Source organism: Paralcaligenes ginsengisoli, from assembly GCF_054781135.1.
The window spans coordinates 1-48,651 of sequence record NZ_BAAGUZ010000025.1; the positions used below are offsets into that span (position 1 = coordinate 1).

A 48,651-nucleotide genomic window follows, 5' to 3' on the forward strand; every position below is an offset into this window, starting at 1 on the left:
CCAGGACCGGACGAGGCGAGCCCCACCCCGCCTGGGCCGCCACCCCCGCGCCTCAAGAAACCCAAACAGGCACCACAAAAAACAGCCCCACGGCCAGCCACAATAAACCGCCCAACTTCAGCAGCGCCAATTCATAACGACCGCCCCACGTACCGCTCGAGAAAGGCCTTGTCCAAAATCCCCCCTTCAGTGGTCAAGTCATTCCAGACACCGCGATTATTCTTTTTACTGCGGCATTTACTGCGGCAGGCCGTTCGTAATGTACGAGCAGGGTCTATCCCAAAGCGACAATGCAATCGTGCGCCGCTCAAAGCGCCAGTTAGAGCCAGTTAAAGCCAGTTCACAAAGGCCGCCCACAAACCACTCCGGCTACACAGCAATTTCGGTAGTTTCCTTAATACGCTGCAACGTAAAACTTGAACGCATATCGACCACGGCGGGGTGCTGCATCAGCTTATCCATGGCGAATTTCGAGAATTGCGTCAGATCCTCGACCTGCACGCGCAACAAATAATCCATATCGCCGGTCATGGCATAGCACTCCACCACTTCCGGCCACAGCTGCACATCGCGCGCGAAATCGGACATAGGAGCATGACTGGCCCGCGCCGTTTTATTCAGCCGCACCGACACATACGCCAGCAAACCCAACCCAACCTTCTCCGCGTTCACCAGCGCCACATAATTTCGAATATAGCCCTCCTCCTCCAGACGCCGCACCCTTCTCAAGCACGGGCTGGGGGACAGGGCCACGCGGTCGGCCAAATCCTGGTTACTCAGCCGCCCATTGCGCTGCAATTCCATCAAAATTTGCCTGTCTGTCCTGTCTAAAGAATTTTGAGCCATATCTAACCCTAAAAACATATTATTACGACATTAAATTGCTTAATAAGCCAATATTCAAGCCATTTTTGCAATCGTCTGCTCCGGGTTTTTTCTTAAAATCTCCACTTGGCCGAGGGTATCGCAACACCACTCGTCAATCTTGACCAGGCAGGCATCTCAACCAGGCTCACCGCCTGGAACAACCCGGCCCATTTCAATCAACACTATTTGGAGCGCAGACATGAACACCGGTTTTCAGCCCTGGGACAACCCTATGGGCACAGCGGGATTTGAATTTATTGAATATGCGGCCCCCGACCCAGTGGCCATGGGCAAGGTATTCGAAACGCTGGGCTTCAAAGCCATCGCCCGTCATCGCAATAAAAACGTAACGCTCTATCGCCAGGGCGATGCCAACTTTCTCATCAATGCCGAGCCCGACTCCTTTGCCCAGCGCTTCGCCAGGCTGCACGGCCCCTCCATTTGCGCCATAGCATTTCGCGTGGACGATGCCGCCAAAGCCTACAAACGCGCGCTTGAACTGGGAGCCTGGGGCTTTGACTCGCGCAGCGGCCCCATGGAACTCAACATCCCAGCCATCAAGGGTATAGGCGATTCGCTTATCTATCTGGTCGATCGCTGGCACGGCAAAAAAGGGCATGGCGGAATCGGCGACATCAGCATTTACGACGTCGATTTTGAACCCATAGACGCCTCTACCGCCCAGGCCGACGTCAGCCACAAGGGCGCTGGACTGGCGCTCGTCGATCACCTGACACACAACGTTCACAAAGGGCGCATGGACGAATGGGCCGAGTTTTACGAGCGCCTGTTCAATTTCCGCGAAGTCCGATATTTCGACATCGAAGGCAAAATCACCGGCGTGAAATCCAAAGCGATGACATCGCCTTGCGGCAACATCCGCATTCCCATCAACGAAGAAGGCACCGAAGAAAAAGGCCAGATCCAGGAATACCTCGATCTGTACCACGGGGAAGGCATACAGCATATCGCCCTGGCCAGCACCGATATATACAGCACTGTCGAACAACTAAGGGCATCGGGCCTGCAATTTCTAAGTACGCCCGACACCTATTACGAACTGCTTGACCGCCGCTTGCCCGAACACGGAGAAAATGTCGAGCGCCTGAAAAAAAACCGGATCTTGCTGGATGGTGCTCCGGGTGGAGGCCTATTGCTGCAGATTTTCACCGAAAACCAAATCGGCCCCATCTTTTTCGAGATTATTCAGCGCAAAGGCAATGATGGGTTCGGCGAAGGCAATTTCAAAGCCTTGTTCGAATCGATCGAACTTGACCAGATGCGTCGCGGCGTCCTGAAAACGGTCGAATAACCGGAGAAGGCAACCGCCAGCAATTCCGCCGCGCTCAGGGCTTGGGTGCCGGCGCCTGATCGAGCGTCAATATCCATTCGGCAATCGCCTTGGCCTGCTCCGGACTGACCTGCGGCTGTGCCGGCATGGGCACAGCCCCCCACCGCCCCCGGCCGCCGCTGCGTATGGTCGAAGCCAGATAGTCCACGGCCCCCGCCTGTCCCGCAAAACGCCGCGCCACCAAGGTAAAGGACGGGCCGACCCGCCTTCCGTCCACCTGATGGCAGGACAGGCAATTACTGGCCCGGGCCAGATCCAGCCCCGTCGTTTGCGCGGTAGCCGGCAGTGCACAAAAAAGACTTGCAAGGCCCAGCCATGCACCAAAAAACTTTAAATTCATAGATCCTATTCCAGCCCGACGAAAAAACATAAAACAAGATTTTCGCACTACATCTTTCCAAGCTTCATCTCGGGGTATTATCGACGATATTTAATCCTAACCAAGAAAGCTTGCCCATGCTCCATTATCCCCAGTTCGACCCTATTGCCCTGCAAATCGGCCCTCTCGCCGTGCACTGGTACGGACTCATGTACCTGCTCGGATTCGGCCTGACCTGGGTACTGGGGCGATGGCGCATCAATCACGGTAAAACCGACCTGAGCGTGGGCGACCTCGAAGACATTATTTTCTACAGCGTACTCGGGGTAGTCATAGGCGGGCGTCTCGGCTATGTACTGTTCTACCAGCCATCCGAGTATTTTGCCCATCCGCTGGAAATTTTCTATCTATGGCAGGGCGGCATGTCGTTTCACGGCGGCTTGCTCGGCGTGATATTGGTGCTGTTTTTATTTGCACGCAAAAAAAACAAGACCCTGCTGGAAATCGGAGACTTCGTCGCGCCGCTGATCCCATTGGGCCTGGCCGCGGGTCGACTGGGAAATTTCATTAACGGCGAATTATGGGGCCGCCCGACAACGATGCCCTGGGGCATGATTTTCCCGCAGACCCATGACGGCATCCCCCGCCACCCCTCGCAACTCTACGAAATGGGCCTGGAGGGATTCGCCTTATTTGCCCTGGTATGGTGGTTTGCCCGCAAACCCAGGCCGGCCGGCCAGATCAGCGCTGTTTTCCTGATGGGCTATGGCACATTCCGCTTTCTGGTGGAATTTACCCGGGCACCCGATTATTTCCTGGGCCTGCTGTTCGAGGGTCTGTCGATGGGCCAACTGTTATCGATACCCATGATCATCGCAGGCGCGATCATTTTTGTGCTGAGTGCAAAAAAATCGAACCGCGCACCGAAACCGTGACCATCTCGGTTCCGCCTTCAAGCGGGACCGCAGCCTTGTCGGCCGCCATGGCCATCATGCGAGGCGCAGGCGCGTAATGCGCCCCGCCCCCGCTCAGATCGACATTGCGCACGGTATACGAAGCAAAGCCAAAGGCCTCGGTCAAGGCTTTTGCACGCTCGCGGAAGGCCTGCGCCGCCTGTGCCAGCAAGGCCTGCTCCTGCTTGGCGCGGGCTTGCGCTGACACGGAAAATGCCAGATTGGCAATCGGCATGCGATCGCTTACCTTGGCGGCCAGTTCTGATGCGGCGGCCAGATCGGTGGATTCCAGATATATTTCACCCCGGCCATGCCAACTGCTGATTTTGCCGTGATCATTATTCATGGGCCACACGCGAAAGTTGCCGCTGCTGGCCTTGACCTTCGATTTGCCGCTGACTTCCTGCATGACGCTTGCCAGCGTCATGCTGAGCTGATCGGCCACTTTGGCCTGGGACGCGCCATCGAGTTCGGATGCAAGCGTAATCTTGACGGTATCTTGCGCCACCTGTGCCGAAGCCTCGGCGCTCAGTGAAGCCTGCGGCCACTGCGCGTGGAAGGAATGCGCCGTTGACGCGGCTTCTTGCGCCTGAGCGGGAAGGATCAGGAAGCTTGCTCCGCCAGCAAGCAAGGCACCTAACAGCCATTTACGTTTTTCTTTAGACAGATACATATGGATCTCCATAAATGAAAAGCCCGCCGCGATGGACGAGCTTTTCAAAATTGCCCCGCATGTGCCGTCAAGGCCGGCATCCTGGAACCGAGGGTTCAAGGTGGTCGCTTTCAGTCAAGCTTCGGGTTCGCCTAAAAAGGAGATCACACCTACTTGCCAATCCAGCAACCTGTATGCCAATAGCATTGGTTCAAGGAATGTATGGCCATGTCACGAACACTGCAGGGACTAACCGCTGAACCGTCTTGCCAGGACAAGACCGTTCGAAATCTTTATTTCATTTGCCTGGAACAGCCCCGACCAGAACCTGATCAATCATGCTGTTCATGTCTTCAATTCTACGCTTGAAATCGCCAAGCGCAAGATTACTTAAAGGGCCGTCGGGAGCCCGCATGGATAAAAGCTCTCCGGCGATCTGTATGGCGGCCATGACCGCGATGCGCTCATTACCGGATACCTTGCCCGAACCTTTGATGCGCAACATGCGCTGGTCGACAAGCTTTACAGCACCCAATAAAGGGTCCTTTTCTTCAGGCGAGCATGCCAATGAATAGTCACGCCCCAATATCGATACGTCGACACGCTCCATCAGCTTTGCTCCTGGGCAGCGCCGGGCAGGCGCATGAGAACGGCGTCGATGCGTTCTCTGGCAACGTTGGCGGCGGCACGCAGACGCTGCGAATCAGCCTGGCTGACTTGCAAATCGTGCCTGACCGTTTCGTACTCGGCCTGATAACGTGTCGCCTCGACACGCAATTCAGCCTGGGCCGCATCGGACTGGGTGCGCAATGCATCGACTTCAGCCTGATGCTGATCGAGACGATCGGCGATGGATTGATGATCGGCATCACGGCGCTGAAGCTGATCGCGCAGGGCATTGCGTTCCTGCTCCAGGCTTTTGAGCCGTGCACGCAAGGTATCGCGCTCGGCCTGCATCAAGCGGGCGGCCTGAACCAATTGCCCGATTCGGGCAGCGAGAGAATCTAGATCTTGCAACATGGGCGTTATCGTAAACCATCCTGCCTCATAGTGGAAAGAGGCAATACGTATCCGAATAAGAGAATTGGCTCAACTCTACTATCCAACAAGCCGGCAATATAAGCAGCACGGCAAAACCGCAAGTATAGCCGCAGGCGCTCGACAAATGAGCCGTATCGCACGGATCGGGCGAAAGAATCAGTTGGCGTCCGAAACGCAAGCGGAACAATGATGAGCAAATATTGAGCGATCGCAGCCGGCAGCCCCTGCGAATCCTTTCATCCCTCTTTCCTTCACCTTTCATTATTCTTTCAATTTCGCATCGACAACACCCGCGGCCAGGCCGAGATAATTCAAATTTGCCAAATTCTAGGGAAAACCCCAAACAAGCAAGGGGAAATCAGGGTTTTCAGCGGACGCCCAGTCCTTTACCATTGCCCACCTTTCAACTATTTTAAAGCCACCTTTCAATTGCCTAACACCAAACTTAAACGTTCAGGGGCGATTAAAGCGTGATTTCCACCACGCTGTCACGGAGATAGGATCACTATGCAGCTTAAACATAAACAGGACTTCTGGTCCGGAATTATGTTTGTCGCCCTGGGTGCGGGGTTTGCCCTGGGTGCGACAAGTTATTCAATGGGCACCGCAGCCCGAATGGGCCCCGGCTACTTTCCCTTCTGGCTGGGTATCTGCATGGCTGTGCTTGGTGCGCTGGTAACAGTAAGTGCCCTGGCAGCCAAGGCCGAAAAATCGGAAATCGAGAAATTCGACTGGAGAATCGCCCTCGTCGTCATAGGCTCGGTTGCCTTATGCGGAATCGTGCTGAATTTCCTGGGTGTCTACATTTCTGTCTTTCTGCTGGTTTTTCTCAGCAGCTTTGCCAGCCACGAATTCAACTGGAAAGTTGCGGTAGCCAACGGGTTCTTCCTGGTGATTTTCGTCTGGCTGGCATTCATCAAGGGCTTGGGTTTGATCTTCCCCTTGTGGCCCAGCTTTCTAAGCAACTGAAGGAGAGATCACTATGGAATTACTCGATCACCTGATGCTGGGTTTTTCGGTGGCCCTCACACTTGAAAACGTGGCTTATTGCCTGCTGGGCTGCCTGCTCGGCACCCTGATCGGCGTGCTGCCCGGCATAGGCCCGGTTCCCACCATTGCCATGCTGCTGCCGATTACCTATGTGTTGCCGCCCGTGGCCGGCCTGATCATGCTTGCGGGCATCTACTATGGCGCCCAATACGGCGGCTCCACAACCGCCATCCTGGTGGCATTGCCGGGAGAAACTTCGGCGGTGGTCACTGTGCTGGACGGCCACCAGATGGCACGCAACGGCCGGGCGGGTGCCGCGCTGGCCATTGCTGCGCTGGGCTCATTCTTTGCCGGCTGCTTCGCTACCGTCCTGCTGGCCGCCTTCGCGCCGCCATTGGCCGAAGTGGCATTCAAGTTCGGTCCAGCCGAATATTTCTCACTCATGGTCCTGGGCCTGATCGGCGCGGTCGTGCTGGCTTCGGGCTCCCTGCCCAAGGCCATCTGCATGATCCTGCTCGGCTTGCTGCTGGGCATGGTCGGCACCGATGTGAACTCCGGAGTAGCCCGCTATGACTTCGGCATTCCCGAACTCCAGGACGGCATCGATTTCGCCGTGGTCGCCATGGGCGTATTCGGCTTCGCCGAGATCATGACCAACCTCGAACTTAAAGACCAGCGCGTCGACATTACCGGCAAAGTCGGATCACTTTACCCCAACAAACAGGAATTCAAGGAAGCCTGGCCCGCCAGCGTGCGCGGCACCATGCTGGGTTCCGCTCTGGGCATCCTGCCTGGCGGCGGAGCAGTATTGTCTTCATTCGCTTCGTACACTCTTGAGAAAAAAATCTCCAGGAACCCGGAACGCTTTGGCAAAGGCCATCCCGCCGGCCTGGCAGGCCCTGAATCGGCCAATAACGCCGCTGCCCAAACCTCGTTCATCCCACTGCTGACGCTCGGAATTCCAGGCAATGCGGTCACGGCGCTCATGGTCGGCGCCATGACCATACACAATATCCAGCCTGGCCCGCAGGTCATGACCAGCCACCCGGACCTGTTCTGGGGGTTGATCGTCTCGATGTGGATCGGCAACCTGATGCTGGTCGTTTTGAATCTCCCGCTGGTGGGCCTATGGGTAAAATTGCTTAAAGTCCCGTATCGCATACTGTTCCCTGCCATTCTGGTGTTCTGCACGGTCGGTGTGTATTCACTGAACTACAACGTCTTCGATATCTGGATGACGGCAGCCTTCGGCCTGATCGGCTATATCTGGGCGAAGCTCAAATGCGAAGGCGCTCCACTGCTGCTCGGTCTGGTGCTTGGCCCCATGATGGAGGAAAACTTCCGTAGGGCCCTGCTCCTGGCTCGCGGTGACTTCACCACTTTCGTCACCCGGCCGCTGTCCATGTCGCTGTTGCTGGCGTCAGCCATTCTGATAATCATCGTGGCACTGCCATCGATCAGGAAGAAACGCGAAGAAACCTTCGTCGAAGAAGGCTAGATCCATTTCTCCCAAGTTTGAAAAGCGCCCTGCGGGGCGCTTTTCTTATCCACTCCCGAAACGAGATGCCGAATGCGGTAATCTTATGCCTTGCCCATCCAACTCACCGGAGAATTGCCATGCCTTCCATCAATGCCAAATCCTATAATCCCACCCCCGTTTTAAACGTAGCCTTTCTTGGGCTGGGCGTTATGGGCTTTCCCATGGCCGGCCATTTGAGCCGGGCGGGACATCAGGTGACGGTCTACAACCGCACTTTCGGCAAAGCGGAAGCATGGGCCAAGGAATTCGGCGGGCGTGCCGCCAAGACCCCAAAGGAAGCGGCGCAAGGCGCAAGCATCGTGTTCTGCTGCGTAGGCAACGATGACGACCTGCGCAGCGTTGTACTGGGCGAAAACGGCGCCCTGGCGGGCATGGGCAAAGGCACGATTTTCGTGGATCACACGACCGCCTCCGCCGAAGTCGCTCGCGAGCTGTATCAAACGGCCAAGCAACAGGGCATTGGCTTTGTCGACGCCCCTGTCTCGGGCGGCCAGGCGGGAGCCGTAAACGGCGTCCTTACCGTCATGTGCGGCGGCGACGAAACGCATTTCAACACAATCCAGCCCATTGCCGCCGTCTATGCCCAAGCCGTTACGCTATTGGGTGAATCCGGCGCGGGCCAACTTTGCAAAATGGTCAATCAGATTTGCATCGCGGGCCTGGTACAGGGGCTGTCGGAAGCCATTGCGTTTGGCCAGGCATCCAAGCTGGACATGCACAAGGCACTGAAGGTAATCAGCAAAGGCGCGGCCCAGAGCTGGCAGATGGAAAATCGCGGAACCACGATGGTGGACGACAAGTTCGACTTCGGTTTTGCCGTGGACTGGATGCGCAAAGACCTGGGCCTGGTGCTGAGCGAAGCCAAACGTAATGGCGCCAGAGTACCGGTGACCGCACTGGTCGATCAGTTTTACGCGGACGTACAGCATATGGGCGGCAATCGCTGGGATACTTCCAGCCTGATCAAGCGCCTTCGCGGCTAAGGCCAGCGTATTTTCTTCCCTCACGGCCCACACGGGCCAAGCGAACAAAAATGGTCGCGGTGGCGGCCCTTTCCCTTAACAGGAGAAAGGGCCATTTTACTTACCAGGTGCTTGTCGAGGTGCTGAAATCTACCTTTGTAAGCAGATCGGCCTTGTCATATTGCATGACAACTGTCTGCGACTGAACCGTCTTGCGCTGGTAGCTTGTGAATGAGTAGCTATACACCTGCGAAGACGTTCCATTCGAGCTTGTCGACGATGAAATTGGAGCACCTAAGCGTTGCGAGACGACGCTTTTCGATGTCCCCTTGGGGAACATGGTGTTTATGCTGGATTCCGTTGCCGTAGCCAAAACCGGCGAACCCGTTGCCTTGTCCGCCAAGGCGCCTCCCGGCGCGTACATGCTCGATTCGTTGTAACCTGAATAGAATGGAATACAGCCACCCAATACAGTGCTGGCCAGGATAATCGCGATCGACATTCTTTGTTTCATTTTGCCCCCGTTGGTTAATTTTTGAAAATATATCAGCAAAACATTCAGAGAATCGTAAGTTTCTTTAGGCTGATCAATGTCGTCGCGGAATAACCACGCAGAAAAATAAATCTGGTGTTTTCAAAAATTCTTTGGGTATTTTTTTATGGTCGAAAGCATGTGCTAGCGCATTTTCGATTCGAGTGTTTACAGCACTGAACGTGTTTCAGTGACTTTGTTTTTGAGCCGTTTTTTGGCTTGGGTAGTGACTTTGGGCTGTGCGTTGCTGTGTAGGCGGCGGTGCTTTCTATAAAGACGCCGCAGGGTGGGCGGTGCTGTGTAGCCCGGCACGTCCAGCGGTCGTGGTGCTACGCACCCCGACTGCCCGGGTCTGCCTCGTCCAGGCGGGCGTCGGGCGAACTCGCCCGGCCTCGCGAGGCCGGGCTCAGACAGCGCCCGCCGAAGGCCCCCGCCTTCCCTTCGTCAGCACCCGGCGCTGGACTACCGCCGGACTACACAGCACCGCCCACCCTGCGGCTTGCGTTGAGGTAATGCATCGAGGTATCCGTTGGGGAAGCCGCGTTGAGCCAATCACAGCTACGGTGAGGCGTCGGGCGCATAGTAAATCCAGGGTTTGGCACATCGTGATGTAGTGGCCATGTGATAGAGGCATAAGTGCTGGCACGTTACCTGTTCTAGGGGTACAGGCCCATAACGGTAGATGCAAGCAAGTTGATTCCAGGCAAGCCCTAACGCGAGCCGTCTATCGGGGCTTGGGGTCAGGACCGGCGTAAGGCGTGCGCCGGATGCTACCGTAGGGAAGGCGGGGGCTTTCGGCGGGCCATGTTTGAGCGCAGCCGCGCCAGCGGCGTAGCGAGTTTGGCCCGACGCCCGCCTGGACGAGGTAGATCCGGATCAAGCACGCCGTGCCGGTCCTGACCCCAAGCCCCGATAGACGGCGTCTTTAAAGACCTATCCTCCACCCATCGAATCCCGTAAACCACTCGAACCAAAAATGCGCTAAATGTGTACAAGGGATGCCCTTGTGAGCACCCTCGCCATCCAGACCATTATGTATTGCACCGGACACGTGGGCCACTGTCGAACATGCCCTGTGCATCAAAAAAAACCCCGGACAAAAAGCCCGGGGCTATTTTTCCGGCAAGCAAGCGCTTGCCAAAGATCCGTCATTTAATCGGCAAAGACCGTTTCCTCAACCTTGGGAAGCTCAGGCTTACTTCGCTTCTTTCGCAGGAAAGAAATCACCTGCAGCAGTATCAGCAGCGCCGAGGCACCCACAAACCAGGCACTGATCGGACGCTCCACGAAGACGAATATATCGCCGCGCGACAACAACAACGCGCGCCGGAAATTTTCTTCAACCATGGGACCCAACACAAACCCCAGCAGAATCGGGGCGACCGAAAAATCCAGATAGATGAGAATGGCGCCAATAATACCGAAGACCAGCACCTCGCCAACCTGGAACAGACTGTTTTGAGTACTGAAGCAGCCTACAGCTATGAAGAACAAGGCCGAGGGAAACAAATACTTATAAGGTACCTGCAGCAGCTTGACCCAGAAACCGATCAAGGGAACATTCAGCACCAGCAACAACAAGTTGCCGACCCAGAAGCTGGCGATCAGGCCCCAGAAAATATCCGGGTGCGAAATGATCAGCTGCGGCCCTGGCTGTATGCCTTGTATCAGCAAAGCGCCCAGAATCAAGGCCATCACCGCATCGCCTGGAATGCCCAGGGTCATGGTAGGAATGAAATCGACCTGTGTTTTCGAGTGGGAAGCGGCTTCCGGCGAGGCAACACCTTCAATCGCACCATGGCCGAAACGCTCGGGATGCTTGGATATCTTGCGTTCCAGGGCATAGGCGACAAAAGTCGTAATGGTCGGTCCAGTACCCGGCAAGGCCCCAAACAGTACGCCAACCAGCGTGCCGCGCACCAATGGGAAGAAGGATTGCTTCAATTCCGCCATGGATGGGCGCATATCGCGCAAGCTCATCTTCATGCCGCTGCCGACGATCGACATGCGATTGACGCTCAATAGAAACTCGGCAACACCGAACAAGCCCATGGCAATGGCAACCAGATCGACGCCATCCTCCAGGCTCAGCATGCCAAAGGTGAAGCGCATCGTGCCGGTGTTGACGTCCGTGCCGGCTACGCCAATCAGCAGGCCGAACAGTGTCATGGCCACCCCTTTGATGGGCGACCCCTTGGACATGGTGGAGCCGGCCAGCAAGCCCAGCAGCATAATGGAGAATATTTCGGCGGGCCCGAATTTAAACGCCACTTCAACCAGGAGCGGTGAGAAAAACACCATGACCAGAATACCCACGGATGCCGCGAAAAACGACGCGATCATCGTGATGCCAAGAGCGGTACCGCCTTTTCCATTCTTGGTCATCGGGTAACCATCCAGGCATGTCACGGCATGGGGTGGATGGCATGGCAGATTCAACAGAATCGCACCGATCGCCCCACCATACATGGAACCGTAAAAAATCCCGGCCAACATCAAGATGGCAGGCACCGGATGCATAACGTAGGTGAGGGGCAACAAGATGGATATGGCGGACAAGGCTCCCAGGCCTGGCAGAACTCCAATCAGATTTCCGACTACGACGCCGAAAACAGACCACATCAGATTATGCAGTTCAAACGCAACACCGAACCCATACCAGAGGTCAAGCAATGATTTCATTATCATGATTCAACCCCAATGCAACAGCGGAAACTGTAACTGCAGCGCCCACCAAAAAATGACAATGGCCACGACGCACATGGAAAGAGACAGAATGACGGCAGCCTTGATCGTGTTCTTTCTATCACCCAAAGCAGAGATAAACACGACAGCGAACGTGGCGGGCAGCAGGCCCGTGTATTCACCCAATACAATAAACGCCGCAATCCCGCCCAGAATACAAAACCAGCCTCGCCATTCGGGAGGCAGGTCATGAGGACCGGCAACGTTATGGTGTCCCCGCCCCCCAACTGCAATCAGCACCCCCATGAGCGCCATCAAGCCACCCACGGCGGCAGGGAAAAAACCCGGCCCCATATGGCTTAACGAACCGATCTGGTAGCTCGTTCCCTCTAGTATGGCACCGAGCCCTAACACCACCATTAGGGCCCCGCCGTAATAATCCTTATTGATATTGCCCTTGAACACTGAAACAACTCCTATGCGAAATTCTGCCGAAATATCAGTGACTAAGGGAATAGAAAGTCACTCTAAGGACAGTCTCAAAAGTATGAAGGAGTGCTCTTTACAGAAAGCTGAATTCTAGGGTTTATCCCTAAGACAAAATACCAAGCACGAGTTTGAAAAGAACTAACCCGGAAAATGCTCGCCATGTCCAGGGAACCGTTATCTGAATCGCGGGATTTTCAACACCGCGCACAAACCGACCCCGCCATCGATCCCTGGCTCACCGTCCTTCAAGACCACGGTACCGCCATTGCGTTCGGCATAGGCCAGGGAGATGGCCAGGCCCAGGCCGGAGCCGGAGCCCCTGGGCCCCTGTCTTTGCGTATTGCCACGCTCGAATCGCATGAAAACACTCTCGCGCAGCAGCGGATCGAGCCCATGGCCATTGTCGGACACCGACGCCCACGCCCAATTTTCATCGATGCCGACCTCAACCGTTATCGTGCAGTCTCGCCCCGCATGATTAATGGCGTTGTGGACCAGGTTGGCCAGGGACTCATGGATTTCCGCTTCGCTGCCCAATGCCCACACTTGAGACGGCGAGACCAAGGGAAGAACCTCGGCCGGTTCGGCCCAGCCCAGGTCCTGATTCTGTTCTCGCGCCAAGGGCAAATACTGTAGAACCACATCTCGCGCAAGCACGTTCAGGTCTACTTTTTCCTGGCGCGCGCCACCTTGCCGGTTCGCATGCGCCAGGGACAGCAGTTGCTCGGTCAGGCGAGTCATGCGGCCCAATTGCATGACGATGGCCGACAAGGATTCGCGCAGCCTGACGATATCCGGTTCGCGTCGTGCGTATTGCGCCTGCGTCAGCATGATGGCCAGCGGAGTGCGCAACTGATGCGATGCGTCGGCCAGAAATTGCGCCTGCTTGTCCAGAATGCCGCGATACAGGTCGATATGATGGTTGACCGCGTTAACCAGCGGCACAACCTCGCGGGGAACGTGCTCCGCATCCAGCGGCATCAAGTTATCGACCCTGCGCGCCCTGACCTCGTGCCGCAGGCGCTTGAGCGGGCGCAACGCCCATTCCACGCTGAACCATACCAACAGGACAACAATCAGCATCATGCGCCCGTCGCGGAACAAGGCGGCGATCCCGGCTTCGTGCTCGGTGCGCAAACGCACACTCATGCTTTCGCCAACCAGCACAATAATCTGCCGGTGTACCCCGTGATAGTGAAGATCGCGCCACAAGGCCACCATGCGCACCGCATCGCCGCGATAACTGGCATCGTAAAACACCGGCAAGCCTTCGTTATCGGCCAGATTGGCCGGACGCGGCAGGCCCTGCATGCCCAGTAGGGTTCTGCCTTCGGACTGCTGGGCATTGGTTCCCGCAAGACTGAGTACGCCCGGGGTCACTTCTTCGACTCGAAAGTACTTCCGGCTCCCGGCCCGCGACTCCAGCATGACCTGCGCATAAAATGGCGGATCAATGCGCAAAGTTCCGTCCGTATTGAATTCAACACTGGTTTCCAGCACTTTGGCCGGTTCGAGCAAAGCACTGTCGTAGACCTGCTCGGTAATATCGGTCAGCGATCTGTAGTCGTTCCAGCTATCAATAAGCAGCAGGGTGACCACGCCCGGAATCAAAAGCACCAGCAACCAAAAACGAATGCTGCCCAAGGTTTTACGCTTTATCCACGCCATGGGTTACAAGCTGCCCTGAATGCTTTCAAGCATATAGCCCAGGCCGCGCACCGTGACGATACGCACGTCGCTGCCCGCCAGTTTTTTCCGCAAACGGTGCAGAACCACCTCGATGGCATCCGGACTGGCATCGCTTTCGTGCTCGAACACTTTGCTGAACAACTGGTTTTTTTCGACCGGCACCCCCGCTCGCAGCATCAGCGCCCCCAAGGCCGCATGCTCGCGGGGGGTAAGGTGGACGATCGCGCCATCCAGAGAAAAAGAACGGCTTTCATTATCGTACTCGAGCGCCCCGCACTGCAGCCGCGGGACCGGCCGGCCGCGGCTGCGACGCACCAGGGCGGTAAGGCGTGCCTCGAGTTCTTCCAGCGCAAACGGTTTGGTTAAAAAATCGTCCGCGCCCAGATTCAAGCCCCGCACTCGATCATGCAAAGCTCCTTGGGCCGTCAGGATCAACACCGGCGTCACATCGCCGCTGGCACGCAGCTCGCGCAACAAAACCAGCCCATGCTTGTCGGGCAGGCGCAAGTCCATCACAACGGCGTCGTATTCCGTCTCGGCAAGCTTCTGTTCGGCGGTACGGGCATCGGCGGCATGGTCCGGCACAAAGCCGCTCTGCGCAAGAGCCCGCTCGAGCCACGATGCCATTTCGCGCTCGTCTTCAACCAGCAGTATGCGCATGATCCTTGTGATTGTTAAGATCCGGATTGCGTTGGCCGTGGGTCCGCTGACGCAGAAAACGGGTGTCCTGCCCACGTTTGAACAAGATTACCGCCAATTCGTTCAAAGCTAACGTATATACCTCTCGTTTAAACTCGATGACCGCCTCGAGCGGCACCCAGTATTGACTCCAACGCCAGGCGTCGAACTCCGGATGATGGCTGGCACGCAGACTCACATCGGTGTCGCGCCCGACCATTCTCAACAAAAACCAGATCTGTTTTTGCCCCTTATAGTGGCCGCGAGAATCGCGCCGAACAAAATTGCTCGGCACGTTGTAACGCAGCCAATCACGCGTACGCCCTAATATCCGAACATGTTCGGGCTGCAGGCCCACTTCCTCGTGAAGCTCTCGGTACATGGCTTGAACGGGACTCTCGCCATATTTGATGCCTCCTTGCGGAAACTGCCATGCATGTTCACGAATACGTTTACCCCAGAAAACCTCGTTTTTTTGGTTTACGAGGATAATGCCGACATTAGGACGGTAGCCTTCACGGTCTAACATAGGCCACCCCAAAAGCGAATTCAATACAATTACGCCTGATTATACGTATCTGTCGAGATCCCCACCATGCGCGCATCCAAGTATCACATTAATACACTCAAAGAAGCTCCTGCCGAAACCGAAGTCGTCAGCCATCAACTCATGACCCGGGCGGGCATGATCCGCAAAGTAGCGGGCGGCATCTATACCTATATGCCTCTGGGCCTGCGGGTCCTGCGCAAGATAGAAGGCATCGTGCGCGACGAAATGAACAACGCCGGAGCCATCGAACTACTCATGCCCGTCGTCCAGCCGGCCGAGCTCTGGGTGGAATCGGGGCGCTGGGAACAGTATGGCGCCGAGCTTCTGCGCATCAAGGATCGCCATCAGCGCGATTTCGTCTTGCAGCCGACATCGGAAGAAGTCATTACCGACATCGCCCGCAACGAAATCCACAGCTGGCGCCAGTTACCGGTCAATTTCTATCATATCCAGACCAAATTCCGCGACGAACGCCGCCCCCGATTCGGCTTGATGCGGGGGCGCGAATTCACCATGAAAGACGCCTATTCGTTCGATCGGGACGAGGCTTCGGCACAATCCAGCTACGACGCCATGTACCAGGCGTACATGCAGATTTTCACGCGCCTGGGCCTGGAATTCCGAGCCGTGGCGGCCGACACAGGGTCGATAGGCGGCTCGCGCAGTCACGAATTCCAGGTTATCGCCGATACCGGCGAAGACCTGATCGTCTATAACCCCGATTCCCAGTATGCGGCGAATATCGAACTGGCGGCAGCCCCCAGCCTGATCGCCAAACGCGGCACAGCCACCGAAACGCTGGTCCAGGCCCCTACCCCGGATGCGGCCAAGTGCGAAATCGTGGCCCGGCAGCTTCAACGCCCGCTTACCGATACGGTAAAGTCGATCGTGCTGGCGACCGAGGCGGCCGACGGTAAGGGTGATGCAACAATATGGCTCCTGCTGCTGCGTGGCGACCACGAACTGAACGAAATCAAGGCGGGCAAGCTGGCGGGGTTTGAAAACGGCTTCCGCTTTGCGTCGGAAAATGAAATTCTCGATACCTTCGGCTGCGTGCCCGGATACCTCGGACCGCTCAAGCCTTTAAAACCCGTTGCCATCATTGCCGACAGCACGGTTGCCAACATGAGCAATTTCATTTGCGGCGCCAATCGCGAAGGTTTTCACTATACGGGCGTCAACTGGGGCCGCGATTTGCCCGAACCCGAAATTGCCGACCTGCGCAACGTGGTCGCCGGCGATCCGGATCCGCAAGGCGGGCATCTGGCTATTCAACGAGGCATCGAAGTGGGCCATGTGTTTTTTCTGGGCGACAAATATTCAAAAGCCCTGGACGCCACTTTCCTCGACACCGACGGCAAGCCGACACTGTTGCAAATGGGCTGCTATGGAATCGGCATCAGCCGGATTGCGGCGGCGGCAATCGAACAGAGCCACGACGAAAAAGGCATAGTCTGGCCCAGAGCCATTGCCCCTTTCGAAGCTGTCATCTGCCCGATGGGCTGGCATAAAAGTGAAACAGTTCGCAACGCCGCCGACACCCTGTACCGCGATCTGCTGGCCGCCGGCGTGGAAACCATACTCGACGACCGGGACATACGCCCCGGAGTCATGTTTGCCGAATGGGAGCTCATCGGTGTGCCTTTACGCATCACGATCGGCGACCGCGGACTGAAAGAAGGCTTGGTCGAGATTCAGGCGCGATGCGACGACACCGCCGCCAAGGTGCCGGTCGGCGACGCCCTGGAATCTTGCATCGAGCGTTTAAAATCACTTTGACGGGCCACCCGGCGATTGCCGGCCGGCTTCGCTGGGGCGAAGCCGTGGCTGTCACACCGCTTAACCATTCTCATGTCCACTGAAACACCTGATAAATTTTCTACTCTGCAGATTCGCGTATATTACGAAGACACCGACGCCGGGGGCGTGGTGTTTTACGCGAATTATCTAAAATTTCTCGAAAGAGGCCGCACCGAATGGCTACGCCGCCTGGGGGTGGACCAGTCCGAACTGGCCAAACGCGAACATCGAATGTTCGTGGTCAAAACAGTTGAAATACAATATCGCAAACCAGCCCGACTCGACGATTTACTCACGGTACACAGTAAAATCACTCGCCTTGGCCCCGCCTCGATCAATTTTCGGCAATATGCCGAGTGCGGCGGGGAACTGCTGTGCGAAAGTACCATCCAAGTCTGCTGCGTGGACACGAATACGTTTCGCCCTGCCGCATTAACTAAAGAACTTAGAACTCTTCTGGAAAAGGTTCAGGAATAATTATGCAAGCCTCCAACGACATGTCGTTGCTTACTTTACTGCTCAACGCCAGTATTCCAGTTCAGCTCGTCATGCTGGTCCTGTTGGCTATTTCGGTTTTGTCATGGACATACATCTTCAGCAAGCGAGCCACGCTCAAGCGCGCAAACGAACAAACGCGCCGCTTTGAAGACGATTTCTGGGCCGGCGGCGATCTGTCCGTTCTACAGCAGGCTATTTCCAGCCGCCGCGCCGAACATGGCTCCCTGGCCCGAATTTTCGATGCGGGCATGGCCGAATTCGTCAAGGCGCGCCGCAGCAACGGCGGCGGCGAATCCATGCTCGACGGCCCTCGCCGCGCCATGCGCGCCACCTACCAGCGCGAAATGGATGGCCTCGAGTCCCACCTCAACTTCCTGGCCTCGGCCGGGTCGGTAAGTCCTTATATAGGACTGCTCGGAACAGTCTGGGGGATCATGCACGCATTCATAGGCCTGTCGACCATGCAACAGGCCACACTGGCCGCCGTTGCGCCGGGGATTGCCGAAGCACTGATTGCCACGGCCATCGGCCTCTTTGCGGCGATTCCAGCCGTCATTGCCTACAATCGCTACACGAACGAAATCGATCGCCTGTCCATCCGTTTCGACAGTTTCATCGACGAATTTCTTAACATATTGCAACGGCAGGTGCGCTGATGCCCTCCAACCGCGGCGGCAACGGCCGTTCGGGCCGGCGCCTGAAAAACGAAATCAATGTCGTGCCTTATATCGACGTCATGCTGGTGCTGCTGGTTATCTTCATGGTGACGGCACCCATGATTACCCCTGGGCTCATCAATTTGCCCTCGGTCGGACAGGCCGCCGAAGTCCCTGCCGCGCCTCTCGAGGTGCAGATCTCCGAAGATGGTTCCATTGCACTGAGGAAACGCGAGCCCGGTGCGGAATTCGAGAAGATAAACAGCGAGAGTCTCGTCAGTGAAGTGCAGTCGCGGCTTACTGCCGAAACGCCGGTGGTCATTGCCGCCGATGGCAAGGTCCCTTATGAGTCGGTAATGAAAGTCATGGATCAGCTACGCTCCAACGGTGTCACCCGATTAGGTTTGCTCGTCGATCAGAACGCCGGCGCAAACACGCTTAAAAAATAGCTTGAAGCCAGGATCGAGGGACATACACCCCACCCATGAAGCAAAAAAAACCTACTCGCCCCGTAAAACTCAGAACGCCCGAAGAACAGGATGAGCGTCGTGGTCTGGGGTACGCCGTATCGATTCATGCCCTGCTGATCCTGCTGATGCTGTTTGGGTTCCTGGCTACTCCAAAAAACCCGAATCCGGTTCAAATCGAGTTATGGGCCAATGGCACGACGCCGACGGCAGCCGAACCCGATACAGAACCCGATACACCCGACACACCTACCCCACCGCCCAAGCCTGCGCCCAAGGAAACTCCTCCCCCGACGCCTGTTCCACCTACCCCGCCGGTGCCGACGCCTCCGCCCGCCGCCGCCAAGGCTGCGCCAGAGCCCAAGCCTGAAATCGATCCTGAAATCGCGCTGGAAAAGGCGCGCAAGGAACGCGAGAAAAAAGAAAAGGAAAAGGCAGCCCAGTTGGCCGCTGAAAAAGCTGCGGCCGAAAAAGCCGCCGCGGACGCCGCGGCGAAAAAAGCCGCGGCTGAAAAGGCGGCTGCTGAAAAAACGGCCAAGGCCAAAGAAGACGCCGCCAAAAAAGAGGCCGCCGAAAAGGCCGCCGCCGACAAGGCTGCCCGGGAAAAGGCCGCGCACGACAAGGCGGTAGCCGACAAAAAAGCCAAGGAACAGGCTGCCAAAAAGGCCGCGGACGAAAAAGCGGCCGCAGAAGAGGCCGCCCAGGAAAAAGCCGCTGCCGACAAGAAAGCCAAGGAACAAGCCGCCAAGAAAGCCGCTGAAAAAGCGGCCGCCGCCAAACGGGATGCGCTCAGAAAGGCCATGCGCAGCGATGCGCTGGGCGCCGCCGGCATCCCGGGCGGCACGGCCGATCGCAACCAATCGGGCGGAGGCGGCAACGACAACGGCTATGCGGCCAAAGTGCGGGCTTGCATACGTCCGCGCGTGGCCTATCCCGTGCCGCCCCGTGCCGGGTCAAACCCGACGTTACAATATAGGGCCAGCCTCGATCCCCAAGGTATGGTTACCAAAGTGGAAATACAGCGTTCCTCGGGCATTACGGGCTTTGACCATGCCGTCGCAACGGGAATTCAGAATTGTTCTCCATTCCCGAAACCCCCTTCCGGTAGGTACCCTTCGTATATCGATGGCGAATACCGCATGTATGAATGACAGGAGATTGCAGATATGACAGCCGCCACTCTAGCCAAAACCGACCTCACCAGGTTGTGGCGATTCTGGGCTTGCGGGCTTCTTATGCTCGTAACCAGCCTTATCGCCATCCGACCGGCCCATGCACAATTGCGCGTCGACATTTCAGGGGTCGGAGCAACCCAGTACCCGATCGCCATCGCCGACTTCGCGGGCAACCCCCAAGGGCAGGCCGTTGCCGAAGTCATTCGTGCCGACCTGAGCCGCTCGGGGCAATTTCAACTGATCAATGCCGCCGGTGCCAACCTGAACACCGAAAGCACGATTGATTACGACCAGTGGCGCAATCGCGGCGCCAACTATCTTGCCTATGGATCCATCACGCAATCCGGCGGACAGTACAGCGTCAGCTACCGGCTGGTCGATTCGGCGCGCAAAAGCCAGCTCGATGGCGTTGCCTTCACCGGCACCGAAAAAGAGCTGCGTCGAATCTCACATCAGATCGCCGATCGTATCTACGAAAAGATCACCGGCGTGCGCGGCGTGTTCTCGACGCGCATTGCCTATGTGTTGCAAACGGGCAACAATTATGAGTTACAAATTGCAGATGCCGACGGCCAAAATCCACAGGTCATGCTGCGCTCCAAACAGTCCATCATTTCACCCGCCTGGTCCCCCGATGGAAAGCGTCTGGCCTACGTCAGCTTTGAGTCCGGCAAGCCGGTCGTCTACATCCAGACCCTGGCCACAGGACAGCGTTTCCCCATTGCGAACTTCAAGGGAAATAACAGCGCACCCGCCTGGTCGCCCAGCGGCGGCCAGATGGCCATCGTGCTGTCGCGCGACAGTATTTCGCAAATTTACACCATCAACCCAGACGGCTCGGGCCTGCGCCGCGTCATGCGCTCGCCACTTATCGACACCGAACCGCAGTACACCCCAGACGGAGGCTCCCTGGTCTTCACGAGCGACCGCGGCGGCAGCCCCCAGATCTACAAAGTTGCGATCGGCGGCGGTGAAGCCCAGCGCGTCACTTTCAATGGCACCTACAACGTTTCTCCTCACATGTCTCCCGACGCAAACAACCTGGCATATGTGACCCGCCGGGGAGGGGCATTTCGTATCGCAATGCAAAATATGGCAAGCGGATCTGAACAATTGCTGACCAACGGACCCGACGATCAGTCCCCAAGTTTTGCACCGAACAGCATGCAAATCCTTTATAGTTCTGTTCAAGGTGGTCGCAGTGTTTTAGCAGTCGTTTCCGTTGACGGGCGTGTGCGCCAAACGCTATCCGCCCTCAACGGGAAAGTACGTGAACCCACCTGGGGACCATTTACCAACTAATTTTCAGTGTGACTCTTTTTCAAAGGAACTTAAATGAGCTCGCGCATCGCCAAAAGCCTCACTATCGCTGCATTGGTTGCCTCATTGGCAGCCTGCAGCTCCGTACCTCTCGACAAGAACGCCGGTGCCGGTTCTGGGTCCGGTTCGGCCAATTCGGGGCAAATCATGGACCCGTTCAACCCTCAAAGCCCTCTTGCCCAGCAACGCTCGGTCTATTTTGACTTCAACAGCTATGTTGTGGCCGATCAATACCGCAGCCTGGTTGAAATGCATTCGAAGTACCTGACAGCCCACAACCAGCAGAAAATCCGCATTGAAGGCAACGCGGATGCGCGCGGCAGCTCTGAATACAATCTGGCCCTCGGCCAACGTCGCTCCGACGCAGTCGCTCGCATGATGACCCTGTTGGGCGTCAACAGCAATCAGATCGAAGCCATCAGTTTCGGTAAGGAAAAACCCAAAGCCTTGGGCAATACCGAAGCGGATTACGCCGAAAACCGTCGCGCCGATATCGTGTACCAACGCTAATATCCAACCGCGGCAGTCCTAGCAGCGCCGTGGCGGCAACCCGCCGCGGCGTTTTTATTTGAACGGGAACCCAATATGAGCTTTTATTCCTTGTCCTTGCGCACAGCCGTGCTAGCCACAACGATTGCCATATCGTCGCTGGCCGCTCCAGCCCATGCGTTTGCCGACGACGAGGCGCGTCGAGCCATTCTTGATCTGCGCGCGCAGATCAAGCAGATTACCGATCAAAATCAGCAAGCGCGCCTGCAGCTTGCCGACCAGTTGGAAACCCTGCAGCACGAGGTCACCACCATGCGTGGAGAACTCGAAAAAATGCAGTGGCAACAAGACATGGAGAAGCGTGCTGGCCAGGATCAATCGGGCGGCAACCACCCGCAGGTCGACAACGCCCAGGAACAAGCGGCTTTCGACCAACCCATGGGCCTGTTTCGCAGCGGCAAATACAAAGAGGCCGCAGCAGCCTTTGGCAGCTTTCTTCAAAACTATCCTAACAGCCAGCTGTCTGCCGAAGCCAAGTTCTATCAGGGCAGCAGTTTTTATGCCAGCAAGAATTTCAAAGGCGCCATCCAGGAACTGCAAGGCCTGGTACAAGCGGATCCCAAGGACCCTCGTGCCGCCGATGCCCTGCTCGTCGTAGCGGCCAGCCAGGTCGAGCTCAACAGCATGGCCGGCGCCAAAGCCACTCTGCAGAAAATTGTAAAGTCCTACCCCAATACATCGGCGGCAGACACGGCTAAAAGCCGCCTCAAGCTCTTGCAATAATGCCCGACGACCCCGGCTGCGCCAACTCCAGGGCCTATCAAAGCGTCTGGCGCCGCAGGAAAGGCTTTTTAGTCCTGCTGCTGGGGGTCATGATCGGCTTGCTGTGTATCGACGTGCTGGTGGGTCCTGCCGGCCTGAGCGCCGACGTATTGGGGCGGGTGCTGCTGAACCCCCGTGGCGCCGATCCCACCATGGCGATTATTGTCTGGCAAATTCGCCTGCCGCAGGCCTTGATGGCAATCGTGATAGGCGCCGCGCTGGGTCTGGCCGGCGCCGAAATGCAGACCGTACTGAACAATCCTCTTGCCAGCCCGTTCACTCTGGGCATCTCGTCGGCGGCGGCCCTGGGAGCCTCTCTCGCCCTGGTCTTCGATTTCAATCTGCCATTTGTCCCAAACCAGTATGTGCTGGCCGCCAACGCCTTTGTTTTTGCGCTGTTCTGCGCCTATCTGCTGGATCTCGTGGCACGCAAGGCGCGCATAGGCACGGCGGGTATCGTTCTGTTCGGGATAGCGCTGGTCTTTACCTTCAACGCCCTGCTGTCCCTGGTTCAATTCACGGCCAGCGCCGCCGCGCTGCAGGATCTGATTTTCTGGATGATGGGAAGCCTGGCCCGCACCGACTGGCCGCGGCTGGGCGCCATGTCCCTGGTGCTGGCCATCGTCTTTCTGTATTCGCTAAGGCAATCCTGGCAACTTACCGCCTTGCGCTTCGGCGATGAACGCGCCACCAGTTTTGGCGTCGACACGCAAAAAGTCCGGCGCGCCGCATTGATTCGCATCAGCATTCTGGCGGCCCTGGCGGTTGCCCTGGTGGGCGTGATCGGCTTCATAGGGCTGATCGCGCCGCACATTGCCCGCAGGTTCTGGGGTGAAGACCATCGCTGGTACTTGCCCGCCAGCGCCCTGACCGGCAGTGTCATTCTGATTGTCGCGTCCATTGCATCGAAGCTTCTCGCCACCGACGCGGTGCTTCCCGTGGGTATTGTCACCACGCTGGTCGGCATCCCTTTCTTCCTGATTGCGGTATTGCGCAGGAAAGTGCTGCAATAGGCCATGGCACAGGAATCCTCGATCAGCACGCTGCATATCCGCGGGGTCTCAACCACCCTGGGTTCGCAAACAATACTCGAGCAATTGGATATGCCCGATTTACCCATGGGCAGCCTGGTGGCCCTGCTGGGCCCCAATGGCAGCGGCAAATCCACATTGCTGAAAAGCATTGCCGGCCTGCTGCCCGCGACGCTGGCCGCACTCGATCTGGGAAAGATCGACTTGAACACTCTCGGAGCAACCGAACGCGCCGAGCATGTTCGCTACCTGCCGCAATCCTTGCCCGGCGACGTGCATTTGACGGTGCTTGAAGCGCTGCTGGTTGCGCTCCAGGCGCGTGGGCAGGATCGCCATGCAAGACTGCGTCCGGCCCACGCCATCGCCAGCGTGGAAGCAATCTTGCACGACCTGGGCATAGCCGCCCTGGGTCCTCGCTACCTGGACGAATTGTCCGGCGGGCAAAAACAGCTGGTCGGTCTTGCCCAGGCGCTCATCCACGAGCCTGCCGTATTGCTGCTCGACGAACCCCTCGCCTCGCTCGACCTGAACTACCAGCATCACGTCATGCATCTGTTGCGGCGACTGACCCGCACCCGAGGCCTGTTGACGATTCTGGTGCTGCACGATCTGAATATCGCCTTGCGCTACGCCGACTACGCCCTGCTCATGAAACAGGGAACGCTGTTGGCCAGTGGAGCGCCGCAAGACGTGATCAATCCCGATATACTCGCAAAAACATTCTCGATCCGGGCACGCATCGAAACCTGCAGTCTTGGGTATCCCTGTGTGCTGGTCGACGACCTGATACAGATCTGAATCCCTTCATGTCCACCGCAGACACACTACCTCAATACATTGCCCCTGGCCTGGACTACCCTATGGCCTATACGATGGCGGGCAGCGGCCAGGCCGTGCTGCTGATCCACGGGTCTTTGTGCGATTACCGCTACTGGCGCTGGCAAATACCTGCGTTCAGCCAGCAACGGCAGGTGCTCGCACCCAGCCTGCGCGGCTATTGGCCTTCGGCCTTTACCGACGACAATCCAGCCTTCGGTGTCGCTCGACATGCGCAGGACCTGATCGAATTCATACGCTTGCAACAGACGGAGGGGCCCGTACACATACTGGGCCACTCGCGCGGCGCGCATGTGGCCCTTGAACTGGCGTGCACGGCTCCTGAACTGGCACGCTCCCTTACTCTGGCCGACCCCGGGTTCCGCTTCGAACAAGAACCCGTGCTGCAATCCTTTCAGCTCGATGTAGTGCAAAAGCTCAAGACGGGCGATCTTGACGGTGCCTTGGCCGAATTCGTCGACACGGTAAATGGTGCCGGCACCTGGCGCCAAATGGTCAGCTGGTTCAAAACCATGGTCAAAGACAATGCCGGCACCCTGCTGTCGCAAATCCACGAAATCGACCAGAGCTTTCGCCTGGAGCGGGTCCGCAAGCTGAGCTGCCCGGTGCTGTTGCTGGGCGGCGCAAACAGCCCCGCCCGTTATGGCCAGCGCCTGGACATTCTGCAGCAGGCTTTGCCAGGCGCCGAAAGGGCGACCATTCCGCTGGCTGCTCACGGCATGAATCTTGCCAACCCCAAAGCGTTCAACGAACGAGTGCTGCAGTTTCTGAATGCACGCTCATAACACCCCCTATGCTGAAAAACATTGATCGGACTGCCATGAATTCCGCCGCTGCCACACCCAGAATTACTGTTGCCCAGTTCAATAAACTGCTCGAGCAACAGCACCCTTTTGCCGCACAGCTGGAAATAGAGGTGCTGGAAATCGGCTACGGCACCGCGCTATTGCGGCTGCCGGCACGCAGCTCCAACCAGCGTCTGGGCGGCATCGTGGCAGGCCCCATGCTCATGGGCCTGGCGGACCTGGCGCTTTATGCCGCAGTGGTGGGTGCCAGCGGCAATGCCGAAGCGGTCACAGCCAGCCTGACCATCAATTTTCTGCGCAAAACACCGGCGGGCGACGTGCTGGCCCACGCCCGCCTGCTGAAAATCGGCAAGCTCACCGCCGGAGAAGTATTGCTGGAGCCGGCCGACGGCGGCGACCCGGTTGCCCAGGTCGTAAGCACCTGGGCCTTGCCCCGCAACACATCGCCCGCGGCCTGACCCCATCCCCGCAGCCCTTTGCCACGCTAGCGTGCTGTTTGCTTAGATCAGCCTTCGGCCAGGACCGGTGAAACCACCCCGCGATTCGCAAAATGGCCGCCGATGTTTTCCAGAAACCGATCAAGCGAGGCCTGCATGGCTTCAGGTGAACGCCCTCCCACATGAGGAGTCAGCACCACATTGGGCAGATCGATCAAGGATTCCGGCGCCAAGGGTTCGCTCTCGTACACATCCAGGCCTGCCGCAGCAACGCTGCCACGGCGCAAGGCCGCGGCCAGCGCCTCGGTATCCACCACGCTGCCCCGCGAGACATTGACCAGCACGCCTTGCGGTCCAAGAGCGTCGAGCACCGGCGTATTGATGAGATGCCGCGTAGCAGGCCCCCCCGGTGTGGCAACAATCAGAAAATCGCACCATTTGGCCAGGTCCTGAACGCTATCGAAGTACGCATAGGCCACATCGTCGCGCCGGCTGCGGCTGTGATAGCCCACCTCCATGTCGAATCCGGCTGCCCTCTTGGCGAGTTGCCGCCCTATCATGCCCAGGCCCACAATACCCAGGCGCTTGTTAGCCACGGTAGGCGAATAGGCGGGCAAAGCATCGCGGAACATCCCGCTGCGAACGGCATGGTCCAGTGTTACGATGCCGCGCACCGCCGCAATGAGCAGGCCGAATGCATGATCGGCAACACAGGCATCGTTAGTACCGGCGCCGTTGGCAATAGTAATTCCCCGCTGCCGCGCCGCGGAAATATCGATATTTTCGTAACCCACGCCCAGCGAGCAAACGATCTCCAGCTCCGGCATGGCCTGCATCTCCTGGCTGGTCAACCCAATCGTTCCTATGGTCAGCACCCCCCGAATACGCGCCCCGTCCCGGGCAATGGCCTCGTTGCGTGCGGCCTTGTCCGGCGCATACACCATGTCGTAAGCCTGGGAAACCTGATCCCGGTATATCGTTTGAAGCGGAACGAGCACCAATAGGGGTATTTTTTGCGACATGTCCTGAGCCTGGCCTGATTGCGAATAAGTAAGATCATAAAACACTCCGTATAGTCTGCGCACAGCCATTTTTTAATTGCTAAAAGCACATATATAATTGCTTCTAGCAAATTTTGGGAGAAATCAAAATGGACGCCAGGCAACTCGCAGATCGGGCCGAAACGGTCCGCCGCTTCAACCGTTTCTACACCCGCCAGATCGGCGTGCTGCGCGAGCATCTGCTGGACAGCAAGTTCTCCCTGACCGAAGTTCGGATTCTTTACGAGCTGGCTCATCGAGCCAAGCTGACAACAACCGATCTGGTGAACGAACTGGGCTTGAATGCCGGCTATCTCAGCCGTGTCATCGCAGGCTTCGAAAAACGCGGGCTCATCGAGAAAACACGTTCCAAAACCGATGCGCGAGCCTCTCTGCTTGCCCTGACTCGCCAGGGCCGTGCCAGCTTCGAGCCCCTGGACAAGGCCTCGCACCAAGAGGTGGCAGCCATGCTGGAACAGCTTACACAAGCCGAGCAACAGCAACTGGTCGACGCCATGCACCAGATCGAAGGCTTGCTGGGCAAGCCCAGCCAAACCTATCTGCTGCGAGAACCGCAAGCGGGCGACATGGGTTGGGTCATTCACCGGCACGGAGCCCTATACGCTCAGGAATACGGCTGGAATACCGATTTCGAAGCACTGGTGGCGGAAGTCATCGCCAAGTACATCCGAGATTTCAACCCCGCATGGGAGCGCAGCTGGATTGCCGAAAAGAACGGCGCGGTCGTCGGTTCGGTGTTTCTGGTGCGGCATACGGCAGATACCGCAAAACTGCGACTGCTGTACGTGGAGCCCGGAGCCCGCGGCCTGGGCATCGGCAAGCGCCTGGTGGAAGAGTGCATCCGACATGCCAGGCAGTTGGGCTACCGGAAACTGGTGCTCTGGACCAACAGCATCCTGATCGGCGCACGCCGCATCTATCAGAACGCCGGCTTCAAGCTGGTCGAAGAAGAACCGCACCATAGTTTCGGCAAAGACCTGGTCGGCGAAACCTGGGAGCTCCTTCTGTGAATGCATACCGGCTCGCGCTGGGCGCCGCCGCGGCCACGGGCGTGCTCGTTGGCGCCGCAATGGTCGCCACCCGAGTCGTCGCTCCTGCCGTGTCTCCGGTAACGCTGGCGTTTTTACGCTATCTGATAGGCCTGGCCTTTCTGCTCATACCCCTGCTCGGCATTCGCTGGCCCAAATATACGGCCAAGGATATTGTGGCCATCGCAGCGCTGGGAATCCTGCAGTTCGCCGTGCTGATCGTGCTGGTGAACTATGCACTCGAATCGCTGTCGGCGGGGCTGTGCGCGCTGATTTTCTCGACCATGCCCCTGGTCACTATGTGTCTTGCACTGGCGCTGCGCCAGGAAACCCTGGATGGCACCAAAACAATCGGCATCCTGCTGGCGATTACCGGGGTGGCGGTTTCTCTCAACCCCTCGTCCCTGGCCGCGGGCGGTGGCACAGGCTGGACATCGCCCGCCGCGATCATCGGCGCAACCATCGTCGGCGCAAGCTGCAGCGTGCTGTACCGGCCCTATCTGAAGCGCTATCCCGCCCTGCCCACAAGCGGAATCGCAATGTTCTCTTCTGTAGTGTTTCTGGCCGTCGCCTGCCTATCCACGGGCCAGGCGCTTTGGCCGCCGCTGAACCTCGTCCAGTGGCTGAATGTCGTATTCATGGGTTTCGCCAGCGGGCTTGGCTATTATCTCTGGCTGTGGGCACTCGGCCGCATCGAGGCCAGCCGCGTCGTGGCTTTCCAGGCACTGGGGCCGGTTACCGCCGCACTGATCGAATTGCCGATAGAACAACACCTGCCATCCTGGACCTTGTGCCTTTCCATTGCGCTGGTCGTGTCGGGGCTGCTGCTGGTGCAACGCATGCAAGCCCGCAGGCCGGCCCGGATCAATTAAATATTGCATTTATCCAGGCCTTGTCTAAAAATGAAGACAGTAATCCCAGCGAACAGCGGAACAAAGAAACAGGCCATGCCCAAGAAATCAGCCACACCCAATGTCGACGCCACCGGTTTGAACAAAGGCCTGACCAGCTATGGCGATAACGCCTTCTCGCTTTTCTTGAGAAAGGCTTTCATCAAGGGCGCGGGCTACACCAATACGGCGCTGGACCGGCCCGTCATCGGCATAGCCAATACCGGCAGCGCCTATAACCCCTGCCACGGCAATGCTCCGCAACTGATGGAGGCCGTCAAGCGCGGCATCATGCTGGCGGGCGGCTTGCCCATGGATTTCCCGACCATATCCATCCATGAAAGCTTTTCATTTCCAACCAGCATGTATCTGCGCAACCTGATGTCGATGGATACCGAGGAAATGATCCGGGCGCAGCCCATGGATGCCGTCGTGCTGATAGGCGGCTGCGACAAAACCGTGCCTGCCCAGCTAATGGGCGCGGCCTCGGCCGGCATACCGGCGATTCAACTCATTACCGGGTCCATGCTGACCGGCTCGCATCGTTCCGAGCGTGTTGGGGCCTGTACCGACTGCCGCCGATACTGGGGCAAATACCGAGCCCAGGAAATCGATGACGTGGAAGTTGCCGAGGTTAACGACCAACTGGTAGCCAGCGTCGGCACCTGCTCGGTCATGGGGACGGCCAGCACCATGGCCTGCATCGCCGAAGCCCTGGGCATGACCGTTCCCGGCGGGGCTTCGCCTCCGGCGGTAACGGCCGACAGAATGCGCATAGCCGAACTGACAGGCGCCCAGGCCGTACAGATTGCCATAAAACGCCTTACAATCGACAAAATACTGACGGCCGACGCATTTGAAAATGCCATGCGCGTGCTGCTTGCCATCGGTGGCTCCACCAACGGCATCGTGCACTTGACTGCAATAGCCGGCCGCCTGGGGCTGGATATCGACCTCAAGGCACTGGATCGTATGGGACGCGACACGCCCGTTCTGCTGGATCTGAAACCGTCCGGCCAACACTATATGGAAGACTTCCACAAGGCCGGCGGCATGGCCACCTTGCTGCGCGAGCTAAAGCCCTTGCTCAAGCTGGATGCCCTGACCGTCACCGGGCGAACCCTGGGCGAGGAAATGGAGCTCGCGGGCGCCGGGTTTGCACAAAACGTGGTGAAAACCATCAAAGACCCCATTTACCCGCAAGGCGGGATTGCCGTACTTGAAGGCAATCTGGCCCCGGATGGCGCCATTATCAAGCAGTCGGCAGCGCATCCGAAACTGATGGAGCACGAAGGCAGGGCTGTCGTATTTGAAAACGCCGCAGACCTGGCTAACAGAATCGACTCCGACGATCTGGACGTGAAGGAAGACGATATCCTGGTCCTGAAGAACATTGGGCCCAAAGGTGCCCCGGGCATGCCGGAAGCCGGCTACATCCCGATTCCCAAAAAACTGGCCGTTCTAGGCGTCAAGGATATCGTGCGAATCTCCGACGGCCGCATGAGCGGCACCGCATTCGGCACCATTGTTTTACATGTCACCCCCGAATCGGCCATCGGCGGCCCGCTGGCATACGTCCGGAATGGCGACCGGATCCGGCTGAGCGTAAAGAACCGGGAAATCTCCCTGCTGGTTTCCAGCGCCGAATTGCAAAAACGCATGAAAGAAAAGCCTGTTACCCCCCCCACCGCCGAACGAGGATATCAAAAGCTGTTTCTGGATTCAGTCACCCAGGCCGACAAAGGTGTGGATTTCGATTTTCTGCGAGCCGCGCATATCAAAGGATCAACACCCAAATAAATCAGGCCTCACACACCTCTGCCACGGAACCGATTCTTGCAAGTTGCGTTTGCCGGGCCGGCTTCATGAACAGAAAGTACTCTAGCGAGAGACATCATGTTCAAAATCCAACACATCGACCACATCGTGCTGCGCGTTTCGAACCTTCAAGCCATGCTGAGTTTCTATCTGAACGCGTTGGGCTGTTCAATGGACCGCATCCGGGACGACCTGGGGCTGTATCAGATCCGCGCCGGCAATTCGCTGATCGACCTGATCACCATCGACGGCATACTGGGCCGCGAGGGCGGCGCCGCGCCTGGCCGGGAAGCGCGCAATCTCGATCACTTCTGTTTAAGCATAGCGCCTTTCGATGCCAAAGCAATACAGGCGCATCTGCGGCGGCACGATGTCCAGGTAGGAGACCCCGTATCCCGCTACGGAGCCCAAGGCGAAGGGCCTTCCCTCTATATCAACGACCCGGATGGCAATCTCGTGGAGCTCAAAGGGCCCGCCTGGGAAATGGCCGCCCCGCAGGAAATGTAGCAGCGCGCCCGGCGAAAAGCCGTCAAGGCAGCCATAGCTGCGCATCATCCCAAAGCGAGCGGGCAAGCTCGCGCGCCGGCCGATCCGAAGCCATGCCCGCGGATTGCCCCGCCCACGCCTGCATTCTTTGTATGTCGCCGCTTTGCTGGGCCGCCTTGCGCATGGCCGCCGTCAGGCCGCGCTGCACCGGATAAGGCGCCGGAACCGGGGCCGTGGCGGCGCTCGCCGCCCGCACATAATCGGTAGCAATGCTGCGGCCGGCCCGGCCGCTGAACGAACGGGTTACGACGGTGCCTTCCGGTGCCGCATCGGCCAGGGCCCTGGCCCAGGCCGGATTAAGCTTGGCTTCGGGGCAGCGTAAAAAACCCGTGCCGATCTGTACCGCGCTCGCCCCCAGCGTCAGTGCCGCCGCAACGCCTCGCGAATCGGCGATGCCGCCCGTGGCGACAACAGGTATCTTCACCGCGTCCACAACCGCGGGCAGCAGGGAAAACAAGCCTACCTGCTGTATCTCGGCCTGGCTGGCATCGAAACACCCCCTGTGCCCTCCCGCTTCCATGCCCTGGGCAACCACCACGTCCGCCCCGGCGGCTTCCGCCGCTCTGGCCTCGGCCACGGTGGACACAACGGCAAACCAGGCGATGCCCCGGGCCTTGAGCTCTTTGACGAATTCGGCCGGATACAGGCCCATGATCGAGGAAACGATAGGCGGCCTGGCCTCGAGCATGGCTTCGCACTGAGCGGAAAAATCGGGCGGCGACGCGTCGGCGGCATCCGCGGGCACAGCCGGCCCCCAAGCGGAAAGGAACTCGCGAATCGAGGCTTCGTGCCGCGCATCGCGCACCGGCTTGGGATCGGGTATCCACAGATTGAGCTGGAACACGCCCTGGGTATGCGCGCGAAATTCTGCCACCCAGGCGGCGATGTCGGCCGCCTGCATCAACAACACGCCGCAAGAACCCAGCCCGCCCGCATCGGCCACCGCGATCGACAGCGACGGCGGACATGCGCCCGCCATCGGCGCCAGCAAAATGGGCAGGCCCAGCCCATAACGTTTACAAAACAGATCGGCGCGAGTGCGTACGGTGCTCATCGGAATCCTTTTTCACTGATTATGTAGTGGAACGACGCCGCAATAATGTAATTGCGGCGGCCAGCAACAGGCAAGCCGCCCCCACACTGGGGTAGAAAATCGATTCTTGCAATGTGCCGGGCGGAATTGTCAAAGGCCCCAGCAATTGCCCGACGGCGAAAGCAGTAGTCATGGCGGCGATCAGCCTTGAAGCGTCGGCGCCTGCCACCAAGCGCGCCTCGCGCAGGCCCGCCATCGTCACCACCATGAAGGTGCCGCCCACACAGAAGGTGCTGATCACGACCGTCGCCAGGCAGGGGTACAGGGCGGGCGCCAGAACTCCGACGGCCGTCACGACAAGGCTGTATGCCCATACATTTCGCGGCAATGCCTGTTTGAATAGATAGGCGGAGATTATGGTCGAGAGGGCCGCGGCCGCCCCAAATACCGGCCAAACCCAACCGAACACGGACGGATCGCTGATCAACTGGCGTGCAAACGCCGGCAGGAATGTGGCCGGAATGATGTAGCCAAAGCCAAAAGCGCCATAGCAAAAAGTAATTTTCCAACCCTCGACACCCATGCGTTGGGCCGTGTGCGCCGCCACGGCACGCGGCGCGCCTGCCCCCCAATTGAGCGGACGCCACGCCAGGACCAACACCGCAACCGCAAAGACACCCATGGCGAGCCATGCATGGTCGGGAGATTGATGCCAGACACCGGCCGCCAGACCGGTAAACCCGGCAAGTATCATCCCCAGGCCGACTCCGGCAAAGACCCAGCCATAAAAAGTCGAGGGTTGTTGCGAAAGCACATTCAATACCCACGACGAAATGCCGATCAGGGCATAGGCGCTTGCCACGCCGGTAAGCAGACGCAGTACTACCCACGCCTCGAACATGTGTGTCAACCCGGTGGCAATCGTCAGCACCGCGATCCAGAGAAGGCTGAGCCGCGCCGCACGGCCCGGCGCCGGATTGAAAATCAGACTGACGAGCGCTCCCAGAAGGTACCCAATATAGTTTGCGCTTGCCAGCCAGGCGCCCTGCCGCAGGGTCAGGCCGAAGCTCTGCTGCATCAGGGGCAGCAAGGGTGTAAACGCAAAGCGCCCTATACCCATCGCGGACGCAAGTCCGAGCGCGGCGATCAAGGTTGCAGCAATCGGTGTGGGAGGTCTATTCAAAGTATTCATGAGGCCTTATGCTAGCCGCTTTATTGATTTTCGTATAACGAATGCAGGAAGGGCTGCGAAACCGCAGCCCTTCTGTCGCACAAACATGACACAAGCTGGAGCGAACTACAAGGCGCCCACCTTTTGCTTCCAGAGTTCCCACGGCCTGTGCATAACGCCCCGGATCGTGGCATCCGCATTTTGCCCTTCCTGCTCATCCAGATAAATGATTTCTCCACCGAGATTGATCGCCTTCTCTTGCAGGGAGGCATTCAATTCCGTATAGATGGCACGATACACCGCAACCGACACGTCGCCGCCAACAGCAACAAAACCGTGGCCGCGCATCAGGGAAACACTGGATCCATCAAGGATTTTCGCCAACTCGGCCCCATGTTCGGCGCAGGTGACCAGCAAATCCGTGCAACCGAATTTGCTCTTGATATCGAATACCGGCGCACCGCCGGTGAGAAAGCCCGCCATGTGATAAATAGGGCGCAGGCGTACGCTGGACGCGGCGAATGGAATGACCGAGGGCGAATGGCTGTGCACTACCGCCTGTACATCCGGCCGCTGCTTATAGATTTCTCCGTGAATAAAACGTTCAAGATACGGTCTTCTCGAATCGCCGTTTACCGCCACGGAGTCGAGGTCATATTCAATAATGTCATTTTGCGCAACCAATTCAGGCGCCAGGGAACGCGACAAAAAATAATGTTCCGGCTTATCGGGATTGCGCATGCTGACATGCCCAAAGCCGTCAAGCACGCCATATTTCGCAAGAATGCGATTTGCAAACACCAGGTCTTCCACACCGAATTGCAGCTCATTGCTCATGGCCGTGCTTTCCTTGAATCTTTATAAAGTGTTATTTCAGCGAGATGTGGGATTGATCCGCCAGCTTCTTGTAGGTGGCCAAATCGTTATCGACCCGTTTGGCAAAATCCTTGGAGTTCAGGACATCGACCTCGTAATAGCGGTCTTTATATTCGCCCTGAAGCTTCTTCTCTTTCATGGTGGTCAATACCGCCGACTCAAGTTTCTGGCGGACGTCCTCCGGCAGGCCTGCCGGCGCGAACAAGCCAAACCACACCGATATGTCCATATCTGAAAACGGCGGTGTCTCTGCAATGGCGGGCACGTCATTCATGAACGACAGCCGGTTCTTCGAGGCAACGCCAAGCATCCGCAGCTGCCCCGCCTCGGCATGCGGCGCCACATTGGGAATCGTGCTGAACAAGATCGGCACCTGATTGCTCAAGCCATCGTTCACGGCTGGCGCGCACCCTTTATACGGCACATGCAGAATGTCCAGCCCCGCCAGCAAATTGAAATCGGCGCCGGCGAAGTGCTGCGGAGTTCCGGTTCCGCAAGAAGAGTAGCTCAAGCTGCCTTTATGCTGCTTTGCATACGCCACCAGATCGGCCACGCTTTTCACCGGCAGTTTGCTGTTCACCGCCAGGGCAATGGGCGTGGACACCAGGTTTGCAATAGGCTCCAGGCTCTTCTTGACGTCGTAGCCCTGCGTGAAGCCGAGGCTGCCATTGATCGTCATGGTGCTGTTGGTCAGCAGCAGGGTATATCCGTCCGGCTTGGCCCGCGCCACATAATTGGCGCCGATATTTCCGGATGCGCCGGCCTTGTTATCGACGATGATGGGTGCATTACCCAAATTCTTGGACAATTCCTGCGCCAAGAGCCGCGCGACGATATCGGCGCCGCCGCCCGCCGAGAACGGGACGACTATCGTCATCGAATGACTGGGATACGTGTCGGCACGGGCATTCATCGCAATCCACGGCAGCATTCCCAGAAGTGCTGTCGCCCCCAGTTTCAAGGCAAGTCTTGTATTCATTATGGTTGTCTCCGGACAGGTTTATTCTTGCGTATGGATGGATACCGCCAATATGAAATTGGCCGACGGGCAAAATGCCGCCGATACGCATGGCTGCTTCTATAGCAGCATCTGCATCCGTTCGATTTTGTCGTTTTCCATATATGAATAAAAATGAAAATTTCATATCATTCATATTGAAATTCGTATAGCTACCAGACCAGGTGACTCTTTTTAAGCGCTATTCATGTCCACCGGAGTGTCGAGCCCGATGGCCCGACTGTTGCCATGACTATTGCGAAGAGTGACGTTCAGGCGCTGTGCCGATTTTTTGCGTGATTGATCGTATCCAGCGCCAGGGCGGAATGGGCATAGGCTCCGCCCGCCCGCATTTCCGAAGCAACCCAGATGGCCTCCATGATTTCCTGTTCGCTGGCGCCCTCCCGTACGGCAAGTTCGGTATGACCACGAATGCAATAGGGACATTGCGTGACATGCGCGACGGCCACCGCAATCAGTTGCTTCATTTTTTTGGGCAGGGCTCCCTCGGCGAACACCTGCGCGCTAAATGCCTTGAACGCGGCCATAGTCTCCGGCGCCAGATCGGCGCGTTGCTTGGCGAGCTCTTTAGTCATGGCGGGAAATATCGATTGATCCATATTCATGCTCCTGGTTCCAACTGCATTATGAAAACTTCAAGCCTGTTGCCAGGACCTATCATAGTCCTCGCTTCTTCATAAAGCCGCCGAAGGCCGCGGGCCAAAGAATCACATCAATAAGTCAGGCAGCGCCGCCATGTCGGTGAAAACCGCCGAGGCCCCGGCCTGAAACAGAGGCTCGTCATGGCCCAAAGGGGAGTAGGCAAAAACCGTGGCACCGGCAGCGACACCCGCCGAAACGCCTGTTACGCTGTCTTCAACAATGGCGCAACGCTGCGCGGCCACATCCAGCGCCTTGGCGGCAGCCAGGTACACATCCGGAAAAGGCTTGTTTCTGGCAACCTCATAGCCGCTGAACATCCTGTCTTCAAAATACCCCAGCAGCCCGACTTTATCGAGCTGCAAGCTGATTTTTCCGCGATCCGCCGCCGAGGCGCAGGCAATGCCGGACTGCCAATACGGCGAGATCCGGGACAGAGCCTCGTGAATACCCGGCACCGCTTCAAGATTCAGGCTCAGCGCGCTGTTGCGCCGAATCCTGAATTCGTCGATCCAGCCCTGGCCCGGCTTCCTGCCGGTGCGCTGCTGGATAATTGCCAACTCATCCTGGACGGCTTTGCCCACAAACAATGCATGGCACTCCTGGTGACTTAAAGGCCAGCCTAATTCCTCGAGCATTTCTCTGAGCACCCCCGTGGTAATTGCCTCGCTGTCCACCAGAACACCGTCACAATCGAAAATGACCGCATCGAATTTCATTGAATATCCCACCTCTTTTGTCCTGCGCCGCCGCGCCGGAAGCCTCTGTTTCATGCTCATTACAACACGCTGGTTTGACGGCCGGCCTCGGTGACGTATTATTGCGTTCTCCTTTCTTTTTCTCGTTCCTCCATGTCGAACCTCAAAGCCATTGAATTTGAACGGCCGCATATGTCATCGGGCTGCAGCACCAGTGCCCAGGCATGGGCGCGCATCGCCGCCCCTCCCTCCCCAGACCAGAAACACGGACTGAAGGAACGTATCAGGCGCCTGCTTGCGCAGCAACAGGCCGTGCTGGTGGCGCACTATTATGTCGATGCCGACATTCAAGACCTGGCGGAAGAAACCGGCGGCTGTGTGTCCGATTCGCTGGAAATGGCCCGTTTCGGGCGCGACCACGAGGCCCGCACACTGGTCGTGGCGGGAGTACGCTTCATGGGCGAAACAGCCAAAATCCTGAGCCCCCACAAGCGCGTGATCATGCCCGACCTGGAAGCGACGTGCTCACTCGACCTGGGGTGCGATGCCACCGAATTCACCGAGTTTTGCGACGCCCATCCCGATCGTACCGTGGTGGTTTACGCCAACACCAGCGCCGCCGTGAAGGCGCGCGCAGACTGGATGGTCACCTCATCCATCGGATTGGACATCGTGGCGCACCTGCATGCGCAGGGCAAAAAAATACTCTGGGCGCCCGACAAACATCTAGGCGGCTACATCCAGAAAGAAACCGGCGCCGACATGCTGCTGTGGCAAGGCTCGTGCCTGGTGCACGACGAGTTCAAGGGACTGGAGCTGGAACTGTTGCGACAGGAACATCCCGCCGCCAAGGTGCTGGTGCATCCCGAATCGCCCGCGGCCGTGGTCGCGCAGGCCGATGTAGTGGGCTCGACCTCGCAACTCATCGCCGCGGCACAAAGGCTGGACGCAAGCACATTCATTGTGGCGACCGATATGGGCCTGTTGCATAAAATGCAAGGTGCGGCGCCGGGCAAATACTTTATCGCCGCACCCACCGCGGGCAACAGCGCAACGTGCAAGAGCTGCGCGCACTGCCCCTGGATGGCGATGAACTCGCTGCAGAATCTGGCCGATGCGCTGGAATCCGGCGGCAACGAAATAACCCTGGACGCGGACATCGGCAGCCGCGCGGTCGTGTGTATCGATCGTATGCTGGATTTTGCCGCCCAGCGCAAAGCCAATGTTCGCCCCAGCGGCGATCTCGCCAAAGAACACGCCCTTTTTTCTGGAATAGGCCCCGCATGAATCAGCAAGCCTCGACCCTGCGCAATCCCTTGGCGCCTCTCGATGCCGCGCTCCAGGCCGCCTTCATGGCCAACATCGACGCCGCGCTCGCGGAAGACGTGGGTAGCGGCGACACCACCGGGCTTCTGGTACCCGCTGACGACTTTAAAACCGCCGAACTGAAAGTGCGCGAAGACGCCGTGCTCTGCGGTGCGCCATGGTTTGAGGCCGTCATGCAGCGCTGCGATCCACGCACGCGCATCGAGTGGCAGTACGCGGAAGGCGATGTCATGCGTGCAAATAGCCTGGTGTGCCGTATTCACGCGCCGGCCCGTGGCTTGCTGACGGCGGAGCGCAGCGCGCTCAATTTTCTGCAATTGCTGTCCGCCGTGGCAACCGCGACGCGCGACTACGTCCGCGTCATCGACGGCACCCGGGCGAAAATCCTGGATACGCGCAAAACCCTGCCTGGGCTAAGGTTGGCCCAGAAATACGCGGTCCGCGTGGGCGGGGGCAGCAATCAGCGGCTGGCTTTGTACGATGGCGTGCTGATCAAGGAAAATCATATCGCGGCGGCAGGCGGAGTGGCCGCGGCAATGAAGCGCGCGCTGGCTCTGCCGCAGGCGGTGCCGATCCAGATAGAAGTAGAAAACCTGAGCCAACTTCAGCAAGCCTTGGAGGCGGGAGCCACATCGGTCTTGCTGGATAATTTCGATCTCGACTCGATGCGCGCGGCAGTGGCGATTACCGCCGGCCGTGCTTTGCTGGAAGCATCAGGGGGAATCAACAAAGAAACCGTGCGCAATATTGCCGAGACCGGAGTGGATCGCATTTCAATCGGCAGCCTGACGAAAGACATCCGGGCCGTCGATTTTTCAATGCGCATCGTCGCAACCGCGTAAGGCGCTATCTGACGCCGGGCGTCAGCACGGTCGGCAGCGCTTTGGGCAATGAGTAAGGATAATCCTGGCTGAAGTGCAGGCCGCGGCTTTCTTTACGCAACAAGGCGCTTTCCACAACCAGTGCCGCCACCTGAACCAGATTGCGGCACTCCAGCATATTGCCATCCACCCGATAAACGCGGTAGTACGCCTCGATCTCGTCCCGCAGCAAACCGATGCGATGCCGGGCGCGCGCCAATCTTTTGTCGGTGCGCACGATCCCCGCGTAGTCCCACATCAATCGCCGCAGCTCGTCCCAGGCATGTGAAACCACTACGGCTTGATCGGGGTCGGTAACCTGGCTATCGTCCCAATCGGGTATCGATTCCCGCAAACCCGGTTCCACCCGAACCTCCTGGCACTCAATATGCCGGGCGGCGTTGCGCCCTATCACCAGGCATTCCAGCAAGGAGTTGCTCGCCAGCCGGTTGGCGCCATGCAAACCAGTGCAGGCGGTCTCTCCCACGGCATACAGGCCCGGAATATCCGTGCGGCCCTCGAGATCGGTCACCACCCCGCCACACGTGAAATGCATGGCGGGCACAACAGGAATAGGCTGGCGCGCAATGTCGATGCCGTAGCTCAGGCAGCGGGCTTGAATAGTGGGAAAGTGTTCCTCGATAAATGCCGGCGAACAATGACTGATATCCAGATCCACATGCGTGAGGCCGCGCTTTTTTATCTCGAAATCGATCGCGCGCGCCACCACATCGCGCGGCGCCAGCTCCATCCTCTCGTCATGATGCTGCATGAACCTCAGGCCGGGATCCGCCGATGCATCGAGCGGGATCTTCAATATCCCGCCCTCGCCGCGCAACGCTTCGGAAATCAGGAACGATTTGGCGGCCGGATGATAAAGACAGGTTGGATGAAACTGCATGAACTCCATATTGCTCACCCGACACCCGGCCCGCCAGGCCATGGCCATGCCGTCGCCCGTGGCCGTGTCCGGGTTGCTGGTGTGCAGATAGACTTTGCCGGCACCGCCTGTAGCCAGCACCGTGTGGCTCGCAAGAATGGTTTTCACGCCGCCGCTGATTTCGTCAAAGACATACAAGCCCAGGCATTGCGCGGGTTCCGCCAGACTGTCGCCAGCGGTGCCGTCTTCGGCTGCCGGATCGATTTTTCCGCGAAAAATTCTGCTGGTGATCAACTCCACAGCGGAATGATTTTCCAGCAGAGTAATATTCTTGTGCGCCCGTATCTTTTGTTCCAGCGTAGTTTGCACCACGTGGCCGGTGGCATCCGCGGCATGAATGATGCGACGCTGGCTATGTCCGCCTTCGCGCGTCAGGTGAAAGCCCAATTCGGCGCTGGCATCGGGGGTGAAGGGCACGCCCTGTTCAATCAGCCAGTCTATCGCCGGCTTGCCGTTCTCGACAATATGGCGCGTCGCCGCCTCGTCGCATAGCCCCGCACCCGCCGTCAGCGTATCGGCAATATGCTGGGCGTGACTATCGTGAGAATCCAGCACCGCGGCGATGCCTCCCTGCGCCCAGTTGCTGGCGCCATCGAGCAAGGCCTTCTTGGAAATAATGACTACTTGTTTATCCCGGGCCAGGTGCAAAGCCACCGTCAGGCCGGACAAACCACTACCCACAATGGCTACATCGAATTTGATCATCGTCGCGAGATATCTCAGCATTTTTGGTGGCAATAGCATAGCAGGACATTCGCATCGGGTCCTCCCGCCATGGCCATCGGCGCCTCGGGCAATGGAGGCCAAAAAACTTGCCGCTACAGATCGGATCCAGGAGATATAAAATACAGGCTAGGCTCGGAAGCCTTAAAGGAGACCTGCTATGCAGGCAGTCGCGCACGTCCTGAAAGCCAAGCCACTTTGACCGGCACGACCCATGACAGAATTTCGTTTCGTCACTACATGGCGCATCGAGGCGCCTTTATCGCAGGTGTCCGACGCCATTTTTTGCTGCTCGCAATGGCCGCAATGGTGGCATAGCGTAGAAAAGGTGGTTGAAACCGAGCGAGGCGACGGCAATGGTGTTGGCAGCCTGCGGCGCTTTACCTGGAAAGGCCGGCTGCCTTATCGGCTGACCTTCGATATCCGTGTCATTCGAGCCGTGCCGCTGGAGGTTCTGGAAGGTCTTGCCAGCGGCGAACTGGAGGGTATCGGCTGCTGGCATTTATCCCACGAGGCCCCTCTTACCACCCTGCGCTATGTGTGGCATGTGCATACTACCAGCCCCTGGATGAATTTCCTGGCGCCGATCGCAAAGCCGCTGTTCAAATGGAATCATGATCAGGTTATGCGGCAAGGCGCACAAGGACTGGCCCGGCTTCTAAATGCCAGGCTGATCGACGCGGCGCATCACTAATCGAATGCGCCGATGCAGTGCCGGCAACCCACGCCGCCACGGCCTGTTTGCGGCAAGGTGCATTGCTTTTCATGCGCAGCGTAAATCGTGTATGCTACATCTTGTGGACACTGTCCACAAGATGTTTTTCAAAACTCCGACTCATCGACTCGACAAGTTGCAGCAGGCGCCCACACACGTCTGCGGCACCAAGGAGAAACAGCATGGAATACGTCGACGGATTTGTTCTTCCTCTCCCCAAAAAAAATGTAGAGGCCTACAGGAAAATGGCCAACACATGCGGCGCAATCTGGCGCGAACACGGCGCCTTGCAATACCGCGAATGCATAGCCGAGGACGTGAAGCCCGGCAAACTCACCTCCTTCCCGCAAAGCGTCAATCTTGAGGATGGCGAAACCGTCATCTTCGCCTGGATCGTATATAAGTCGCGTGCCCATCGCGACGAAGTCAACGACAAGGTCATGAAGGATCCACGCATGGCACCCATGATGAACGCCGCTTCCATGCCATTTGACGGCAAGCGCCTGATATACGGCGGCTTCGATGTACTGATCGACCTCTGACAAGAAACAATAAGGCTATTATTAACGGCAGCCACGGCGATGCACCGCCAGCGCCGGGTTTGCCGCCACTTTGCAAACATCACCTACTCCCCATGACCAAACCTCAGCCGCGCCATCGTTCCGAGTTCAGCCACTCCACGTCCATTACAACCCGCTGGATGGATAACGACGTCTATGGGCATGTGAACAACGTCACCTATTATTCTTATTTCGATACGGTTGTGAACCGCTACCTGATCGATGCGGGCGTACTCGACATCGAAAAAAGCGAGGTTATCGGGCTGGTGGTCGAAACAGGTTGCCACTATTTTTCCTCCCTAGCCTTTCCCGATACCATTGAAGCGGCCGTTCGCGTGGCGCATCTGGGCAATTCGAGCGTCCGGTATGAAATCGGCATTTTCAGGCAGGGCGACCCGCTTTCGGCGGCGCATGGCCACTTCGTGCATGTCTACGTCGACAAGCAGTCGCGTCGGCCTGTGCCTTTACCGCCGGCGCTTCGCAAAGCTCTTGAAGCCTTGATTGCTCCCCCGGGACCCTAGCGCAACGGGGCAGGCGTCGCCGGCTTTGCCATTGTCTGCGTTCATTGTTAATCTTGACACGTTTCAGTCTTGGTTCATCAAAGCGGAGTCTCAATGAAATACGTCGACTACTACCAAGTCCTGGGTATTGAACGCAATGCCACGCAGGCCGACATAAAAAAGGCCTACCGCAAGCTGGCTCATCAATACCATCCCGACGTATCCAAAAATGCAGACGCCGAAGAAAAATTCAAGAACGTGGCCGAGGCGTATGCCACACTGAAAGATCCGGAAAAGCGCGCCGCGTACGATAATCTCGGGCCTCACTCCCAGGGCGAGGAGTTCGTACCGCCGCACCAATGGCAAGAGCATTTCCACGAAACCCCAGCCGACTTCAACGACGTCGACCTCGCCGACCTGCTGGCCGCTTTCGCCGCGGCGCAGCGCGCCGGCGGGCGCGAACACACACAACGCCCCCTGCATGGGCAGGATTTCGAATACGCCGTGCCGGTCACTCTGGAACAGATCTACAGCGGCGCGGAAACGGAAATCAGCATCGCGCTGCCCGAGTACGATGCACAAGGGCTGCTGCACCGCATCCCGAAGACATTCAGGGTACGCATACCCAAAGGCGCAACCGACGGCCAGCGCCTGCGTCTTCCTGAAAAAGGAGGAACCGGCCTGCACGGCGGCAAGCCGGGCGACTTATATCTCGTCATCAAGATCCAGCCCCACAAGCTGTACCGGGTCAGCGGCAACGACCTATACATCGACCTGCCCCTGGCCCCCTGGGAAGCCGCGCTGGGAGCCAGCGTCCAGATACCGACGCTGGGCGGCACGGTAGAAATGAAGATTCCCGCGGCTACCGTTGCCGATCGCCAGCTCCGCCTGGCCAAGCGGGGCCTGCCGGCTGCCTCGGGCGCTCAAGGCGATTTATACGCCGTGGTACATATCGACGTGCCCAAGACGCTGACCGAAACCGAACGCGATCTGTTCACCAGGCTTGCCGCGGAATCGAAATTCAACCCGCGCGCGCAACTCTATACAGGAGCCTAGCCATGACTATTCACATCACTGAAAGCATATGGCTGAATACGTCGGATATCTGCTCGCTCGAACATGTAGTCGAGGTGTCGGGCCTGACTCAGGACGTCTTGCTCGACCTGGTGGAAACCGGAATCATCGAGCCCTCGAATGACGACCCGCGCAATTACTTCTTCCATACCAATTGCATAGCTGTAGCCCGCATGGCGCGCCGCTTGCGCGACGATTTCGAACTGGATGCGCATGGCCTGGCGCTGGCATTGAACCTGCTGCGCCGCATCGACGCGCTCGAAGTGGAGCTGGCAAGCCACAGGGCAAAGCCTGGCCACAGAAAGAACCCCTCTTAGCCGCCAAGTCCTTGGCTAGCGCATTTTTGATTCGAGTGGTTACGACACTCGATTGTTTACGAGGTTCGATGGATAGGTATTTAAAGACGCCGTCTATCGGGGCTTGGGGTCAGGACCGGCACGGCGTGCTTGATCCGGATCTACCTCGTCCAGGCGGGCGTCGGGCGAACTCGCCCAGCCTCGCGAGGCTGGGCTCAGACAGCGCCCGCCGAAGGCCCCCGCCTTCCCTACGGTAGCATCCGGCGCACGCCTTACGCCGGTCCTGACCCCAAGCCCCGATAGACGGCTCGCGTTAGGGCTTGCCTGGAATTCACTTGCTTGCATCTACCGTTATGGGCCTGCACCTATAGAACCGTTAACGTGCCCGCACTCATGCCTCCATCACGTGGCCACATCTACCTCGATTGACGACTGGATGTACTAAAAGCGCCCACCGCCTCAACGTAGCCCGTGATTGGCTCAACGCGGCTTCCCCAATGTATACCTCTATGCATTACCTCAACGCAAGCCGCAGGGTGGGCGGTGCTGTGCAGGCCGGCGGTAGTCCAGCGCCGGGTGCTGACGAAGGGAAGGCGGGGGCCTTCGGCGGGCGCTGTCTGAGCCCAGCCTCGCGAGGCTGGGCGAGTTCGCCCGACGCCCGCCTGGACGAGGCAGACCCGGGTAGTCGGCTAGCGCAGCTAGCCGACCGCTGGACGTGCCGGACTGCACAGCACCGCCCACCCTGCGGCGTCTTTATAGAATTAACCCCCCAAGCCAACACGGCAAACACAGCCCAAACTCACAACCCCAAAAAACAACGGCTCAAAAACAAAGTGACTGAAACACGTTCAGCGCCATAAACACTCGAACCAAAAACGCCCTAGTGAGCCCTCTTCTCATGGGAGGGAAGCACCTTTTTCGTTTTGCGCGCCGAAGGCACCTTGGGCTTATCACTGACGGCAGCCAGCATGGCATTGCATCCATTGGAATCGCTCGAGCCTGGATTCAGCAAAGGCAAGAGCGCCGCAAACGGCGTGGCCACCACGCCCAGAACGATGGCCGCCCCGGCCCTGGCCAGCAAAGGCCCCTTGTAGAGACCCACATCGGGGTTCTTGAAAGTACCCTTGACGTACAACGGAGTTCGCAAGGTAAAGATACGAAAGGATTTGTTTTCGGGCTTGATATCCAACGCAAACCGCTCGTCCGCCAGACTGATCTGCCCGGTAACGTCCACGATGGCATCTTTCGTATCAAGCTTGAACGTACGCGCCGTCATAAGGCCGTTCTTGATGCCGAAATCGGCGGCCATGCAGTTCAACTCCACCTGATTGTCTCCAAAAAGTTTGACGATGACGATGTTTGCCACATTCAAACCCGCCGTTTCCAGCAAGAGATGGCTAATCGTGCCTTTACTGACCAGCGCCTGGACCGTGCCATTCGAATGGCCCAGCAAGGCGGCAATGGAATTGCCCCGAGCCGAAACCGAGGCATCACCATGAAGTTCGCCAAAGCTCGCATTCATCGTCTGTGCTGCGGGAAACATCTTCTTCAGCTTGAGATGGCGCGCCGATATCGTCATCTTCGCGTTCAAGGGCACGGCCTTGCCATCGATCCGTATATTGGAAGCAAGAGTCCCACCCGCGACGCCAAAGGACAAGGGATCCAAAGTCAGCACGCTATCGTTCAACTTGATATGGGCACGAATATCGTCCAGCGGCAAATCTTTATTGCGCAGGATTTTCCGACCGGTAAAAGTCACGTCGGCATCCATAGTGCCCCAGCTTTCGGTGTGAATAGGTTCGACTGGCAAGACCTTGCCTGCCGGCGGCTGCACCGCGCCGCCGCTCTGGGCTTTATGATCGCTGGAATCCACGCCAATCAGAGGGCCGAGATCCTTGAAGCGAAGCAGCTTCGACTCCAGCGTGCCGCTAAGCAGCGACCGGGGCTTGCGGGCAATGTAATCGAGAGTCCCGTGCAGATCGCTGGATCCCACTGTACCTTTGAAGTTCTGATAAGACCACCTGTTCTCGGCGCGATCGAGCACACCGACAAGATGGCCTTCAGTGCTGTACGCGGGAGTATTGGGCAAGGCGACGCCGAGTATCGGGTATAAGTCGGCCATGGTGGAACCCTTGAGCTTCAGGTGCACATCGAGCGCCGCCAATGCTTCGGGCCGGGTTACGGAACCGCGAACTGCAATGGTGGTTGCACCGATCCTGATGTTTCCCTCAAACGGAAATGGCTTGCTTCCCTGCCGCAGCGACAAGACCCCGGCCGACTGCCCGGCTCCGGCAATCACGGCGCGCCTGAATCTGCCCTTGGCCTTCCAGCCCAAGTCGTAACCATCCGGCGTCGTACTGTCCAGAGTGTCGAGCTCGGTCTTGAGATCCAGTTGACTGACCGCATCCTCGACATGCACGCCGACCTGCTGCAAAGCCACCTGCTGAAGATCGAACGTCCAGTCCGATGGCGGCGCGGTATCTTCCTTCTTCAGGCTCCAATTGTTTTGTCCATCGCGGCCTCGTGCCAACAGCACCTGGACCGACCCGAGCTCCAAAGTCGAAATCTGAATGACGTGATCGAACAGGGCCAGGGGATTGATCTGCGCGGCGAAATGACCTGCCTCGACCATATTGCTTTCCTGCGGACTCCAGGGCGGATTGCCAATGACGACCTGCTCGGCCCCGATGCGTGGCCACGGTACCCATGCACGCCAGCCCGTTTCTGTTTTCGGCCATTGCCACTGTATAGATAGATCGCCATTGATCGACACCGGACGATCCACCAGCTCGCTGAGTTGCTGACTGACCCACGGCCGCGCGTGGTTCCAATTGACGGTCAGCAACAGCACAACACTGAAAACCAGAAGGATCAGCAGACTGCCGAATCCCCATAAAACAAGCTTTGCATATCTGGGCATTTTCACTCCGGGTATTCCTCTCGGGACGCATCGGACGGCGCAAGCCTGTTTTCATTCTACGCGCCGCATGCGAGCTTCCAGGAATATCGGCGCAACAATATGTAAACGGATCGGATAAGCCGACGGACTCCCCCGCCACTTTCATTGCCAGGCTTTTCTGGGTATTCTGGCAAGCCGATACCCACCCCGCAAGGATCCAGCATGACCGATCTCTCCGTCTTTGCCATCACCCGGAAATGGCCCGCGCAGCACCCCGACCGTATCCAGCTCTACTCTTTGCCCACGCCCAACGGCGTCAAAGTGTCGATCATGCTTGAAGAAACCGGCCTGCCTTACGAGCCTCATCTCGTCAAATTCGACACCCAGGATCAAATGTCGCCGGAATTTTTATCGCTGAGCCCGAACAACAAAATCCCGGCCATCCTGGATCCCAATGGCCCGGACGGCAAGCCTCTTCCTCTGTTCGAATCCGGCGCGATCCTGATCTACCTTGCCGACAAGGCCAAACAATTCATACCGAGGGATTGCGCCGGCCGCTACGAGACGATTCAATGGCTGATGTTTCAAATGGGTGGAATCGGTCCGATGTTCGGCCAGCTTGGGTTTTTCAATAAATTTGCCGGCAAGGATTACGAAGACAAGCGCCCGCGAGACCGCTACGTTGCGGAATCGAAGCGCCTGCTCGGCGTCCTGAATCGGCGCCTGGCCGATCGGACCTGGATCGCTGGCGAAAGCTATACCATTGCCGACATGGCTACATTCCCATGGGTGCGCAACCTGATCGGCTTCTACGAGGCAGGCGACCTGGTGGGAATCGCGGATTTCCCAAATGTCACACGAGCCCTGGATGCGTTCCTCGCCCGCCCCGCCGTGGCGAAAGGCCTGGATATTCCCAGGCGGACCTGAAGATTTTATATCTTATCGTACAACAGAATATTTCTTATATTCAGCCGCACGCAATCGACGACGAATCGAGTGCCTCCCATATAAACATCTAGGACTTCTCCTTAAATTACTTAGAGACTATTGACAAGCCAAAGTAAAAACCTTGACAATTACAAGTTGTCAGACAACTTATAAGCAGCTTGAAAAGGCCTTTTAGAACTGGCAGGCTGCAGACAACCCCATGCGCAACACAGGATCCGGACCCGAAATGCACAAAACAACTCCCAAAGTTCATCAAAAGCTGTTGCTGACCGGCGCGGCGGGCGGCTTGGGTAAAGCACTGCGCGAACGCCTTAAAGACAATTGTTCGGTATTGCGCCTGTCGGATGTCCAGCCGTTCGGCGACGCGCTTGCGGGCGAGGAAATCGTACTGGCCGACTTGGCCGACGCCGCGGCGGTAAACCGTATGGTCGAGGGAGTGGACGCCATCATCCACCTGGGCGGCGTGTCCGTGGAAGGACCTTTCGGCCCTATCCTGCAGGCCAACATCCTCGGCATATACAACCTGTATGAAGCAGCTCGCCGGAACGGCGTCAAGCGTGTGGTGTTTGCCAGTTCCAATCACGTGACAGGCTTCTATCGCCAGAGCGAAACCATCAACGCCGACCATCCCGCACGGCCCGACGGCATGTATGGCTTGAGCAAAGCGTTCGGAGAAGACCTCTCACGCTTCTACTTCGACCGTTATGGAATCGAAACCGCGTGCGTGCGCATCGGCTCTTCATTTCCCGAACCCAAAGACCGCCGCATGCTGGCCACCTGGCTCAGCTTCGATGACCTGCACCGGTTGATTACCGCATGCCTGACCACGCCGGTGCTGGGCCACACCATTGTTTTCGGGATGTCCCGCAACGCCGTCACATGGTGGGACAACTCCCGTGCGCACCACGTGGGCTACGTGCCGCAAGATAGCTCCGATGTATTTCGGGACGCCGTCTATGCCCGCACGCCCGCGCCAGACCTGAGCGACCCTGCCGTGCAATTCCAGGGCGGCGGCTTTGTCAAGGCCGGCCCTTTCGAATAAGTTCGAACATCGAAGCGGCTGTTGCCAAGCTGCTAGAGCTTTTTCGGTTTAAGTGTATACGGAACTGGACGCGTTTCAGTGGCTTTCGTTTTGATCTGTTCAGGTTTTGGTTATTACATTGGACGGGTAGTTCTATTAAGACGCCGCAGGGTGGGCGGTGCTGTGTAGTCCGGCACGTCCAGCGGTCGGCTAGCTGCGCTATCCGACTGCCCGGGTCTGCCTCGTCCAGGCGGGCGTCGGGCCAACTCGCGCCGCCCCGCGATGCGGGTCGTCACTCAGACAGGGCCCGCCGAAAGCCCCCGCCTTCCCTTCGTCAGCACCCGGCGCTGGACTACCGCCGGACTGCACAGCACC

Annotated in this window: 50 protein-coding genes and 1 other RNA gene; 30 read left to right on the forward strand and 21 right to left on the reverse strand. The window is 57.9% G+C overall.

Annotated elements, in window-relative coordinates:
• Positions 1-369 precede the first annotated feature (369 nt).
• Positions 370-846, reverse strand: a complete 477-nt coding sequence (locus ACYVIS_RS12250) for an Lrp/AsnC family transcriptional regulator (RefSeq protein ID WP_232742695.1) — start codon at positions 844-846, stop codon at positions 370-372.
• 220 nt (positions 847-1,066) lie between these two features.
• Between ACYVIS_RS12250 and hppD the strand changes: the two genes are divergently transcribed.
• Positions 1,067-2,179 (forward strand): 4-hydroxyphenylpyruvate dioxygenase, encoded by a 1,113-nt coding sequence (hppD, locus tag ACYVIS_RS12255; RefSeq protein WP_232742694.1) that lies wholly within the window; start codon positions 1,067-1,069, stop codon positions 2,177-2,179.
• A gap of 34 nt (positions 2,180-2,213) precedes the next feature.
• Here the strand turns inward: hppD and ACYVIS_RS12260 are convergent, their stop codons facing one another.
• Positions 2,214-2,558 (reverse strand): c-type cytochrome, encoded by a 345-nt coding sequence (locus tag ACYVIS_RS12260; RefSeq protein WP_460874084.1) that lies wholly within the window; start codon positions 2,556-2,558, stop codon positions 2,214-2,216.
• A 116-nt stretch (positions 2,559-2,674) separates the two neighbouring features.
• Between ACYVIS_RS12260 and lgt the strand changes: the two genes are divergently transcribed.
• On the forward strand, positions 2,675-3,472 hold the full coding sequence (gene lgt, locus ACYVIS_RS12265) for a prolipoprotein diacylglyceryl transferase (protein ID WP_232742692.1): 798 nt from the start codon (positions 2,675-2,677) through the stop codon (positions 3,470-3,472).
• Here the strand turns inward: lgt and ACYVIS_RS12270 are convergent.
• From ACYVIS_RS12270 to ACYVIS_RS12285, 4 genes are all read right to left on the reverse strand, one after another.
• Entirely contained in the window at positions 3,423-4,163 is a 741-nt protein-coding gene (locus ACYVIS_RS12270; RefSeq protein ID WP_460874085.1) for an SIMPL domain-containing protein, read from the reverse strand. The two genes, lgt and ACYVIS_RS12270, sit on opposite strands and share 50 nt — an antisense overlap.
• Positions 4,164-4,211: 48 nt before the next feature.
• Positions 4,212-4,394, reverse strand: a non-coding RNA gene (gene ssrS / locus ACYVIS_RS12275) — 6S RNA.
• A gap of 46 nt (positions 4,395-4,440) precedes the next feature.
• Positions 4,441-4,752, reverse strand: coding sequence for a cell division protein ZapA (locus ACYVIS_RS12280; RefSeq protein WP_232742690.1), 312 nt, complete (start codon positions 4,750-4,752; stop codon positions 4,441-4,443).
• Positions 4,752-5,162 (reverse strand): cell division protein ZapB, encoded by a 411-nt coding sequence (locus ACYVIS_RS12285; protein ID WP_232742689.1) that lies wholly within the window; start codon positions 5,160-5,162, stop codon positions 4,752-4,754. The genes ACYVIS_RS12280 and ACYVIS_RS12285 overlap by 1 nt, the downstream gene beginning before the upstream one ends.
• Positions 5,163-5,690: 528 nt before the next feature.
• Between ACYVIS_RS12285 and ACYVIS_RS12290 the strand changes: the two genes are divergently transcribed.
• The 3 genes from ACYVIS_RS12290 to ACYVIS_RS12300 all read left to right on the forward strand — a co-directional run bounded on the left by ACYVIS_RS12290 (position 5,691) and on the right by ACYVIS_RS12300 (position 8,696).
• A complete protein-coding gene (locus ACYVIS_RS12290) occupies positions 5,691-6,152 on the forward strand; it encodes a tripartite tricarboxylate transporter TctB family protein (protein WP_232742688.1) in 462 nt (153 codons plus the stop codon).
• Between the two features lie 13 nt (positions 6,153-6,165).
• Entirely contained in the window at positions 6,166-7,671 is a 1,506-nt protein-coding gene (locus ACYVIS_RS12295) for a tripartite tricarboxylate transporter permease (protein ID WP_232742687.1), read from the forward strand.
• A 119-nt stretch (positions 7,672-7,790) separates the two neighbouring features.
• Positions 7,791-8,696 (forward strand): NAD(P)-dependent oxidoreductase, encoded by a 906-nt coding sequence (locus ACYVIS_RS12300; protein WP_232742686.1) that lies wholly within the window; start codon positions 7,791-7,793, stop codon positions 8,694-8,696.
• Between the two features lie 100 nt (positions 8,697-8,796).
• Here ACYVIS_RS12300 and ACYVIS_RS12305 read toward each other — a convergent pair whose 3' ends face one another.
• From ACYVIS_RS12305 to ACYVIS_RS12330, 6 genes are all read right to left on the reverse strand, one after another.
• Entirely contained in the window at positions 8,797-9,177 is a 381-nt protein-coding gene (locus ACYVIS_RS12305) for a hypothetical protein (protein ID WP_232742685.1), read from the reverse strand.
• A 1,182-nt stretch (positions 9,178-10,359) separates the two neighbouring features.
• A complete protein-coding gene (locus ACYVIS_RS12310) occupies positions 10,360-11,895 on the reverse strand; it encodes a tripartite tricarboxylate transporter permease (RefSeq protein ID WP_460874086.1) in 1,536 nt (511 codons plus the stop codon).
• Positions 11,896-11,898: 3 nt separating this feature from the next.
• Positions 11,899-12,312, reverse strand: a complete 414-nt coding sequence (locus ACYVIS_RS12315) for a tripartite tricarboxylate transporter TctB family protein (protein ID WP_232744779.1) — start codon at positions 12,310-12,312, stop codon at positions 11,899-11,901.
• 243 nt (positions 12,313-12,555) lie between these two features.
• On the reverse strand, positions 12,556-14,049 hold the full coding sequence (locus ACYVIS_RS12320; protein ID WP_460874087.1) for a sensor histidine kinase: 1,494 nt from the start codon (positions 14,047-14,049) through the stop codon (positions 12,556-12,558).
• 3 nt (positions 14,050-14,052) lie between these two features.
• Entirely contained in the window at positions 14,053-14,730 is a 678-nt protein-coding gene (locus tag ACYVIS_RS12325; protein ID WP_232742682.1) for a response regulator, read from the reverse strand.
• Positions 14,711-15,277 carry an RNA pyrophosphohydrolase gene (locus tag ACYVIS_RS12330; RefSeq protein ID WP_232742681.1) on the reverse strand — a complete coding sequence of 189 codons (567 nt, stop codon included), beginning with the start codon at positions 15,275-15,277 and terminating at the stop codon, positions 14,711-14,713. Before ACYVIS_RS12330 ends, ACYVIS_RS12325 begins: the two co-directional genes overlap by 20 nt.
• 66 nt (positions 15,278-15,343) lie before the next feature.
• Between ACYVIS_RS12330 and ACYVIS_RS12335 the strand changes: the two genes are divergently transcribed.
• From ACYVIS_RS12335 to ACYVIS_RS12390, 12 genes are all read left to right on the forward strand, one after another.
• A complete protein-coding gene (locus ACYVIS_RS12335; protein ID WP_460874088.1) occupies positions 15,344-17,077 on the forward strand; it encodes a proline--tRNA ligase in 1,734 nt (577 codons plus the stop codon).
• A 72-nt stretch (positions 17,078-17,149) separates the two neighbouring features.
• Positions 17,150-17,575 (forward strand): tol-pal system-associated acyl-CoA thioesterase, encoded by a 426-nt coding sequence (gene ybgC, locus ACYVIS_RS12340; protein ID WP_232742679.1) that lies wholly within the window; start codon positions 17,150-17,152, stop codon positions 17,573-17,575.
• A gap of 2 nt (positions 17,576-17,577) precedes the next feature.
• The gene (tolQ, locus tag ACYVIS_RS12345; RefSeq protein ID WP_232742678.1) at positions 17,578-18,252 is read left to right on the forward strand and encodes a protein TolQ; all 675 of its coding nucleotides are present in this window, start codon (positions 17,578-17,580) and stop codon (positions 18,250-18,252) included.
• Positions 18,252-18,701 carry a protein TolR gene (tolR, locus tag ACYVIS_RS12350; RefSeq protein WP_232742677.1) on the forward strand — a complete coding sequence of 150 codons (450 nt, stop codon included), beginning with the start codon at positions 18,252-18,254 and terminating at the stop codon, positions 18,699-18,701. The genes tolQ and tolR overlap by 1 nt, the downstream gene beginning before the upstream one ends.
• A gap of 35 nt (positions 18,702-18,736) precedes the next feature.
• A complete protein-coding gene (gene tolA, locus ACYVIS_RS12355) occupies positions 18,737-19,870 on the forward strand; it encodes a cell envelope integrity protein TolA (protein WP_460874089.1) in 1,134 nt (377 codons plus the stop codon).
• 15 nt (positions 19,871-19,885) lie between these two features.
• Positions 19,886-21,196 (forward strand): Tol-Pal system beta propeller repeat protein TolB, encoded by a 1,311-nt coding sequence (gene tolB, locus ACYVIS_RS12360; RefSeq protein ID WP_232742675.1) that lies wholly within the window; start codon positions 19,886-19,888, stop codon positions 21,194-21,196.
• Positions 21,197-21,229: 33 nt separating this feature from the next.
• Positions 21,230-21,724, forward strand: coding sequence for a peptidoglycan-associated lipoprotein Pal (gene pal, locus ACYVIS_RS12365; protein WP_232742674.1), 495 nt, complete (start codon positions 21,230-21,232; stop codon positions 21,722-21,724).
• A gap of 75 nt (positions 21,725-21,799) precedes the next feature.
• The gene (gene ybgF / locus ACYVIS_RS12370; RefSeq protein ID WP_232742673.1) at positions 21,800-22,486 is read left to right on the forward strand and encodes a tol-pal system protein YbgF; all 687 of its coding nucleotides are present in this window, start codon (positions 21,800-21,802) and stop codon (positions 22,484-22,486) included.
• Complete coding sequence (locus tag ACYVIS_RS12375) at positions 22,486-23,538, forward strand: FecCD family ABC transporter permease (RefSeq protein ID WP_460874091.1); 1,053 nt, start codon at positions 22,486-22,488, stop codon at positions 23,536-23,538. Before ybgF ends, ACYVIS_RS12375 begins: the two co-directional genes overlap by 1 nt.
• A 3-nt stretch (positions 23,539-23,541) precedes the next feature.
• The gene (locus ACYVIS_RS12380; protein ID WP_232742671.1) at positions 23,542-24,354 is read left to right on the forward strand and encodes an ABC transporter ATP-binding protein; all 813 of its coding nucleotides are present in this window, start codon (positions 23,542-23,544) and stop codon (positions 24,352-24,354) included.
• 8 nt (positions 24,355-24,362) lie between these two features.
• Complete coding sequence (locus tag ACYVIS_RS12385) at positions 24,363-25,178, forward strand: alpha/beta fold hydrolase (protein ID WP_232742670.1); 816 nt, start codon at positions 24,363-24,365, stop codon at positions 25,176-25,178.
• Between the two features lie 35 nt (positions 25,179-25,213).
• Complete coding sequence (locus ACYVIS_RS12390) at positions 25,214-25,657, forward strand: PaaI family thioesterase (protein ID WP_232742669.1); 444 nt, start codon at positions 25,214-25,216, stop codon at positions 25,655-25,657.
• A gap of 47 nt (positions 25,658-25,704) precedes the next feature.
• On the opposite strand, the gene ACYVIS_RS12395 is transcribed toward ACYVIS_RS12390, so the two are convergent.
• Positions 25,705-26,658 (reverse strand): 2-hydroxyacid dehydrogenase, encoded by a 954-nt coding sequence (locus ACYVIS_RS12395; RefSeq protein WP_460874092.1) that lies wholly within the window; start codon positions 26,656-26,658, stop codon positions 25,705-25,707.
• 128 nt (positions 26,659-26,786) lie between these two features.
• Between ACYVIS_RS12395 and ACYVIS_RS12400 the strand changes: the two genes are divergently transcribed.
• The 4 genes from ACYVIS_RS12400 (at position 26,787) to ACYVIS_RS12415 (ending at position 30,940) form a co-directional block, all read left to right on the forward strand.
• A complete protein-coding gene (locus ACYVIS_RS12400; RefSeq protein ID WP_460874093.1) occupies positions 26,787-27,707 on the forward strand; it encodes a bifunctional helix-turn-helix transcriptional regulator/GNAT family N-acetyltransferase in 921 nt (306 codons plus the stop codon).
• Complete coding sequence (locus ACYVIS_RS12405) at positions 27,704-28,597, forward strand: DMT family transporter (RefSeq protein ID WP_232742666.1); 894 nt, start codon at positions 27,704-27,706, stop codon at positions 28,595-28,597. Before ACYVIS_RS12400 ends, ACYVIS_RS12405 begins: the two co-directional genes overlap by 4 nt.
• Before the next feature lie 75 nt (positions 28,598-28,672).
• Entirely contained in the window at positions 28,673-30,415 is a 1,743-nt protein-coding gene (locus ACYVIS_RS12410) for an IlvD/Edd family dehydratase (RefSeq protein WP_232742665.1), read from the forward strand.
• 96 nt (positions 30,416-30,511) lie between these two features.
• Positions 30,512-30,940: a VOC family protein gene (locus ACYVIS_RS12415; protein WP_232742664.1), complete on the forward strand. Its 429-nt coding sequence runs from the start codon at positions 30,512-30,514 to the stop codon at positions 30,938-30,940.
• A gap of 22 nt (positions 30,941-30,962) precedes the next feature.
• Here the strand turns inward: ACYVIS_RS12415 and ACYVIS_RS12420 are convergent, their stop codons facing one another.
• The 6 genes from ACYVIS_RS12420 to ACYVIS_RS12445 form a co-directional block, all read right to left on the reverse strand.
• Entirely contained in the window at positions 30,963-32,033 is a 1,071-nt protein-coding gene (locus ACYVIS_RS12420; RefSeq protein WP_232742663.1) for an NAD(P)H-dependent flavin oxidoreductase, read from the reverse strand.
• A 19-nt stretch (positions 32,034-32,052) separates the two neighbouring features.
• Positions 32,053-33,204: a YbfB/YjiJ family MFS transporter gene (locus ACYVIS_RS12425; RefSeq protein ID WP_232742662.1), complete on the reverse strand. Its 1,152-nt coding sequence runs from the start codon at positions 33,202-33,204 to the stop codon at positions 32,053-32,055.
• A 105-nt stretch (positions 33,205-33,309) separates the two neighbouring features.
• Positions 33,310-34,020 carry a class II aldolase/adducin family protein gene (locus ACYVIS_RS12430; protein WP_232742661.1) on the reverse strand — a complete coding sequence of 237 codons (711 nt, stop codon included), beginning with the start codon at positions 34,018-34,020 and terminating at the stop codon, positions 33,310-33,312.
• 31 nt (positions 34,021-34,051) lie between these two features.
• Entirely contained in the window at positions 34,052-35,038 is a 987-nt protein-coding gene (locus tag ACYVIS_RS12435; RefSeq protein ID WP_460874095.1) for a Bug family tripartite tricarboxylate transporter substrate binding protein, read from the reverse strand.
• Positions 35,039-35,328: 290 nt separating this feature from the next.
• A complete protein-coding gene (locus tag ACYVIS_RS12440) occupies positions 35,329-35,676 on the reverse strand; it encodes a carboxymuconolactone decarboxylase family protein (protein WP_232742659.1) in 348 nt (115 codons plus the stop codon).
• Between the two features lie 108 nt (positions 35,677-35,784).
• The gene (locus ACYVIS_RS12445; protein ID WP_460874096.1) at positions 35,785-36,435 is read right to left on the reverse strand and encodes an HAD family hydrolase; all 651 of its coding nucleotides are present in this window, start codon (positions 36,433-36,435) and stop codon (positions 35,785-35,787) included.
• 132 nt (positions 36,436-36,567) lie between these two features.
• Between ACYVIS_RS12445 and nadA the strand changes: the two genes are divergently transcribed.
• Together nadA and nadC are read left to right on the forward strand one after the other, a co-directional pair.
• Entirely contained in the window at positions 36,568-37,701 is a 1,134-nt protein-coding gene (gene nadA / locus ACYVIS_RS12450) for a quinolinate synthase NadA (protein ID WP_460874097.1), read from the forward strand.
• Positions 37,698-38,582 (forward strand): carboxylating nicotinate-nucleotide diphosphorylase, encoded by an 885-nt coding sequence (gene nadC, locus ACYVIS_RS12455; RefSeq protein WP_460874098.1) that lies wholly within the window; start codon positions 37,698-37,700, stop codon positions 38,580-38,582. The genes nadA and nadC overlap by 4 nt, the downstream gene beginning before the upstream one ends.
• 4 nt (positions 38,583-38,586) lie before the next feature.
• Here nadC and nadB read toward each other — a convergent pair whose 3' ends face one another.
• On the reverse strand, positions 38,587-40,242 hold the full coding sequence (nadB, locus tag ACYVIS_RS12460; protein ID WP_232744778.1) for an L-aspartate oxidase: 1,656 nt from the start codon (positions 40,240-40,242) through the stop codon (positions 38,587-38,589).
• Positions 40,243-40,477: 235 nt separating this feature from the next.
• On the opposite strand from nadB, the gene ACYVIS_RS12465 reads away from it, so the two are divergent.
• From ACYVIS_RS12465 to ACYVIS_RS12485, 5 genes are all read left to right on the forward strand, one after another.
• On the forward strand, positions 40,478-40,957 hold the full coding sequence (locus ACYVIS_RS12465) for an SRPBCC family protein (RefSeq protein ID WP_232742655.1): 480 nt from the start codon (positions 40,478-40,480) through the stop codon (positions 40,955-40,957).
• Between the two features lie 203 nt (positions 40,958-41,160).
• Positions 41,161-41,520: a DUF1428 domain-containing protein gene (locus ACYVIS_RS12470; protein ID WP_232742654.1), complete on the forward strand. Its 360-nt coding sequence runs from the start codon at positions 41,161-41,163 to the stop codon at positions 41,518-41,520.
• Positions 41,521-41,612: 92 nt separating this feature from the next.
• Positions 41,613-42,059 carry an acyl-CoA thioesterase gene (locus ACYVIS_RS12475; protein ID WP_460874099.1) on the forward strand — a complete coding sequence of 149 codons (447 nt, stop codon included), beginning with the start codon at positions 41,613-41,615 and terminating at the stop codon, positions 42,057-42,059.
• A gap of 93 nt (positions 42,060-42,152) precedes the next feature.
• Positions 42,153-43,094, forward strand: a complete 942-nt coding sequence (locus ACYVIS_RS12480) for a DnaJ C-terminal domain-containing protein (RefSeq protein ID WP_460874100.1) — start codon at positions 42,153-42,155, stop codon at positions 43,092-43,094.
• A 2-nt stretch (positions 43,095-43,096) separates the two neighbouring features.
• Positions 43,097-43,429, forward strand: a complete 333-nt coding sequence (locus tag ACYVIS_RS12485) for a chaperone modulator CbpM (protein ID WP_232742651.1) — start codon at positions 43,097-43,099, stop codon at positions 43,427-43,429.
• A gap of 859 nt (positions 43,430-44,288) precedes the next feature.
• Here the strand turns inward: ACYVIS_RS12485 and ACYVIS_RS12490 are convergent.
• Complete coding sequence (locus ACYVIS_RS12490) at positions 44,289-46,328, reverse strand: AsmA family protein (protein ID WP_460874101.1); 2,040 nt, start codon at positions 46,326-46,328, stop codon at positions 44,289-44,291.
• Positions 46,329-46,529: 201 nt separating this feature from the next.
• On the opposite strand from ACYVIS_RS12490, the gene ACYVIS_RS12495 reads away from it, so the two are divergent.
• Entirely contained in the window at positions 46,530-47,234 is a 705-nt protein-coding gene (locus tag ACYVIS_RS12495; RefSeq protein WP_232742649.1) for a glutathione S-transferase N-terminal domain-containing protein, read from the forward strand.
• A 220-nt stretch (positions 47,235-47,454) separates the two neighbouring features.
• Positions 47,455-48,297, forward strand: a complete 843-nt coding sequence (locus ACYVIS_RS12500; protein ID WP_460874102.1) for an NAD-dependent epimerase/dehydratase family protein — start codon at positions 47,455-47,457, stop codon at positions 48,295-48,297.
• Positions 48,298-48,651: the final 354 nt, after the last annotated feature.

Excerpts from the sequence above, each read along its gene's own strand:
- ybgC (WP_232742679.1), top strand. The coding sequence starts at position 17,150 with ATGTCCACTGAAACACCTGATAAATTTTCTACTCTGCAGATTCGCGTA.
- ACYVIS_RS12380 (WP_232742671.1), top strand. The coding sequence starts at position 23,542 with ATGGCACAGGAATCCTCGATCAGCACGCTGCATATCCGCGGGGTCTCA.
- ACYVIS_RS12440 (WP_232742659.1), bottom strand. The coding sequence starts at position 35,676 with ATGGATCAATCGATATTTCCCGCCATGACTAAAGAGCTCGCCAAGCAA.
- ACYVIS_RS12475 (WP_460874099.1), top strand. The coding sequence starts at position 41,613 with ATGACCAAACCTCAGCCGCGCCATCGTTCCGAGTTCAGCCACTCCACG.
- ACYVIS_RS12260 (WP_460874084.1), bottom strand. The coding sequence starts at position 2,558 with ATGAATTTAAAGTTTTTTGGTGCATGGCTGGGCCTTGCAAGTCTTTTT.
- ACYVIS_RS12385 (WP_232742670.1), top strand. The coding sequence starts at position 24,363 with ATGTCCACCGCAGACACACTACCTCAATACATTGCCCCTGGCCTGGAC.
- ACYVIS_RS12270 (WP_460874085.1), bottom strand. The coding sequence starts at position 4,163 with ATGTATCTGTCTAAAGAAAAACGTAAATGGCTGTTAGGTGCCTTGCTT.
- ACYVIS_RS12320 (WP_460874087.1), bottom strand. The coding sequence starts at position 14,049 with ATGGCGTGGATAAAGCGTAAAACCTTGGGCAGCATTCGTTTTTGGTTG.
- tolQ (WP_232742678.1), top strand. The coding sequence starts at position 17,578 with ATGCAAGCCTCCAACGACATGTCGTTGCTTACTTTACTGCTCAACGCC.
- ACYVIS_RS12410 (WP_232742665.1), top strand. The coding sequence starts at position 28,673 with ATGCCCAAGAAATCAGCCACACCCAATGTCGACGCCACCGGTTTGAAC.
- ACYVIS_RS12300 (WP_232742686.1), top strand. The coding sequence starts at position 7,791 with ATGCCTTCCATCAATGCCAAATCCTATAATCCCACCCCCGTTTTAAAC.
- nadC (WP_460874098.1), top strand. The coding sequence starts at position 37,698 with ATGAATCAGCAAGCCTCGACCCTGCGCAATCCCTTGGCGCCTCTCGAT.
- ACYVIS_RS12250 (WP_232742695.1), bottom strand. The coding sequence starts at position 846 with ATGGCTCAAAATTCTTTAGACAGGACAGACAGGCAAATTTTGATGGAA.
- ACYVIS_RS12335 (WP_460874088.1), top strand. The coding sequence starts at position 15,344 with ATGCGCGCATCCAAGTATCACATTAATACACTCAAAGAAGCTCCTGCC.
- ACYVIS_RS12375 (WP_460874091.1), top strand. The coding sequence starts at position 22,486 with ATGCCCGACGACCCCGGCTGCGCCAACTCCAGGGCCTATCAAAGCGTC.
- lgt (WP_232742692.1), top strand. The coding sequence starts at position 2,675 with ATGCTCCATTATCCCCAGTTCGACCCTATTGCCCTGCAAATCGGCCCT.
- ACYVIS_RS12495 (WP_232742649.1), top strand. The coding sequence starts at position 46,530 with ATGACCGATCTCTCCGTCTTTGCCATCACCCGGAAATGGCCCGCGCAG.
- ACYVIS_RS12500 (WP_460874102.1), top strand. The coding sequence starts at position 47,455 with ATGCGCAACACAGGATCCGGACCCGAAATGCACAAAACAACTCCCAAA.
- ACYVIS_RS12395 (WP_460874092.1), bottom strand. The coding sequence starts at position 26,658 with ATGTCGCAAAAAATACCCCTATTGGTGCTCGTTCCGCTTCAAACGATA.
- tolA (WP_460874089.1), top strand. The coding sequence starts at position 18,737 with ATGAAGCAAAAAAAACCTACTCGCCCCGTAAAACTCAGAACGCCCGAA.
- ACYVIS_RS12400 (WP_460874093.1), top strand. The coding sequence starts at position 26,787 with ATGGACGCCAGGCAACTCGCAGATCGGGCCGAAACGGTCCGCCGCTTC.
- nadA (WP_460874097.1), top strand. The coding sequence starts at position 36,568 with ATGTCGAACCTCAAAGCCATTGAATTTGAACGGCCGCATATGTCATCG.
- ACYVIS_RS12330 (WP_232742681.1), bottom strand. The coding sequence starts at position 15,277 with ATGTTAGACCGTGAAGGCTACCGTCCTAATGTCGGCATTATCCTCGTA.
- ACYVIS_RS12465 (WP_232742655.1), top strand. The coding sequence starts at position 40,478 with ATGACAGAATTTCGTTTCGTCACTACATGGCGCATCGAGGCGCCTTTA.
- ACYVIS_RS12425 (WP_232742662.1), bottom strand. The coding sequence starts at position 33,204 with ATGAATACTTTGAATAGACCTCCCACACCGATTGCTGCAACCTTGATC.
- ACYVIS_RS12295 (WP_232742687.1), top strand. The coding sequence starts at position 6,166 with ATGGAATTACTCGATCACCTGATGCTGGGTTTTTCGGTGGCCCTCACA.
- ACYVIS_RS12430 (WP_232742661.1), bottom strand. The coding sequence starts at position 34,020 with ATGAGCAATGAGCTGCAATTCGGTGTGGAAGACCTGGTGTTTGCAAAT.
- ybgF (WP_232742673.1), top strand. The coding sequence starts at position 21,800 with ATGAGCTTTTATTCCTTGTCCTTGCGCACAGCCGTGCTAGCCACAACG.
- ACYVIS_RS12420 (WP_232742663.1), bottom strand. The coding sequence starts at position 32,033 with ATGAGCACCGTACGCACTCGCGCCGATCTGTTTTGTAAACGTTATGGG.
- ACYVIS_RS12490 (WP_460874101.1), bottom strand. The coding sequence starts at position 46,328 with ATGCCCAGATATGCAAAGCTTGTTTTATGGGGATTCGGCAGTCTGCTG.
- ACYVIS_RS12325 (WP_232742682.1), bottom strand. The coding sequence starts at position 14,730 with ATGCGCATACTGCTGGTTGAAGACGAGCGCGAAATGGCATCGTGGCTC.
- pal (WP_232742674.1), top strand. The coding sequence starts at position 21,230 with ATGAGCTCGCGCATCGCCAAAAGCCTCACTATCGCTGCATTGGTTGCC.
- ACYVIS_RS12280 (WP_232742690.1), bottom strand. The coding sequence starts at position 4,752 with ATGGAGCGTGTCGACGTATCGATATTGGGGCGTGACTATTCATTGGCA.
- tolR (WP_232742677.1), top strand. The coding sequence starts at position 18,252 with ATGCCCTCCAACCGCGGCGGCAACGGCCGTTCGGGCCGGCGCCTGAAA.
- ACYVIS_RS12470 (WP_232742654.1), top strand. The coding sequence starts at position 41,161 with ATGGAATACGTCGACGGATTTGTTCTTCCTCTCCCCAAAAAAAATGTA.
- ACYVIS_RS12415 (WP_232742664.1), top strand. The coding sequence starts at position 30,512 with ATGTTCAAAATCCAACACATCGACCACATCGTGCTGCGCGTTTCGAAC.
- hppD (WP_232742694.1), top strand. The coding sequence starts at position 1,067 with ATGAACACCGGTTTTCAGCCCTGGGACAACCCTATGGGCACAGCGGGA.
- ACYVIS_RS12480 (WP_460874100.1), top strand. The coding sequence starts at position 42,153 with ATGAAATACGTCGACTACTACCAAGTCCTGGGTATTGAACGCAATGCC.
- ACYVIS_RS12290 (WP_232742688.1), top strand. The coding sequence starts at position 5,691 with ATGCAGCTTAAACATAAACAGGACTTCTGGTCCGGAATTATGTTTGTC.
- ACYVIS_RS12390 (WP_232742669.1), top strand. The coding sequence starts at position 25,214 with ATGAATTCCGCCGCTGCCACACCCAGAATTACTGTTGCCCAGTTCAAT.
- ACYVIS_RS12315 (WP_232744779.1), bottom strand. The coding sequence starts at position 12,312 with ATGGTGGTGTTAGGGCTCGGTGCCATACTAGAGGGAACGAGCTACCAG.
- tolB (WP_232742675.1), top strand. The coding sequence starts at position 19,886 with ATGACAGCCGCCACTCTAGCCAAAACCGACCTCACCAGGTTGTGGCGA.
- ACYVIS_RS12305 (WP_232742685.1), bottom strand. The coding sequence starts at position 9,177 with ATGTCGATCGCGATTATCCTGGCCAGCACTGTATTGGGTGGCTGTATT.
- ACYVIS_RS12285 (WP_232742689.1), bottom strand. The coding sequence starts at position 5,162 with ATGTTGCAAGATCTAGATTCTCTCGCTGCCCGAATCGGGCAATTGGTT.
- ACYVIS_RS12310 (WP_460874086.1), bottom strand. The coding sequence starts at position 11,895 with ATGATAATGAAATCATTGCTTGACCTCTGGTATGGGTTCGGTGTTGCG.
- ACYVIS_RS12485 (WP_232742651.1), top strand. The coding sequence starts at position 43,097 with ATGACTATTCACATCACTGAAAGCATATGGCTGAATACGTCGGATATC.
- ACYVIS_RS12435 (WP_460874095.1), bottom strand. The coding sequence starts at position 35,038 with ATGAATACAAGACTTGCCTTGAAACTGGGGGCGACAGCACTTCTGGGA.
- ACYVIS_RS12445 (WP_460874096.1), bottom strand. The coding sequence starts at position 36,435 with ATGAAATTCGATGCGGTCATTTTCGATTGTGACGGTGTTCTGGTGGAC.